At 70.0% G+C, this 55529-nt stretch carries 57 protein-coding genes, 1 tRNA gene and 1 pseudogene (2 of these 59 running past the window's edge); 33 read left to right on the top strand and 26 right to left on the bottom strand.

Annotated features, from left to right (window positions below; all coding sequences use genetic code 11):
- Window positions 1-338: the 5' portion of an acyl-CoA thioesterase gene (locus ACIQCY_RS00830; RefSeq protein ID WP_400481991.1), read on the bottom strand. 205 nt of this gene lie to the left of the window's left edge; the window shows 338 of its 543 coding nt (coding positions 1-338); it begins with the start codon at window positions 336-338; its stop codon lies beyond the left edge, outside the window.
- 100 nt (window positions 339-438) lie between these two features.
- Here ACIQCY_RS00830 and ACIQCY_RS00825 point away from each other — a divergent pair, with 100 nt between their 5' ends.
- Window positions 439-1440, top strand: a complete 1002-nt coding sequence (locus ACIQCY_RS00825; RefSeq protein WP_400481990.1) for an NADP-dependent oxidoreductase — start codon at window positions 439-441, stop codon at window positions 1438-1440.
- Between the two features lie 148 nt (window positions 1441-1588).
- On the opposite strand, the gene ACIQCY_RS00820 is transcribed toward ACIQCY_RS00825, so the two are convergent.
- Complete coding sequence (locus ACIQCY_RS00820) at window positions 1589-2221, bottom strand: GNAT family N-acetyltransferase (RefSeq protein WP_400481989.1); 633 nt, start codon at window positions 2219-2221, stop codon at window positions 1589-1591.
- A 254-nt stretch (window positions 2222-2475) separates the two neighbouring features.
- Here ACIQCY_RS00820 and ACIQCY_RS00815 point away from each other — a divergent pair, with 254 nt between their 5' ends.
- The 5 genes from ACIQCY_RS00815 to ACIQCY_RS00795 all read left to right on the top strand — a co-directional run bounded on the left by ACIQCY_RS00815 (window position 2476) and on the right by ACIQCY_RS00795 (window position 6652).
- Complete coding sequence (locus ACIQCY_RS00815) at window positions 2476-2781, top strand: hypothetical protein (RefSeq protein ID WP_400481988.1); 306 nt, start codon at window positions 2476-2478, stop codon at window positions 2779-2781.
- A 313-nt stretch (window positions 2782-3094) separates the two neighbouring features.
- On the top strand, window positions 3095-3922 hold the full coding sequence (locus ACIQCY_RS00810; RefSeq protein WP_400481987.1) for an aldo/keto reductase: 828 nt from the start codon (window positions 3095-3097) through the stop codon (window positions 3920-3922).
- Window positions 3923-4072: 150 nt separating this feature from the next.
- Window positions 4073-4687, top strand: a complete 615-nt coding sequence (locus tag ACIQCY_RS00805; RefSeq protein ID WP_400481986.1) for a Rho termination factor N-terminal domain-containing protein — start codon at window positions 4073-4075, stop codon at window positions 4685-4687.
- 133 nt (window positions 4688-4820) lie between these two features.
- Window positions 4821-5597 carry a sulfite exporter TauE/SafE family protein gene (locus ACIQCY_RS00800; protein WP_400481985.1) on the top strand — a complete coding sequence of 259 codons (777 nt, stop codon included), beginning with the start codon at window positions 4821-4823 and terminating at the stop codon, window positions 5595-5597.
- Window positions 5598-5629: 32 nt separating this feature from the next.
- A complete protein-coding gene (locus ACIQCY_RS00795; RefSeq protein WP_400481984.1) occupies window positions 5630-6652 on the top strand; it encodes a putative zinc-binding metallopeptidase in 1023 nt (340 codons plus the stop codon).
- A gap of 12 nt (window positions 6653-6664) precedes the next feature.
- Here ACIQCY_RS00795 and ACIQCY_RS00790 read toward each other — a convergent pair whose 3' ends face one another.
- On the bottom strand, window positions 6665-7327 hold the full coding sequence (locus ACIQCY_RS00790; RefSeq protein WP_400481983.1) for a pyridoxal 5'-phosphate synthase: 663 nt from the start codon (window positions 7325-7327) through the stop codon (window positions 6665-6667).
- 122 nt (window positions 7328-7449) lie between these two features.
- On the opposite strand from ACIQCY_RS00790, the gene ACIQCY_RS00785 reads away from it, so the two are divergent.
- The 5 genes and pseudogenes from ACIQCY_RS00785 to ACIQCY_RS00765 all read left to right on the top strand — a co-directional run bounded on the left by ACIQCY_RS00785 (window position 7450) and on the right by ACIQCY_RS00765 (window position 11395).
- Window positions 7450-8244, top strand: a complete 795-nt coding sequence (locus ACIQCY_RS00785) for a phosphatase PAP2 family protein (RefSeq protein ID WP_400481982.1) — start codon at window positions 7450-7452, stop codon at window positions 8242-8244.
- A complete protein-coding gene (locus ACIQCY_RS00780; protein WP_400481981.1) occupies window positions 8231-8899 on the top strand; it encodes a TetR/AcrR family transcriptional regulator in 669 nt (222 codons plus the stop codon). The genes ACIQCY_RS00785 and ACIQCY_RS00780 overlap by 14 nt, the downstream gene beginning before the upstream one ends.
- 151 nt (window positions 8900-9050) lie before the next feature.
- Window positions 9051-9239 (top strand): annotated as a pseudogene (locus tag ACIQCY_RS00775) (amino acid permease C-terminal domain-containing protein); the annotation flags it as partial.
- A gap of 139 nt (window positions 9240-9378) precedes the next feature.
- Window positions 9379-10860, top strand: coding sequence for an APC family permease (locus ACIQCY_RS00770; protein ID WP_400481980.1), 1482 nt, complete (start codon window positions 9379-9381; stop codon window positions 10858-10860).
- A 103-nt stretch (window positions 10861-10963) separates the two neighbouring features.
- Window positions 10964-11395 (top strand): DUF4190 domain-containing protein, encoded by a 432-nt coding sequence (locus ACIQCY_RS00765; protein ID WP_400481979.1) that lies wholly within the window; start codon window positions 10964-10966, stop codon window positions 11393-11395.
- Between the two features lie 24 nt (window positions 11396-11419).
- On the opposite strand, the gene ppk2 is transcribed toward ACIQCY_RS00765, so the two are convergent.
- A complete protein-coding gene (gene ppk2, locus ACIQCY_RS00760) occupies window positions 11420-12442 on the bottom strand; it encodes a polyphosphate kinase 2 (RefSeq protein WP_400481978.1) in 1023 nt (340 codons plus the stop codon).
- Between the two features lie 248 nt (window positions 12443-12690).
- Between ppk2 and ACIQCY_RS00755 the strand changes: the two genes are divergently transcribed.
- Window positions 12691-13536, top strand: coding sequence for a DUF1684 domain-containing protein (locus tag ACIQCY_RS00755; RefSeq protein WP_400481977.1), 846 nt, complete (start codon window positions 12691-12693; stop codon window positions 13534-13536).
- Window positions 13537-13540: 4 nt separating this feature from the next.
- Entirely contained in the window at window positions 13541-14203 is a 663-nt protein-coding gene (locus tag ACIQCY_RS00750; protein ID WP_400481976.1) for an alpha-ketoglutarate-dependent dioxygenase AlkB family protein, read from the top strand.
- Here the strand turns inward: ACIQCY_RS00750 and ACIQCY_RS00745 are convergent.
- A complete protein-coding gene (locus tag ACIQCY_RS00745; RefSeq protein ID WP_400481975.1) occupies window positions 14200-14712 on the bottom strand; it encodes a DUF664 domain-containing protein in 513 nt (170 codons plus the stop codon). The two genes, ACIQCY_RS00750 and ACIQCY_RS00745, sit on opposite strands and share 4 nt — an antisense overlap.
- Window positions 14709-15347 (bottom strand): GNAT family N-acetyltransferase, encoded by a 639-nt coding sequence (locus ACIQCY_RS00740; protein ID WP_400481974.1) that lies wholly within the window; start codon window positions 15345-15347, stop codon window positions 14709-14711. Before ACIQCY_RS00740 ends, ACIQCY_RS00745 begins: the two co-directional genes overlap by 4 nt.
- A 230-nt stretch (window positions 15348-15577) precedes the next feature.
- Here ACIQCY_RS00740 and ACIQCY_RS00735 point away from each other — a divergent pair, with 230 nt between their 5' ends.
- Window positions 15578-15883 (top strand): hypothetical protein, encoded by a 306-nt coding sequence (locus ACIQCY_RS00735; RefSeq protein ID WP_400481973.1) that lies wholly within the window; start codon window positions 15578-15580, stop codon window positions 15881-15883.
- Window positions 15884-15956: 73 nt separating this feature from the next.
- Here ACIQCY_RS00735 and ACIQCY_RS00730 read toward each other — a convergent pair whose 3' ends face one another.
- Complete coding sequence (locus tag ACIQCY_RS00730) at window positions 15957-16259, bottom strand: DUF4193 domain-containing protein (protein WP_400481972.1); 303 nt, start codon at window positions 16257-16259, stop codon at window positions 15957-15959.
- Here ACIQCY_RS00730 and ACIQCY_RS00725 point away from each other — a divergent pair.
- The 6 genes from ACIQCY_RS00725 (at window position 16258) to ACIQCY_RS00700 (ending at window position 20947) form a co-directional block, all read left to right on the top strand.
- On the top strand, window positions 16258-16992 hold the full coding sequence (locus ACIQCY_RS00725; RefSeq protein ID WP_400481971.1) for a DUF2243 domain-containing protein: 735 nt from the start codon (window positions 16258-16260) through the stop codon (window positions 16990-16992). The genes ACIQCY_RS00730 and ACIQCY_RS00725 overlap by 2 nt on opposite strands.
- On the top strand, window positions 16985-17824 hold the full coding sequence (locus tag ACIQCY_RS00720; RefSeq protein ID WP_400481970.1) for a cytochrome c oxidase assembly protein: 840 nt from the start codon (window positions 16985-16987) through the stop codon (window positions 17822-17824). Before ACIQCY_RS00725 ends, ACIQCY_RS00720 begins: the two co-directional genes overlap by 8 nt.
- Before the next feature lie 46 nt (window positions 17825-17870).
- Window positions 17871-18659, top strand: coding sequence for a hypothetical protein (locus ACIQCY_RS00715; RefSeq protein WP_400481969.1), 789 nt, complete (start codon window positions 17871-17873; stop codon window positions 18657-18659).
- A gap of 104 nt (window positions 18660-18763) precedes the next feature.
- Window positions 18764-19198, top strand: coding sequence for a hypothetical protein (locus tag ACIQCY_RS00710; RefSeq protein WP_400481968.1), 435 nt, complete (start codon window positions 18764-18766; stop codon window positions 19196-19198).
- A 78-nt stretch (window positions 19199-19276) separates the two neighbouring features.
- Entirely contained in the window at window positions 19277-20602 is a 1326-nt protein-coding gene (locus ACIQCY_RS00705) for an alpha-amylase family glycosyl hydrolase (protein ID WP_400481967.1), read from the top strand.
- A 78-nt stretch (window positions 20603-20680) separates the two neighbouring features.
- On the top strand, window positions 20681-20947 hold the full coding sequence (locus tag ACIQCY_RS00700) for a hypothetical protein (RefSeq protein ID WP_400481966.1): 267 nt from the start codon (window positions 20681-20683) through the stop codon (window positions 20945-20947).
- A 61-nt stretch (window positions 20948-21008) separates the two neighbouring features.
- On the opposite strand, the gene ACIQCY_RS00695 is transcribed toward ACIQCY_RS00700, so the two are convergent.
- Window positions 21009-21081: transfer RNA gene (locus ACIQCY_RS00695), tRNA-Ala, on the bottom strand.
- A 112-nt stretch (window positions 21082-21193) separates the two neighbouring features.
- On the opposite strand from ACIQCY_RS00695, the gene ACIQCY_RS00690 reads away from it, so the two are divergent.
- The 4 genes from ACIQCY_RS00690 (at window position 21194) to ACIQCY_RS00675 (ending at window position 26287) form a co-directional block, all read left to right on the top strand.
- Entirely contained in the window at window positions 21194-22771 is a 1578-nt protein-coding gene (locus tag ACIQCY_RS00690; RefSeq protein ID WP_400481965.1) for a DHA2 family efflux MFS transporter permease subunit, read from the top strand.
- Between the two features lie 36 nt (window positions 22772-22807).
- On the top strand, window positions 22808-24295 hold the full coding sequence (locus ACIQCY_RS00685) for a S10 family peptidase (protein ID WP_400481964.1): 1488 nt from the start codon (window positions 22808-22810) through the stop codon (window positions 24293-24295).
- Window positions 24296-24359: 64 nt separating this feature from the next.
- Window positions 24360-24482 (top strand): hypothetical protein, encoded by a 123-nt coding sequence (locus tag ACIQCY_RS00680; RefSeq protein ID WP_400481963.1) that lies wholly within the window; start codon window positions 24360-24362, stop codon window positions 24480-24482.
- Window positions 24483-24517: 35 nt separating this feature from the next.
- Window positions 24518-26287, top strand: coding sequence for a glycoside hydrolase family 15 protein (locus ACIQCY_RS00675; RefSeq protein ID WP_400482423.1), 1770 nt, complete (start codon window positions 24518-24520; stop codon window positions 26285-26287).
- A gap of 3 nt (window positions 26288-26290) precedes the next feature.
- Here ACIQCY_RS00675 and ACIQCY_RS00670 read toward each other — a convergent pair whose 3' ends face one another.
- Window positions 26291-26791: a DUF456 domain-containing protein gene (locus tag ACIQCY_RS00670; protein ID WP_400481962.1), complete on the bottom strand. Its 501-nt coding sequence runs from the start codon at window positions 26789-26791 to the stop codon at window positions 26291-26293.
- A gap of 127 nt (window positions 26792-26918) precedes the next feature.
- Between ACIQCY_RS00670 and ACIQCY_RS00665 the strand changes: the two genes are divergently transcribed.
- Window positions 26919-27995 (top strand): YrzE family protein, encoded by a 1077-nt coding sequence (locus ACIQCY_RS00665; protein ID WP_400481961.1) that lies wholly within the window; start codon window positions 26919-26921, stop codon window positions 27993-27995.
- 80 nt (window positions 27996-28075) lie between these two features.
- On the opposite strand, the gene ACIQCY_RS00660 is transcribed toward ACIQCY_RS00665, so the two are convergent.
- The 4 genes from ACIQCY_RS00660 to ACIQCY_RS00645 all read right to left on the bottom strand — a co-directional run bounded on the left by ACIQCY_RS00660 (window position 28076) and on the right by ACIQCY_RS00645 (window position 32267).
- Window positions 28076-28993: an SDR family oxidoreductase gene (locus tag ACIQCY_RS00660; protein ID WP_400481960.1), complete on the bottom strand. Its 918-nt coding sequence runs from the start codon at window positions 28991-28993 to the stop codon at window positions 28076-28078.
- 191 nt (window positions 28994-29184) lie between these two features.
- Entirely contained in the window at window positions 29185-29913 is a 729-nt protein-coding gene (locus tag ACIQCY_RS00655) for a DUF4386 family protein (protein ID WP_400481959.1), read from the bottom strand.
- A gap of 264 nt (window positions 29914-30177) precedes the next feature.
- The gene (locus ACIQCY_RS00650) at window positions 30178-31371 is read right to left on the bottom strand and encodes a CynX/NimT family MFS transporter (protein ID WP_400481958.1); all 1194 of its coding nucleotides are present in this window, start codon (window positions 31369-31371) and stop codon (window positions 30178-30180) included.
- A gap of 92 nt (window positions 31372-31463) precedes the next feature.
- Window positions 31464-32267, bottom strand: coding sequence for an SGNH/GDSL hydrolase family protein (locus ACIQCY_RS00645; protein ID WP_400481957.1), 804 nt, complete (start codon window positions 32265-32267; stop codon window positions 31464-31466).
- Between the two features lie 125 nt (window positions 32268-32392).
- On the opposite strand from ACIQCY_RS00645, the gene ACIQCY_RS00640 reads away from it, so the two are divergent.
- The 3 genes from ACIQCY_RS00640 (at window position 32393) to ACIQCY_RS00630 (ending at window position 35061) form a co-directional block, all read left to right on the top strand.
- On the top strand, window positions 32393-33232 hold the full coding sequence (locus ACIQCY_RS00640; RefSeq protein WP_400481956.1) for an SDR family oxidoreductase: 840 nt from the start codon (window positions 32393-32395) through the stop codon (window positions 33230-33232).
- Window positions 33229-33864: a flavin reductase family protein gene (locus tag ACIQCY_RS00635; protein ID WP_400481955.1), complete on the top strand. Its 636-nt coding sequence runs from the start codon at window positions 33229-33231 to the stop codon at window positions 33862-33864. The genes ACIQCY_RS00640 and ACIQCY_RS00635 overlap by 4 nt, the downstream gene beginning before the upstream one ends.
- Window positions 33865-33978: 114 nt before the next feature.
- Window positions 33979-35061, top strand: a complete 1083-nt coding sequence (locus tag ACIQCY_RS00630; protein WP_400481954.1) for a fatty acid desaturase family protein — start codon at window positions 33979-33981, stop codon at window positions 35059-35061.
- Window positions 35062-35126: 65 nt separating this feature from the next.
- Here ACIQCY_RS00630 and ACIQCY_RS00625 read toward each other — a convergent pair whose 3' ends face one another.
- On the bottom strand, window positions 35127-35723 hold the full coding sequence (locus tag ACIQCY_RS00625) for a TetR family transcriptional regulator (protein ID WP_400481953.1): 597 nt from the start codon (window positions 35721-35723) through the stop codon (window positions 35127-35129).
- Between ACIQCY_RS00625 and ACIQCY_RS00620 the strand changes: the two genes are divergently transcribed.
- Window positions 35669-37015, top strand: coding sequence for an MFS transporter (locus ACIQCY_RS00620; protein ID WP_400481952.1), 1347 nt, complete (start codon window positions 35669-35671; stop codon window positions 37013-37015). The two genes, ACIQCY_RS00625 and ACIQCY_RS00620, sit on opposite strands and share 55 nt — an antisense overlap.
- Before the next feature lie 103 nt (window positions 37016-37118).
- The gene (locus ACIQCY_RS00615) at window positions 37119-37349 is read left to right on the top strand and encodes a zinc-ribbon domain-containing protein (protein WP_400481951.1); all 231 of its coding nucleotides are present in this window, start codon (window positions 37119-37121) and stop codon (window positions 37347-37349) included.
- Between the two features lie 52 nt (window positions 37350-37401).
- Here ACIQCY_RS00615 and ACIQCY_RS00610 read toward each other — a convergent pair whose 3' ends face one another.
- From ACIQCY_RS00610 to ACIQCY_RS00590, 5 genes are all read right to left on the bottom strand, one after another.
- The gene (locus tag ACIQCY_RS00610; RefSeq protein ID WP_400481950.1) at window positions 37402-38154 is read right to left on the bottom strand and encodes an anti-sigma factor domain-containing protein; all 753 of its coding nucleotides are present in this window, start codon (window positions 38152-38154) and stop codon (window positions 37402-37404) included.
- Window positions 38141-38704, bottom strand: a complete 564-nt coding sequence (locus ACIQCY_RS00605; protein ID WP_400481949.1) for an RNA polymerase sigma factor — start codon at window positions 38702-38704, stop codon at window positions 38141-38143. Before ACIQCY_RS00605 ends, ACIQCY_RS00610 begins: the two co-directional genes overlap by 14 nt.
- Window positions 38705-38781: 77 nt before the next feature.
- A complete protein-coding gene (locus ACIQCY_RS00600; RefSeq protein WP_400481948.1) occupies window positions 38782-39462 on the bottom strand; it encodes a sortase domain-bontaining protein in 681 nt (226 codons plus the stop codon).
- 76 nt (window positions 39463-39538) lie between these two features.
- Window positions 39539-40363, bottom strand: a complete 825-nt coding sequence (locus ACIQCY_RS00595; RefSeq protein ID WP_400481947.1) for a DUF4397 domain-containing protein — start codon at window positions 40361-40363, stop codon at window positions 39539-39541.
- A 101-nt stretch (window positions 40364-40464) separates the two neighbouring features.
- Entirely contained in the window at window positions 40465-41313 is an 849-nt protein-coding gene (locus tag ACIQCY_RS00590) for an HpcH/HpaI aldolase/citrate lyase family protein (RefSeq protein WP_400481946.1), read from the bottom strand.
- Window positions 41314-41578: 265 nt separating this feature from the next.
- On the opposite strand from ACIQCY_RS00590, the gene ACIQCY_RS00585 reads away from it, so the two are divergent.
- The 3 genes from ACIQCY_RS00585 to ACIQCY_RS00575 all read left to right on the top strand — a co-directional run bounded on the left by ACIQCY_RS00585 (window position 41579) and on the right by ACIQCY_RS00575 (window position 47691).
- The gene (locus ACIQCY_RS00585; RefSeq protein WP_400481945.1) at window positions 41579-42943 is read left to right on the top strand and encodes an MFS transporter; all 1365 of its coding nucleotides are present in this window, start codon (window positions 41579-41581) and stop codon (window positions 42941-42943) included.
- Between the two features lie 228 nt (window positions 42944-43171).
- The gene (locus ACIQCY_RS00580) at window positions 43172-44818 is read left to right on the top strand and encodes a thiamine pyrophosphate-binding protein (RefSeq protein ID WP_400481944.1); all 1647 of its coding nucleotides are present in this window, start codon (window positions 43172-43174) and stop codon (window positions 44816-44818) included.
- Between the two features lie 275 nt (window positions 44819-45093).
- A complete protein-coding gene (locus tag ACIQCY_RS00575; RefSeq protein WP_400481943.1) occupies window positions 45094-47691 on the top strand; it encodes a cation-translocating P-type ATPase in 2598 nt (865 codons plus the stop codon).
- Here the strand turns inward: ACIQCY_RS00575 and ACIQCY_RS00570 are convergent.
- The 7 genes from ACIQCY_RS00570 to ACIQCY_RS00540 all read right to left on the bottom strand — a co-directional run.
- Complete coding sequence (locus ACIQCY_RS00570; RefSeq protein WP_400481942.1) at window positions 47654-49111, bottom strand: glycosyl hydrolase family 65 protein; 1458 nt, start codon at window positions 49109-49111, stop codon at window positions 47654-47656. The genes ACIQCY_RS00575 and ACIQCY_RS00570 overlap by 38 nt on opposite strands.
- 8 nt (window positions 49112-49119) lie before the next feature.
- Window positions 49120-50934: an HAD-IA family hydrolase gene (locus tag ACIQCY_RS00565; protein WP_400481941.1), complete on the bottom strand. Its 1815-nt coding sequence runs from the start codon at window positions 50932-50934 to the stop codon at window positions 49120-49122.
- Window positions 50924-51973 (bottom strand): zinc-dependent alcohol dehydrogenase family protein, encoded by a 1050-nt coding sequence (locus tag ACIQCY_RS00560; protein WP_400481940.1) that lies wholly within the window; start codon window positions 51971-51973, stop codon window positions 50924-50926. Before ACIQCY_RS00560 ends, ACIQCY_RS00565 begins: the two co-directional genes overlap by 11 nt.
- Before the next feature lie 274 nt (window positions 51974-52247).
- Window positions 52248-52913, bottom strand: a complete 666-nt coding sequence (locus tag ACIQCY_RS00555) for an alpha/beta fold hydrolase (protein ID WP_400481939.1) — start codon at window positions 52911-52913, stop codon at window positions 52248-52250.
- Between the two features lie 101 nt (window positions 52914-53014).
- Window positions 53015-54346 (bottom strand): phenylacetate--CoA ligase PaaK, encoded by a 1332-nt coding sequence (gene paaK / locus ACIQCY_RS00550; RefSeq protein WP_400481938.1) that lies wholly within the window; start codon window positions 54344-54346, stop codon window positions 53015-53017.
- 45 nt (window positions 54347-54391) lie between these two features.
- Complete coding sequence (locus tag ACIQCY_RS00545; RefSeq protein ID WP_400481937.1) at window positions 54392-55111, bottom strand: IclR family transcriptional regulator; 720 nt, start codon at window positions 55109-55111, stop codon at window positions 54392-54394.
- A gap of 1 nt (window position 55112) precedes the next feature.
- On the bottom strand, window positions 55113-55529 hold the end of the coding sequence (locus tag ACIQCY_RS00540; RefSeq protein WP_400481936.1) for an FAD-binding monooxygenase. The gene runs 1500 nt beyond the window's last position; 417 of the gene's 1917 nt are visible here — the last part of the coding sequence; the start codon falls outside the window, past its right edge; it ends in the stop codon at window positions 55113-55115.

Raw genomic sequence — 55529 nt, 5'->3', positions numbered from 1 at the left:
TGCTCGAAGTAGATGGCGCGCTCGTCGAGACCGAGGATGCGCGTCTCGACCGAATACCGCTGGCCGAGCTGCAACGACTTGCGGAAGCTGATGGTCGCCCCCGCCGCGACGGGGCTCCACCCGCGCCGACGCATCTGCTGCCAGACGCCACTGCGCACCATGAGGTCGAAACGGCCGAGGTCGAAGATCGAGAAGTACATCCCGTTGTTCAGATGCATCGCGATGTCGATGTCGGTCGGCAGGACGCGCAGGGCCACGCTGCTGGAGCCCCAGATGCTCAGGGCCGGGCGCCGGCGGGACAGGAACAGCTGCAGCAATGTGCGGAGGATGAGATGCATGGGCCTATATTACTCACCGGTAACATGAGTAAACGGAATATTTTCTCCGGATAACGGCTTGGAGCTTGCAGGAAACCGCACACAGAGCAAGGAGAACACCATGACCACCAGCACACAGGTCCATCTCGTCCGGCGCCCCACCGGCACTCCACGTACCGAGGACTTCGCCACGGTGGCGGTGGACCTGCCCGGGCTCGGGCGGGACGAGGTGCGTGTCCGCAACGCCTATGTGTCCGTCGACCCCTACATGCGCGGCCGGATGAACGACTCGAAGTCCTACATCCCTCCGTTCGGCCTGAGGGAGGCCATGACCGGCGGTGCCGTGGGCAGGGTGGTGGAGTCCTCCTCGGCTGCACTCCCCGTGGGTACCGCCGTCCTCCACAGCTACGGATGGCGGAATCTCGCACAGGGCCCGGCCACGCACTTCTCACCGCTGCCGGAGACGGACCTGCCCCTGTCCGTCTTCCTCGGAGCGGCAGGCATGACCGGCCTGACCGCCTATGCCGGGCTCAAGCGCGTGGCCGGGCTCAGGGAGGGGGACGTCGCCTTCATCTCCGGAGCAGCCGGCGCCGTCGGCTCAATCGCAGGCCAGATAGCCCGCAAGCTCGGCGCCTCCCGCGTCATCGGCTCGGCCGGCTCCGCGGCGAAAGTGGCGCTGCTGAAGGAGAGGTACGGGTTCGACGAGGCCTTCAACTACAAGGACGCGCCGGTGCGCGAACAGCTGCGCGGCGTTACCCCGGACGGCATCGACGTCTACTTCGACAACGTGGGCGGAGACCATCTCGAGGCAGCGCTCGACCGCCTCAACACCGGGGGGCGCGCAGCCCTGTGCGGCGCGATCTCGCAGTACAACAGCACGGAGCGCACGCCCGGTCCGGACAACATGGGCAACCTCGTGACGCGCTCCCTCAAGCTCGAGGGCTTCATCGTCGGGCAGCACCAGGACCTGCAGCCAGAGTTCGCACGGCAGATGACGGCCTGGCTGTCCGATGGCAGCGTGGTCTTCGACGAGACCGTGGTGGACGGCGTCGAAAACGCCGTCGGCGCCTTTTTGGACATGATGAACGGCGCCAACACAGGCAAGATGCTCGTCCGACCCTGACCACCGAGGTCGGTTCGGTAGCGGAGCGCAAACTGCTCCGGCCACCCCTTCCTACACCCCTGCTACGCCCCTGCTACACCCCGTCGCGGCGCCCGGTCGGCTCGGACCACGGCGCTCGCCGACCGGCGAGCGCCACCGCCGGGCCGGCTCAGTCGTCGCCGGCCACGCGCAGCGTCGCTTCGAACCGCTTTCGCTGGTCGGCCGGCAGGAGCGCCCGGTACTGCGGGAACTCCGCCAGGAATTCACGCACCCGCGGGCAGTAGGGAACCACGGCGATGCGACGCCGGTGGGCGTTGAGGAACACCTGGCGGATCAGCGCGGGCTCGACGTCGACCGCGTCGAATCGCGGGTCGACGACGGCCTGGATCAGCACCGCGTGCGCGCCCTTCATCTCGTACTTCACGTGGCCGACCATGGTGCCGTCGCTGAAGAGCTCGAAGCGGGAGAAGAGCGAGTTGTCGCGGAAGCCGCTACGGGTCCTCGCAGGGGCGGAGCGTGTCTCCGCCTGGACCTCCCGCCGCTCGATCTCCTCCACCAGCAATTCGTAGTGGGAGATGGCATCCATCGGCGGGAAGTCGCGGTCCAGCAGTCGGTAGGTCTGGTTGCACAGGACCCGCAGCTGCCGGGTCGAGATGACGCTGAGGTCCTCCGGGAACTCCGTCTCCTCTGCGCGGGGAGAGGGACTGGGCGAGATCCTGGGAGCTGCGCCCCACCCGGACTGCTCCGGCTCAGCCGGCTGTACGGACTGCGGACGGTATTCGACAAAAGAGGAAGTTTCCATGATCAGCTCCACGATGGTGGTTCGATGGCCCGCTGCTAGGCCCTGTGCGAAACTATAGGCCCATTCTTTCTCGATGTGAAATTAAGTACCCTTACCAATTTCGGGGCGCAGGTCATCCTGGACGCGATGACTGCTCGAGGAGGGCTTGAGCGAATCTTGAGGTTCGGTTCGGCGAGGCTTGATGCCGGGCGGACTAGCCTGAGCGGAGCACCCTGCACCTCGCGTCGGGTGATCCGGTATCCGAGGAGTCCGCCTTGCAGTTCGAGACCGCCCAGCTGGCCATGACGGCGTCGTCCCTCACGGTCCCCGAGGTGCACGCCCACTACCTCAACTCCGGCGGATTCTTCGACGAACTGGAGGTCGACGCCTACCTCCACGGCCTCACGCCCCTGCCCCGCGAGGAGCGCGACTGCATCGCCCAGGCCGTCAACGAGCTCATCGACGACCTACTCGCCGTCGGCATGGCGGACCACCCTCCCCGCGCCTCCTACAGCCGTCCGCCGGCCCTGCGCGCTGCGGCTGCCACCCCTGTCCCCGCTTTCCGTCGGCTGGTCGGATAGCTCGCCGGACAGCGGCTTGAGCAGAAGTTGAACCAGTCCTGACCACGTCCTGATCGGGCGCATGGCTGCCGACGAACTTCCCCAGTCACACTCGGTATATGCCATCGGTCGGACCGGCGTCAGCCGGACACGCAGCGTGGATACATGGTCGCGACAATCCGCGCACGTGGGGCACTGGCCCGCGGTCAGGCAGCCGGCCGCAGGACAGGACTCGCCCGAGTCGCTTCGCATCGCGTGGGTCGCACCGTGTTGACGGAGCACTCGCCGCCGCGACAGGCTGGGCTGACATGCCCCCTCGAGCAGGAGTCCCACCATGGCAACCGCCCCCACCGTCCAGTTGCGCAGTGGCGCCCACCTTCCCCTCCTCGGCCTCGGCACCTGGCCGCTGAACGACGACGAGGCGGCCGACGCCGTCAGCCTTGCGATCGAGACCGGCTACCGGTTGATCGACACGGCCGAGAACTACCGCAACGAAAAGGGCGTGGGCGAGGGCATCCGGCGCTCCGGCGTGCCACGCGAGGAACTGTTCATCACCACCAAGTTCAACCGTGAGCACCACAGCGTGGACGGCGTGCGGCGTGCCTTCGAGGCGAGCGCCCGCCTGCTGGGCCTCGAGTACGTGGACCTGCTCCTCGTCCACTGGCCGAACCCGGACCAGGGGCGCCATGTCGAGGCGGTGCAGGGCATCGCCGCGTTGATGGAGCAGGGACTCGTGCGGGCGGTGGGCACCTCGAACTACAAGCCGGCGCACCTGCAGCAGGTGATGGACGCCGGTATCGTGCCCGATGTCAACCAGATCCAGCTGGATCCCCGGCGCCCGCGGATCGAGGAACGCGCCTTCCACAACGAGCACGGGATCGTCACGGAGTCCTGGAGTCCCCTCGGTCCGGGCAGCGGGCTGCTGCAGGACCCGGGCGTCGTCTCGATCGCGGAAGCCCACGGCATCACTCCGGCACAGGTGGTGCTGCGCTGGCACGTCCAGCAGGGCATGGTCGCCATCCCGAAGTCCGCCGACCCGGAGCGGCTGGCACAGAACCTCGACATCTTCGATCTCGAGCTCTCCGGAGCGGAACTCGCACGCCTCTACCTGCTCGACACGGGCGAGGCCGAGATCGTGGATTCGGACGGGTTCGGGCACTGAGCGGCCCCACCTGCCACCTCGCGCCCGTCGCCCCTCCGGAACTGCTTGACAGCACCCCCCGCCGCCGGAAAGGTAGTAAGCACGCTTAGTTCTTCGTGTCCGACGAATGATCGACCGGGCACGGGAGCATCGACCGGAAGGAAGATCAGCATGGCGGACGAACCCGGCAACCAGACCCCGAACACTCCCGATGTCAGCGAGACGGAACTCCGCGGGATGAAAGTGGACGAGCTCCGCAAGGAAGCCAAGGAGGAGGGGCTCTCGGGCACCTCCGGGATGCGGAAAGGTGAACTCGTGGACGCCGTCGCCCAGGCGAAGCAGGGCAGCGCCCCGGGAACGGACGAGTCCGGCAGCGGGTCCCAGGATTCCGACGAGGTCGGCGCCGGGCCCGACGGCGGTAGGATCCGCACGGGCCCGGAGACATCGAAGTCCCTCAAGTACTCCCAGGAGATCACCTCTCCCGACGAGGACCCCGAGCGCGAGGGCCGCAGCCTGGCGACCACGCACCATGAGGTCATCAAGCAGTGGGCGGAATCCCGCGGCGCGCGACCGGCCACCGTGGACGGAACGGAGCACGGGGACCACCTCGGTGTTCTCCGCTTCGACTTCAACGAGGACACGGACAAGCTGCGCCCCGTGAGCTGGGACGAGTGGTTCAGGACGTTCGACGAGCGCCGGCTGAACTTCATCTACCAGGAACAGCGCAAGGACGGCAACCAGTCGAACTTCTTCATCCTCGAGAGCCCCAACCGCGAGGACGCCTGACGCGGCGCCCTGCCCGGAAGGAGGGGCGGCCGGGCATATCCTTGGCCTGGTGCCCTTTCCGCCGGCAGCCGCGGCCCGATGACGGCGATGCCCCGAGGCGGCGGGCGCCCTCCGCCCACTGAGAGGACCCCGCTTGCTCGAGATCGCCGTGATCCTGGCCGCCGGCTTCTGGGCAGGCATGATCAACGTGGTGGTGGGTTCCGGCACCCTGGTGACCTTCCCGACCCTCCTGCTCTTCGGTTACCCGCCGATCGTCGCGAACATCTCGAACAACATCGGTCTCGTGGGTGGCGGCCTGTCCGGGTCGTGGGGGTACCGCCGCGAGATCGCCGCGAACAAGCGGCTCCTCCTCCGCCTCCTGCCCCTCTCCGTGCTCGGCGGCCTCGGCGGCGCACTCCTGCTCCTCGTCCTGCCCGCGGAGGCCTTCCAGGCGATCGTGCCGGTCCTCATCATCATCGGCCTGGCCATGGTGGCCCTGGCGCCGCGCGTGCAGCGGGCTGCTGCGGCCAAGGCGGGCGAGGGTGCGCCGGATGCCGCGCCGTCCCGTCGTCGTTCACTGCTCCTGCTGGCCGGCATCGGCGTCCTCGGCGTGTACGGGGGCTACTTCGGCGCCGCGCAGGGGATCCTGATCGTCGGCCTCATGACGATGGTCACGATGGAGAGCCTGCAGCGGATCAACGCCATCAAGAACGTCCTGACCACCGCCGTCAACAGCGTCGCCGCCGTCGCCTTCATGGTCTTCGCCTGGGAGTCCATCAACTGGTCCCTGGTGCTGATCATCGCCGTCGGAGCCACCCTCGGTGGCCTCCTCGGAGCCCGGGTAGGACGCCGGCTCTCCCCCTTCGCGCTGCGCGCCACCATCCTCGTCATCGGTACCGCCGCACTCATCCGCATCGTCTTCTTCGGCTGACGAACCACCACCTACTTACTCCCGGGAACCCCATGCAACGCTTCGCCTGCACCGTCTGCTCCGCACCCCTCTTCTTCGAGAATTCCCGCTGCCTCGCCTGCGGCACCGAACTCGGGTTCCACCGCGGCGAGCACGGCATCGTCCCGCTCGACGACGACGGCGCCTACCGCGACCTCGAAGGGCAGCTCCTGCGCCGCTGTACCAACCTCAAGCTCTCGGGCTGCACGTGGCTGGTGCGGGAGGAGGGCGACGAGTGCTTCAGCTGCACCCTGACGCGGACCCGACCCGATGACCACGACACCACCGGGCTGGCGCAGTTCCTCGACGCCGAACGCTCCAAGCGGCACCTGATCTACGAACTCGACGTGCTCGGCCTGCCGATCGAGGACAGGATCCGGAATCCGGAGCGGGGACTCGCCTTCGACCTCCTCTCGAGCGTCGAGGAGAAGGTGGTGATCGGGCACCAGAACGGGCTGATCACCATCGACCTGGCGGAGACCGTCGACTCCCACCGCGAGAAGATGCGGGCCACGCTCGACGAGCCGTACCGCACCATGCTCGGGCACTTCCGGCACGAGACCGGCCACTACTTCGAGGGCACGCTCGTCTTCTCCGATCCCGACCTCACGGAGCGGGCCCGCAGCATCTTCGGTGACGACCGCAGCAGCTACAAGGACGCCATCAAGCGGCACTACGACGAGGGCGCTCCCGACGGCTGGGAGAAGGAGCACATCTCCATGTACGCCACCATGCACCCCTACGAGGACTTCGCCGAGACGTTCGCCCACTACCTGCACATCTGCGACACCGTGGACACGGCCCTGCAGTACGGGCTCGCCTCCGGTCCTGGCCCGAACACCTCGGAGGACTTCGGCGACGTGGTCCGGGACACCTGGATCCCGCTCTCCGTCGCCCTCAACCAGGTCAACCGCAGCATGGGCGCCAATGACCTGTACCCGTTCGTGCTGCCCCCCGCCGTCGTCGCCAAGCTCGACTTCGTGCACAAGCTCCGCGTGCGGGTCGGGGAGCCGGTGGTGGGACCGGCAGCCGCGTAGCAGAGGTTCCCGCTACGGCCAGAGAAGCTCCCGGCGCCAGCCCCCGCCGAAGCGCGTGTACAGGAGCCGGGTGTGCCGCCGTTCGTGGTCGGCCTGCCAGAACTCGACGGCGTCCGGCGCCACGGTGAAGACCGTCCAGGTGGTCGACGCGAGACCGTCCGTGGCCTCGATGCGCCGTACCTGCTGCTCGACCGCCGCGTCGAGGTCCTCCCGCGCGCCCAGCACGGCGCTCTGGCTGCCCGCGAGCACCAGTGCACGGGCCACCGGGTGGCGGCGCTGGAAATCGGCGTCGTTCTCCTCCGTGGTACCGATCGAGACCGTACCCCGGATCCTCACCTGGCGGCCGGCCGCCGGCCAGAAGAACGAGAGCGCGGCGGCCGGGTTCGCCGCCAGCTGCCGGCCCTTGGGGCTGTCCGCGCTGGAGGCCACCTGCCAGCCGGAGGAGGTCAGGTCCTTGAGGACCACCACGCGTGCGTCCGGCCGGCCGTCCTCCCCGACCGTCGAGAGCGTGACTGCGTGCGGTGCCGCGATGCCGTCCTCCACGGCACGCTTCAGCCAGGCCACGAACAGGTCGATCGGCGAGTCGGGCGCCGCGGCCGGATCGAAGGGTGGCATCTCCTCGGGGAAGACCGGAACACCCCGGATGATGTCGCGGATCAGGCCTGGCTCGCTCATGCCCCCAGCCTAGCTCCGCGTCCCGGCAGGAACGGCTATGTCCACGCGCCCAACCGTCAACCCTCCCCTTCGCGGACTGTGCCCGGCGTGCTCGCCGCGACGCGGCGGCATAGAGTCGGTGGATGCCAGCCCACCAGGACCAGTACGTCGGACCACGAGACCTCACCCGGTGGTCGTCACCGCTGGGCCGCCTCCTCGTGCGGTGCGTCCGCCCCCTCGCCCGCTGGGTGGGGCCGCACACGGCCCTGCTGCTCATCATCGCGATCGGCGGCGGTATCGCTGCGGCCCTGACGGCGGCCTCGGCCGAGGTGTACGAGTCGGTCGTCGAGGCGGACGGCGTCGCGGCCCTGGACCGGCCCGCCCTGGATCTCGCCGTCTCGCTGCGCCAGGACTGGCTCAACGCCTTCATCACCGGGTACACGAACATCGGGGGCCCGATCGGCATGCCCATCCTGGCCGTCGGGGTCATGGTGCTGCTCGCAGCCCGCCGCAGGTCCTGGACGCCGGTGATCCTGATACCCGCGGCGGCCTTCGGGTCACTGCTGATGACGGTCGCGGGAAAGGACGCCATCGGGCGCCTGCGTCCGCCGATCGAACTCGCCGTCCCGCCCTACGAGTCCTCGCCGTCGTTCCCCAGCGGCCATTCGCTCAACGCCCTGGTGATCGCGGGCATCGTGGCGTACCTGCTCGTGCTGCGGCAGCAACGCAAGCGCACGCGCGCGCTCACCATCACGCTCGCCGTCCTGTTCGCCGCGACCATGGGGCTCAGCCGCGTGTACCTCGGCCACCACTGGCTCACCGACGTGCTGGTCGCCTGGACCCTCGGCATCGCGTGGCTCGCCCTCGTCATCACCGCCCACCGGCTCTTCCTGACGTTCCGCCTGCACCGGATGGCAGCACGTGGTGCCCCCGCCTGAACAGCCGTCCGCGCCCGGCGCCGTCGTGCGGCCCCTCCGACGGGATGCCCAGCGCAACCGCGAGGTGGTCCTGCGGGCGGCGCGGCGCATGTTCGCCGTCCACGGAGCGGACTGCAGTTTCGAGGACATCGCCCGGGATGCGGGCGTGGGCGTGGGGACCGTGTACCGCCGGTTCCCCGACCGGCGGGCCCTCATCGAGGCCATCCTGGAACAGCGCGTCTTGGACGTCGACGCCGCGGCGACGGAGGCGTTGGGGCTCGACGACCCGTGGGCGGCCGCGCGGTTGTTCGTCGGTTCCGCCGCGCACATGCAGCGCGAGGATCGGGGCCTGCGCGAACTGCTGCACGATCCGGGTTTCGTGTCCGCGGGGCTTGCGCTGCTGCGCCGCCGTCTGGCTCCTGCTGCCGAGGAGCTGGCGCTCCGGCTCCGGACCGGAGGCTCCGCGAGGGCGGACCTCACCGGCCGGGACCTCCTGGTCCTCGTCCGCATGCTCGGTTCGCTCGCACCGGATCCCGCCCCCGCAGGCACCCTCGACCGCACCCCGGCCGACAGTCCGGCCGACAGTCCGGCCGACAGCCCGGATGGCAGCGGGGACGTCGAGCGGTACCTCGACCTCGTCCTGGAGGCGCTCCGGCACCAACCGGCCGAACGCTGAGCAGAGCGACCGGCGATCGGCCGGATCATCGGGCGCCACCTCCTGCTCGAGCACATCGTCATCGTGGCCGCCGTCGCCATCGGCCGGCATCGAGGACCACCAGGACATCAGCCCGACGGCGGGATTCGCTTCCGCCTTCCAGTCAGTTGGCCTGCCGATCGTCCCCGCCTTCGGTGTTCCCGCATCGCTGTTCCTGATGCTGCAGCTGCACCGGGAGACGTGGCTGCGCTTCGGCGTCCGGCTGCTGATCGGGTTGACCGTCTACTTCTTCTACGGCCGGAAGAATTCCCTCATGAACCCGGACAGTCCCCGCCACGCCCTCCTGGGGCGCGGCGTGTAGCCCCTTCCCCCACCGCAGGGAACGGAAGCCCGCCGCACCGTAACGAAGTGCGGCGGGCTTCGCCGTTCCCTATCCTCGATAGGGGCCGAATGCACTCCAGCGGCCCCCAATCCCTACCCAGTGAAGGATCAGCACCCGCATGGACCTCTTTCGGACCAAGTCCATCGAGCAGTCGATCAAGGACTCCGACGAGAAGGGACACGGCCTCAAGCGGTCCCTCAATACCTGGGACCTCATGATCATGGGAGTCGCCGTGGCCGTCGGCGCCGGCATCTTCTCGGTGGGCGCCCAGGCGGCCGCCTTCAACGCCGGACCCGCCGTGACCATCTCCTTCGTCCTGGCGGCGATCACCTGCGCCCTCGCCATCATGTGCTACGCCGAGTTCGCCACCGCATTGCCGGTCGCCGGCAGCGCCTACGTCTTCACCTACGCCACGATGGGTGAACTCCTCGCCTGGATCATCGGCTGGAACCTGATCCTCGAACTGCTCATGGCGGCCGCGGTCATCGCGAAGTTCTGGGGCGTCTACCTCACCGACCTCTTCGCCGTGCTGAACCTCGACATCCCTGCGGAGGTCAGCCTGCTCGGACTAGACCTCACCTGGGGTCCGCTGCTGATCGTCGCGATCTTCACCGCCGTGCTCATCTACGGCACCAAGCTCTCGGCCCGCGTCAACAGCGTCTTCACGGTGATCAAGATCGGCATCGTCCTGTTCGTGATCGTCGTCGGCTTCTTCTACGTCAGCCCGGAGAACTACGCACCGTTCGTGCCCGACTCGGAACCCGCGGCGGAGAGCGGTGCGGGCTGGGCCGACCAGCCCTTCCTCTCCTTCCTCAGCGGCGCCTCACCGGCGGCCTTCGGCTTCACCGGGATCATCTCCGGTGCGGCACTCGTCTTCTTCGCGTTCATCGGGTTCGACGTCGTCGCCACCTCCGCCGAGGAAGTGAAGAACCCGAGCCGCACGCTTCCGCGCGGCATCTTCGCCGGCCTCGCCGTGGTCAGCGTCCTCTACATCCTGGTGACCCTCGTGGTCACCGGCATGGTCTCGTACAAGGAACTCGGTGCGTCCGGTGCGCCGTCACTCGCCACCGCCTTCCAGCTCGTCGGCGCGGACTGGGCGGCCGGCATCATCTCGCTCGGGAGCCTGATCGGCCTGACCACGGTGATCATGGTCCTGCTCATGGGCCTCGCCCGCGTGATCTTCGCGCTCAGCCGGGACGGACTCCTGCCCCGGGGCCTGAGCCGCACCTCGGACAAGCACGCCACACCGGCGCGTACGCAGATCCTGTGCGGCGTCGTCGTGGCCCTGCTGGCCGGTTTCACGCAGGTCGAGGTACTCGCGGAGATGATCAACATCGGCACGCTGTCCGCGTTCATCACCGTGAGCCTCGGGATCATCGTGCTGCGCCGGAAGCGCCCGGATCTCAAGCCCGCCTTCCGCGTGCCGTTCGGCAAGGTCATCCCCATCGCCTCGGCCGCCCTGTGCCTGTACCTCATGTTCAACCTGGCCACCATCACGTGGGTGTTCTTCGCCGGCTGGCTCGTGATCGGTTTCGCCATCTACTTCGCGTACGGCAACCGCCACTCCCGGCTCCGCACGGGGCAGCGCACCCACGCGTAGGACGGCCGTTCCGTCCCGCGTGCATCACCGGGTGGAACACGAGATGATGGTGCCCCGGGGCAGAAGTCCCGGGGCACCCGCACAGCCGAGCAGGAGAACCACGATGTCCCAGGACCCCTACCCCAGCGAGCGTCCCTCCTCCGGCAGGCACCCGGATCCCTACGACGGCGGCAGCTACGGCAGCACGTACGGCAGCAGCGCGCCGTACCAGCCCCAGCCGTATCAGCAGGGCGGCTACCAGCAGCCCTACCAGCCCGGCGGCTACCAGGACCCGTACCGGTCCCTCGAGGGCGAGAAGGCGGCGCAGCTCTCGCTGATCCTCGGCATCGTCGGACTGTTCGTCGCCGGAATCATCCTGGGGCCGCTGGCCATCTGGCAGGCGAAGAAGGCGGAGCGCCTGGGCGTTCCGGCGACGGCGGGGAAGGTCCTCGGCTGGATCAACGTGGTGCTCTACGGCCTCGCCATCCTGTTCGTCATCCTCATGGTGATCCTCATGTTCGCGGGCTTCGCAGCGACCTCCAGCTACAGCACCTGACCCGCGGAAGGCCCCGGCTACCCGCTACAGGGTGGGGAACAGGCGGGAGGACTGTTCGTCCGCCTCGAACACCCTGGAGCGCGGCCCGGTCCCGACGATCAGCGGGTCCGGGACACCGACCACCTCGTGGTCCTTCTCGTCGTAGTCGAGGACCGAGAGGACGTACCGCAGCGCCTCGATCCGGGCCCGCTTCTTGTCATTGCTCTTGATGACGGTCCACGGGGCGTCGGCCGTGTTCGTGTAGAAGAACATGGCTTCCTTGGCCTCGGTGTACTCGTCCCACTTGTCGAGGGACTGCAGGTCCATGGGGCTCAGCTTCCACCGGCGCACCGGATCCGAGTGGCGCTGCGCAAAACGTCGCCGCTGCTCCTCGCGGGACACCGAGAACCAGAACTTGATGAGGCGCATGTCGCTGCGGACGAGCATGCGCTCGAGTTCCGGAGCCTGCCGCATGAACTCGAGGTACTCCGTGGGCGTGCAGAACCCCATGACCCGTTCCACTCCCGCACGGTTGTACCAGGAGCGGTCGAACAGCACGATCTCACCGCCCGACGGGAGCACCGAGACATACCGCTGGAAGTACCACTGCGTCTGCTCCTTCTCGCTCGGCTTGTCCAGGGCGACGACCCTCGCACCACGGGGATTCAGGTTCTCGGTGAACCGCTTGATCGTGCCACCCTTGCCGGCGGCGTCGCGCCCCTCGAAGACCACGGCCACCTTGACGCGGTTCGCCCTGACCCATCCCTGCATCTTGAGCAGTTCGATCTGCAGGGCCCTCTTCGCCTTCTGGTACTCGCGCTCCGTCATCCGGGTGCCGTACGGGTAGTCCTCCCGCCACGTCGGCTGGTCGGGGTGCGGCAGGAGCACGTGGTCCCCGTCCTCCGCATGGGGGGTGGGGACGGGGATGGCCGGGGCGTCGGGAGCATCGAGCCCGCCCGCCGTCGTCGCACCCGCCCGATCGGCGGGGGCGCCCGTGGGTTCGTCCGTCAGTTCGTCCGTGGGCTCGTCCTCATCCACTCCGGTCGCAGTTCCTGGTCCATCGGTCATTCCGCGTCCTCCTCAGGCCGAGTGTCCATGGTTGCAGACGGGATGGATCAGGGCACCCGGGCAGGCCCGCCGGCGCAGGCGGTGGACGGATGGGCGACGGCTTGATAGCCGGCAGCCCGCCGGTCAGGCCTCCTGACGGGAACCAGATGAACCGGAACCAGGAAGCGCCGTGCAGCGGCGACCCGGGAATGCGGGGAGCCCGTGCCGGGTTCTAGCCCGAGAACGTCCCGTCGAGCCAGGAGGACACCATGGGCACCACCACGCAGACCGCCGAGGAACGGTGGCTCCGCTTCCGGGCTGCGCGCAACGCGGGCCTGGCCGAGAAGCATGGCTGGCTCACCCTGACATCCTTCCAATGGCTCGCCGACGAGCCCGCGGGACTCGACGCCGTGCCCGGTCTCTGGCACTCGGCCGGTGGTACCGCGCACCTGACGGCACGGCCCTCCGACGCCCTGACCGACCTGACGAGCGGCCGGCCGGTGGACGGCACCATCACCGCGGCCCTCGACGACGAGGAGTCGCTGATGTGGGTCGCATACGGCGGGGAGGACGGGCGGCAGGTCGTGGTGGAACTGGCCCGCAGGGCGGGCCGCTATGCCATCCGGACCAGGGATGCGGCGTCGCCCGTCCTGGCCGCGTTCACCGGCGTACCCGCTTTCGGCTACCGCGCGGACCTCGTGGTGGAGGGGCGGTTCGAGCCCTATGACGAGACCCGGGAGGAACGGATCGCGACGGCCCATCCGGAGGTTCCCGGCACGCACCCGACGGTGGGCGAGGTCGTCTTCTCGCTTCCCGGCGACGGCCGGGAGTTCCGGCTCCGCGCCGCGCAGGAGGAGTCGGGGTCGCTGGGCATCACCTTCCACGACGCCACCAACGGCTCGTCCACCGCGCCGTGGCGCAAGGTGACCGCGCGCCGCCCCCGCCCGGACGGGACCGTGATCCTGGATTTCAACAGGACGATCAACTATCCGAGCGCTTTCACGCCCTACGGGACGTGCCCCATGCCGGTCAGCGGGAACATCGTCGAGGCGCCCGTCGAGGCCGGGGAGAAGAGACCGGTGCACCCAGCCGCCGACGCGGGCAGCGCACAATGATGGTGTGACCGAACCGATCGATGCCCTGATCCCCCGTCCGCGGAGGGAACTGGCGCCTGGCGCCGTGCACCTGCCCGGCTGGCTCGATCCCGGCCACCAGCGGGAACTCGTGGCCCTGTGCCGCACCTGGGCGAGCGGTCCGGTGCCGATGCGGGCGGTGGCGATGCCCAATGGCGGGGTCATGTCCGTGAAGAGCGTGAGCCTCGGCTGGCACTGGCTCCCGTACCGCTACAGCCGCACGGCCGACGACGCCGGCGGTGGCGCCGTCGCGCCGTTCCCCGATGTCCTCCGCGCGCTGGGACGCGACGCGGTGGCTGCTGCGTACGGGCCCGGGGCGGGCTCGTCCTACGAGCCCGATGCCGCCCTGGTCAACTACTACGACGACGCCGCGAAGATGGGCATGCACCAGGACCGGGAGGAGCGGATCAACGCGCCCGTGGTGTCCCTCAGCCTCGGCACGGCGTGCATCTTCCGGTTCGGCAACACGGAGAACAGGAACCGCCCCTGGCAGGACGTGGAGCTGGCATCCGGTGACCTCTTCGTCTTCGGCGGCCCCTCACGGTTCGCCTACCACGGGGTCCCCAGGACGCTGCCGGGCACGGCGCCCGCCGGCATCGGGTTCGACGGCCGGCTCAACATCACGCTGCGCCAGACAGGGCTCGGCTAGCCTCCGGCGAGGATCATGCCGCGTGCGTAGGCGGCTTGTCCCGCGTGCTGCACGGCGTCGTCGAGCACGCTCACGAGACGGACGAGGAGCGTCACCGGCGGATCCCACCGTTCATCGACGACCCGGTGCAGGGCCTCCTCGTCGAGGCCCGCCACGAGGCCCAGGGACCGCTGGTGCACGGCGTCGAAGTAGTCCAGCAACTGCTGCGCCGAATCCACCCGCACGGCGTCGACCTGGTCCGACGAATGTCCGTACCCGGTGTCCCCGTGCTCGAGGCCGAGTCCCCAGCGCTCGGCATGGCCGCCCGCCAGCCATACCTCCTCATGGCCGAAGGCCTCGGCGAAGTGGCTGTCCCCGACGCGCGTGAGGTGCCACACGAGCCAGGCGATGGAGTTCGCCGAACCGCCCGGACGGACGGACAACTGGTCCGCGTCGAGGCCGTCCACGGCGCCGCGGACCAGATCGGGCAGCCGGCCGAATGCTTCGGCGAGCACCTCGACGGACGTCATCTGCTGCCCTGCTCGGCGGCTGCGGCACGGGACGCCACGAGCAGCCTGAACCTCCGGCGCTGCCGGGCGGGGATGAGCGAGAGGAACTGCGGATGGGCGGTCAGGAAATCCTGCGCCTCGGGGCAGTAGGGCATGACGGCGAGGCGCCTGCGATGCGCATTGAGGAGGACCGCCTGCATCAGCACGGGTTCGAGTCCCGTGCGCCGGAACCTCGGGTCGATGACGGTGTGCAGCAGGAGCACGTCCCCGCCGCGCATCTCGTACTGCACGTAGCCCGCCATGATGCCGTTGCGATAGAGCTCGAAGCGGGAGAACAGCGCGTTGTCGCGGAACTTCTCACGGGCGTCCTCCACGCTCCCGCGCTGCTCGGCCTGCCGCTCACGCCGCCCGAGCTCGTGGACGAGTGCGTCATAGCGCTGCCGTGTCGCGAGGGACGGGTGTTCCGTGTCGAGGAGCTCGTACGTCCGGTTGCAGAGCATCCGCAGCTGCCGCGTCGGCGCCTCGGAGAGGTTCACGGGGAAATCCAGGTCGGCCTGCCGGACCGGCGCGAGGTGTGCCCGCCGGGATTCCCAGGAGTGCACCGACTCGTCCTGGGGTGCGGTGGGATGTTCGAGGATGTGCGGAAAGTTGTCCATGGCTAGCTCCACGTCCGGTGGGTCCATGGCCTTCTGCTCGACCAATTCCTGCAGTCTAGGTGTCCTCCCCCGTCTTGCAAAGCTCAGCAGGCTGTCGACCGGCGGGCCCGGTGCCGGCGAATACGGACTCCGGCGAAGCCCCTATCGGGGTCTATCATTCTTCCAGTGGCTCCGCCCGGGGCGGGCCCGGAAACATAAGTCTGGGGAGACGGAATATGGAACGTGGGCGGATGCATTATCCGTTGCGTTACAGGCGCGCACGGTCACTGCTCTACGTGGTCGGCCTGTTCTGGTTGTGGCTGTGGCTCGGCAGCGCGGCGATGATGGAGGGCCTGTACCATTCACCGCTGCATGCCGCCCTCGCGGTGTGGGCACTCGCCGTCGTCGTCCTGGTGTCCATCCCCGCGGCGTTGCTCGCGGCGGCCCGGATGATCCTCATGCACCCACGCCGCACCGCCGTCGTCGTGCCCCTGAACCTCGCTCCACGCCGACCGCAGGAGACCGCCCACTGGTGGTACGGCGAGAAGGCTTCCTGATCCGCGCTTCCCGGGGGAACACGAACGGCGCCACCCCGAGGGGAGGCGCCGTTCGGTTCTTCAGGGGAAGGAGTCAGCCCTCGCAGTCGCTGCAGTACTGCCGGCCGTCCTTCTCCAGCGCGATCTGGCTGCGGTGGCGGACCAGGAAGCAGGAAGCGCACGTGAATTCGTCCTCCTGGGGCGGGATCACCTGGATGAGGAGTTCCTCACCGGACAGGTCGGCGCCCGGCAGGTCGATGCCCTCGGCCGTGTCGCCGTCCTCGATGTCGACCGACGACGACTGGGCGTTGCTGCCGCGGTTCGCCTGGAGCGCCTCCAGGGATTCCGCTTCCTTGTCCTCGTCGTTGTTGCGCGGTGCGTCGTAGTCCGTTGCCATGCCGATGCCGTTCCTCGTGGGGGTCCTGGTGCCGCTGGGGCTCGTGCAGCAATCGAGTCTAGTGGCAAAAATCCGCGCGGACGCCGGTTCCGCGGCGCCTTCCCGTGATGCTTCTCATACCCGTGGGAGCGAACTGTCGCGGCTGCCGAAAGTGGTGGACGTCGCGGTCCGGCCGCTGGCACGCTGGAAGGCATCAGCACCCTCCGACGACGGGGAAAAGACCATCGCTTCGTCCGCCAGACCCCCCGAGCCCGCCCTGCCTGACGGGGCAGCCCGTCTCCAGCGCCGCAACGTCCTGGTGGGTGTCCTGTTCGGCTGCGGGATCATCGCCTTCGTCGACGAGGCCGTGTTCCACCAGCTCCTGCACTGGCACCACTTCTACGACCGCTCCACGCCGGCAGTGGGGCTCGTGTCCGACGGCGTCTTCCACGCCTTCAGCTGGTTCGCGACGGTTGCCTCCCTGTTCCTGTTCGCCGACCTCAGGAGGCGCAATGCCCTCCGTGGGGGTCACTGGCTGGGCGGCATCCTGGTAGGCGTGGGCGCCTTCCAGCTGTTCGACGGCCTGGTGCAGCACAAGCTCCTCGGCCTGCACGAGATCCGGTACGGCGTGGAGCTGCTTCCCTACGACCTGCTGTGGAACGGCGCGGCCGTCGCCTTCCTCGCCGCCGGGTTCCTGGTCCTGCTGCGGGCCAGGCGGAGGGACGGCGGGCTCGCGCATCGGGCCGATGACTGACCACCATACGGGGGGTGCGGGGCTCGCGCCCGAGGACCTCGCAGGCTTTACCCTGGGCGCCGTCGTCGTCCTCGTGTGGCTCGGACTCGCCGTGCTCTACCTCCTCGCCGTGCGTGCCGCGGCCCTGCGGGGACGAAGTGCCTGGCCCGTCCGGCGGTCCGTCTCCTGGTTCGCCGGGGTGGGCCTGGGGCTCGTCGCGGTGGGCCCGCTCGCCCGCGCCGCCGGCGGCAGCCTCTCCGCACACATGGCGGTCCATCTCGTCCTCGGCATGCTCGTCCCGCTGCTGCTCGTCCTCGGAGCTCCGGCAACCCTGTTCCTGCGCGCCGTTCCCGGCGCGATCGGTCGGCGCTACAGCAGGGTGATGGGTGCCGCTCCGGTACGCGTGGTCGCCCATCCGGTGACCGCAGCCCTGCTCGCCACAGGCCCCATGGCCCTGCTGTACTGGGACGGCACCGCCCTCGGACTACTCCACCACCCCGTGTCCGGTCCGCTGCTGCACGTGCACTTCGTCGCATCGGGCGCGCTTTTCGCCTACGCCGTCGTCGGGGTCGACCCGAATCGGCACAGGGCGGCCGTGGGACTCAGGGCCACTGTGATCGTCGCGACGATCGCCGTCCATGGCGTGGTGGCGAAGCACCTCTACGCCGTGGCGGGCCAGGGCCTGCCCGCCGACACGGAGCAGGCGGCGCAGCTGATGTACTACGGCGGTGACGCCGTGCACGCACTGCTGCTCGTGGTGTTCTGCGCACAGGTCTACCGGGAGGGCGGGCGCCGCCTCCGGCACTCCGGCCCGCCAGGGACCGCCGCTGCTCTGCCCGGGCCCGTTGTGTAGCCTTGCCGGAGCGGGCCCAGGGCCCGGTTCCCGCCGAAGGATCACCATGCCACGCCTCGCACCTCTTGTGGGACTCCCCCTCGCGGTCCTGCTCGCCCTGACGGCCTGCTCGTCCCCGTCCGAGGACTCCCCGGAAGCATCCTCCGAAGCCGCGTCCTCTTCGGAGGCGTCGCCCGGGCCCTCCGCCGCACCGCCGTCCGACGTTCAGCAGCCGACGGCGCCCGGCGCCGCCACCTCCGGCGGAGCAGGCACCTACTCCTCCGAGGAGCTCGCAGGCATCCTCGGCGAGGTGGCCCAGGCCGACGGCCAGGCCCTGCAGGTGATCCCCGCGGCGCAGCTGGACCAGGGGATGGACCGGGCGCGGGAGTTCCTCGAGTCGGTCGTGATCACACCCGGCGAATGTTCCGTGTTCGTCTCGAACAGCCTCGAAGCCCCTGACGGAGCCGGATTCGCCGCAGGCGTGTCCAGCTCCAACGGGGATGCCGTCCAGACCGTCGTCTCGGTCTCGTCCTCCTCCGACACCGCCTTCACGCAGCACCGCCTCGATGCCGCCGCAGCAGCGATGGACGCGTGCGCCTCCTTCAGCGTCGAGGCGCAGGGCGTGGTCCTCGAGCAGACGGTCCAGGCGGTGGACGCGGCGACGGACGCGGAGGGGACGTTCGGCAACCTGACGCTGCAATCCTCCGCGGACGGCGCCCGGCAGGAGACCATGACCATCATCGGGACCCGCGGCGACCTCGCGGTGACCGCCGTCAGGACGGCCCGGGACACGCTGCCCGCGGGGACGCAGGACGAACTCCAGGACCTCGTCGACGAGACGCTCGCCCTCCGGTGACCTCGTGGTCGGGGAGTGGACAGCGGTATGTCACTCCGCATATAACTAGTTTACAGAACTAGTTGGCAGCAGGATTCGTCTTCTCGATCGAAAGGGCGCGGACCATGACGCAGACCATCAGTGACATCATCGGCGTGGGAGATACGGCCGTCGGCGCCCCCCTCCACTGCGGGGAGCCCATGACGCTGCGCGAGACCTCCTACCGGGGTGCCGCCTACGGCATCGTCCCGCAGCCCGTCGCCGGCTTCGACATCGAACTCGTGTGGGCCTGCTCGTGCGGCTTCCAGCTCTCCCACGAGGAGCCCGCCGAGCTCGCGCTCCCCCTGTCCCCCGCCCTGCGCCGCGTCGCGGCGGCCGCAGCGGACGTCGAGTCCGCCCGGTGGCACCTCGACCAGCTGACCGGCGAACTCGAAGCCGCAGTGCTGCGGGCAGCTGACAGCGGCGCAGCGATCGTCGATATCGCCGAAGCGGCGCACCTCGAGCCCGCGGACGTGCAGCAACTCGCCTCCGGCGGCCCCCTCCTCGGCAACGTAGGCTAGGAAGGACGCCGGACCCCTCCGGGACCGGCCCGCCGCCGCCACCCGGGCCGGCGGCACCGACGGAAGGGCAATCGCCCCATGAACGAACCCCCCTGGATCCAGCACGCCGTCTGGTGGCAGGTCTATCCCCTGGGTTTCGTGGGCGCGGAGAAGAACGCCACCACGGATCCTGCTGCCCCGCACCGCCTGCTGGACCTGCTGCCATGGCTCGACTACGCGGTGGAACTCGGTGCATCGGGACTTGCCCTCGGTCCCGTCTTCGCCTCCGAGACGCACGGCTACGACACGACGGACTACTTCCGGATCGATCCCCGGCTCGGGACACTCGAGGACTTCGACACCCTCGTCGCCGAAGCGCACCAGCGCGGCCTTCGGATCCTGCTCGACGGCGTCTTCAACCACACGGGGCGCTCCTTCCCCGCCTTCCAGGATGTCCTTCTGCACGGCCCCGCTTCCGCGAACGCCTCCTGGTTCACCCTCGACTGGGCCGCCGGCGCCGAGCCCGGCACCGAACCCGGATACCGCGACTTCGAGGGCCACCACCACCTCGTGGCACTGAACCATGAGGAACCCGCCGTCGCGGACCTCGTCGTCGAGGTCATGGCGTACTGGCTCGGCCGGGGTGCGGCCGGCTGGCGGCTCGACGCCGCCTACGCCGTCCCGTCGTCCTTCTGGTCGGCCGTCACGGCGCGGGTGCGGTCCTCGCACCCGGACGCCTACTTCGTCGGAGAGTACATCCATGGCGACTACGCGTCGGACGTCCGGGCCGGCGGCCTCGATTCCGCCACGCAGTACGAGCTGTGGAAGGCCGTCTGGAGTTCCCTCAACGATGCCAACTTCTTCGAACTCGCCGCCGCGCTCGAGCGGCACAACGCGCTCCTGGCATCCTTCGCCCCGCTCACCTTCATCGGGAACCACGACGTCACGCGCATCGCCAGCAGACTGACCGATCCGGAGCTGCTGCCGCACGCCGTCGCGATCCTGCTCACCACCGGCGGGACACCGTCCATCTACTACGGCGACGAGCAGGGCTACCGGGGCGTCAAGGAGGACCGGGCGGGAGGCGACGACGACGTCAGGCCGCTCTTCCCGCGCTCGCCGGGAGACCTCTCCCCCGTCGGCAGGCCCGTGTTCGAGGTCCACCAGCAGCTCATCGGACTCCGGCGGCGCCATCCCTGGCTGCACCGCGCGACGTCGGAGATCCTGCACCTCTCGAACGAGGTGCTGACGTACCGAATGTCGGCGGGCGGGCCCGAATCACTGGTGGTCGCACTGAATCTCTCGCAGCGGGCCCAGCCGGTCGGGACCGGCGGTGCGGCCTCCGTGCTCGCGGGCCGGGCGACCCTGGAGGGCGGCCCGGGCAGGGCCCTCCTGCCGGCGCGGGGCTGGGCCGTCCTGGGCTGAGACGCGATCGCATCCGGCCCGCGACGCGGCAATGTGGCGGATGGATAATGGAGGCAGTCGTCTGCACAGGAGGATCGCATGAGCTCGGAAGACCAGCGCGGAAATCTCGACACCGTCGATTTCACGCCGTGGCCGCGGCCGGTCCCGCTCCACGTGCTCAACGGCGCCAAGAAGCTGCTGCTCGTGGCCGCGATCCTCGTGGGCGTGCACCAGCTCTTCCCCTCCACGAGCATCGGATCCTCCCTGAGCAGCACCTTCACCCTGCTCGTGGTGATGTCCTGGCTCGGGCCGCTCGCCCGGATCCTGGCGGCGCGGCCCTGGACGCGCAAGGCCGCCGAGGAGTGACGCCCCCGCACGAAAGAAGCGAGGCTCCTGCGTACAGGAGCCTCGCTTCTTCGGGAAACCGTGGAGCTTGGGGGAATCGAACCCCCGACCTTTTCATTGCGAACGAAACGCTCTACCAACTGAGCTAAAGCCCCGGACACCACGTCGAACACCAACACTGTACCCAAGAGGACGGCCTGATCCCAAAGTGGCCCTCCCGCAGGGACCGGAACCGGAGTGTCGGCGTGCGGGCGTAGTCTTCTCCCCATGTCCAGCAATGCCCCGCAGGCGGCCCCTGCCCCGGTCCAGGACGACGACGTACGGCCCTGGCCCGCCCTGTGGTCGCTCGTCATCGGCTTCTTCATGATCCTCGTGGATTCGACGATCGTCTCCGTCGCCACCCCCGCCATCATGGAAGGGCTGGGCGCCGGCATCGACAGCGTCATCTGGGTGACCAGCGCCTACCTGCTGGCCTACGCCGTACCGCTGCTCGTGACGGGCCGGCTCGGTGACCGCTTCGGGCCGAAGCGCATCTACCTGGTGGGCCTCGTGGTCTTCACCCTCTCCAGCGCCTGGTGCGGACTCTCGGGCACGGTGGAGGTACTGATCATCGCGCGCGTCCTGCAGGGCCTCGGCGCCGCCCTCATGACTCCCCAGACCATGTCCGTCATCACCCGCATCTTCCCGCCCGAACGCCGCGGGGCGGCCATGGGCCTGTGGGGTTCGGTCGCCGGCATCGCGACGCTCGTCGGCCCCGTACTCGGCGGCGTCCTGGTCGATTCCGCCGGGTGGGAGTGGATCTTCTTCATCAACGTCCCCGTCGGCGTCGTGGGGTTCGTCCTCGCGGCCCGGCTCGTCCCCACCCTCCCGACGACGTCGCACCGGTTCGACATGCTCGGCGTCTTCCTCAGCGCCGCGGGCCTGTTCTGCCTGGTCTTCGGCATCCAGGAAGGCGAGAGCTACGAGTGGGGCACCATCGCGGGCCCGCTCTCGGTGTGGTCGCTCATCATCACGGGCATCGTGCTCCTCGTGGCCTTCGTCGCCTGGCAGCGCATCAATCGCGGGGAACCGCTCGTGCCGCTCAGGCTCTTCCGCGACCGCAACTTCTCCCTGGCCAATACCTCCATCACGGCCATGGGCTTCTCCATCACCACCATGACGCTGCCGCTGATGCTCTACGCACAGACCGTCCGCGGCCTCTCCCCGACGCAGGCAGCCCTCCTCCTGACGCCGATGGCCGTCATCTCGGGCGTCCTCGCCCCGTTCGTCGGCAAGTACGTCCAGCGCGGCAATCCCAAGTACATGGCCATCGCCGGATTCGCCGGCATGTCCGCGGCCCTCTTCTGGCTCGGATCCATCCTCACGCCCGACGTACCGATCTGGCAGCTCCTGCTCCCCATCTCCCTGCTCGGCCTCTCCAGCGCCGGGATCTGGGCTCCCGTCTCCCTGACGGCCACGCGCAACCTCGCACCCTCCCTCGCGGGGGCCGGCTCGGGCGTCTACAACACGACGCGCCAGATGGGCGCCGTCCTCGGCAGCGCGGCCGTCGCCGCCGTGATGCAGTCACGCCTCATGAGCAACATCGGGGACGGTGGGATGAGCGCCACTCCCGGCGCCGCCCTGCCGGACGAGGCGAAGGCCGGCTACGCCCTCTCCATGGGCCAGTCGCTCTACCTGCCGGCAACCGTGATCATCCTCGGTTTCGCCGCGGCCCTGTTCTTCGCGAAGCCCCAGCAGAACCGCGCCTGGGCGCGCGACGCCGGCGCCGCCGGAAGTCCTCCTGCCGGTCCTTCCCGGCAGAAGCGCGAGGACCGGCAGCGGGCAGCGACACCCGCCGACACGTGAGCGGTTGCCTCGGGGAACTACCGGTAGTCTTCTGCCATGGCTGATGAGACGAAGGACACACCGGACGACGCTGCGAAGGTCGCAGGCAACTCCGAGGCGAAGGAGGTCTCGGACGATTTCGCGGTCAGGGAGCACACCTCGCCCTCGGGCCTGAAGTACACCACGACCGCCGGGCGCCTCGTGCTCCGCCGCGAGGAGACCAAGGACGGCAAGGCGGACGGGTTCAAGGCCAAGGCCGAGATCTTCATCGTCGCCTACACCAAGCAGGACGCCGAGCCGGGCCGCCCGGTCACGTTCGCCTTCAACGGCGGTCCCGGTTCCGCCTCGGTCTGGCTCCACCTGGGCCTGCTCGGCCCCCGCCTCGTCGATTCCGGTGACGTCGGCGCCATGACGCCGGCTCCCTTCGGCCTCGTCGACAACCCCGACAGCCTCCTCGAGTCGAGCGACCTCGTGCTGATCGATCCCGTCAACACCGGCTACTCCCGGGTCGTCGAGGGCGAGAAGTCCGACGAGTTCCACGCGTTCGTCCAGGACAGGGACCTCGTGGCCGAGGTGATCCGCCTCTGGACGACCCGCAACAACCGTTGGCTCTCCCCCAAGTACCTCGTCGGGGAGTCCTACGGCACGCTGCGTGCGGTCGCCGTCGCCGGCCGCCTCTTCGACGCCTACGGCATGGCGGTCAACGGGCTCGGGCTCATCTCCACGGTGCTCAACATGTCCACGCTGCGCTTCTTCCCCGGAAGCGACCTCCCCTACGCGCTCCACCTGCCCACCTACGCCGCCATCGCGCACTACCATGGCCGCCACGGCGACCGCGAGCTCTCCGACGTGGTCCGCGAGGCCGAGGAGTACGCGGCGCGGGACTTCGGCTATGCCCTCACCCAGGGCAGCCGGCTGACCGCCGAGGAGCACGAGGAGGTCGTGGCGAGGCTGCACGCCATCACCACGCTCGACGAGGGCTTCATCCGCCGCACGGACTTCCGCTGGGCGTACCACGAGTTCGCCGCGGAGATCCTCCGGTCCGAAGGGCGCGCCGTCGGCCGCATCGACGGCCGCTTCACGGCGAGGCCGGACAACCTGCAGGCCTCGGACTCCTTCGACGATCCGAGCATCCGCGCCATCACCGGGCCCTACTCCGCCGCCATGAACCACTACGTGCGCGCCGAACTCGGCTACGAGAACGACCTCCCCTACGAGATCCTCACCGCCCGCGTGCAGCCCTGGAGCTACCGGACCTTCGAAGGTGCGCCCGTCGACGTCTCGGGGGTCCTGGAGCGGCTCCTCGTCCACAACCCCACCCTCCGCGTCCACGTGGACTACGGGTACCACGACGGCGCCACGCCCCACTTCGCGGCCGAGTACGTCTGGGCGCACATGAACCTCGATGATGCCGCCCGTGCCCGCTTCACGCACCACTACCACGAGGCCGGTCACATGATGTACCTCAACCCGATAGCACGGGACGCCCAGCTCCGCGCGCTGCGCGCCTTCGTGAGCGGGGCGGAGACCGGTCGGGAACAGTAAGTAGGATGATGATAATGACCGGCGGCGGCCGTCGCCGCCGGTTCCCGACCGTAAGGACGTCATCATGCTGAAAAGGATCCTCTGGGCGCTCGTGCCCGTCATCGCCTCCCGCGTGCTCAGCCAGCGCCGGTCAGGGCAGCAGCCGCGAGCGGACAAGACGCGCTACAACAACAAGTACGGCAGGTAGAAGCCCGCGGCGCCGGGAACAGGAGGGGATCGGCCATTCCACGTCGTGACACGGACGGCTTCGCCGATATCCGCTCCTACGCCGCCATCGGCGATGGGCGGACGGTGGCGCTGGTATCGCTGGACGGTTCCATCGACTGGTACCCCACACCGGACCTCGACTCGACGCCGGCCTTCGCGCGGCTGCTGGATGCGGACGAAGGCTTCATGTCCTTGGCTCCCACCGGCGCGTTCTCCGTGGAGCGGCGCTACGCGGACGGCACCAACGTCCTCGAGACGACGTACACCACGGCCACCGGCACCGTCCGTGTCACGGACTCCCTCAACACCGGCGTCGCTGGGAGGCTGCCGTGGGGGGAGCTCGCCCGCCGCATCGACGGCCTCACCGGATCCGTGGACATGGCGTGGTCGATCACGCCCGGCACGTGTTTCGGTTCCGCATCGCCGTGGCTCGACAACGGGCCGGACGACCCGGTCCTGCGGATCGACGCCGTCGGGCTCGGCATCCGCGGGCTCAACCATGGACTGAGAACGCCGCAGGGACCGTCGGTCGAAGGCGCGTTCACGACATCGGCCGGGTCCCGCCACCTCGTGGCCGTCATCTCGACGCACGGTGAGCCGCTCCCCCTGCAGGACCCGCAGACCATCGACGACGGCGTGGACCGCACCATCCGCAACTGGCAGTCGTGGTCCGACAACTTCGCCTACGACGGCGACTACCGGCACGCCGTCCTCCGCAGCGCGCTCACGCTGAAGCTGCTGCTGCACAGCCCGTCCGGTTCGATCGCCGCAGCCGCCACGACCTCCCTTCCCGAGAGCGCCGCGGGCGGCAAGAACTGGGACTACCGCTACGCGTGGGTACGGGACACCGCATATACGCTGCACTCCCTCACGCGTGCAGGGCTCCGCGAGGAGGTCCACGCCGCGGTGTCGTGGATGCTCAAGAACCTGCGGACCCAGGGGTCCGACCTCGAGGTGTTCACCCGGTTGAACGGTGAGATCCCCGAGGGCACGTCCCGCCCCGACCTCACGGGCTGGCGGAACAACGGGCCCGTGGTGAACGGGAACCCCGCGGCGGGCCAGCTCCAGCTGGGCGTCTTCGGCGACGTGTTCGACATCGTCTGGCAGTACGTCCAGGCGGGCCACGTGCTCGACCCCGCGACCATGCGGCAGCTCGCGGACCTGGCCGACCTCACGTGCGACATCTGGCGGCGACGCGACGCCGGCATGTGGGAGCTGCCCGAGGAACGCCACTACGTCACCTCGAAGCTGGGCTGCTGGAACGCACTCCGCTGCGCCGTCCTGCTCGCGGAACGCTCGCAGCTGCAGGGTCCCGTGGAGCGATGGGCCGCCGAGCGCGACCGCATCCGCGACTGGGTCCACGAACACGGCTGGTCCGAGGAGCGCCAGAGCTATATCTGGTACCCGGGCTCCACCGAGCTGGACGCCTCGATCCTGCTGCACGCGATGAGCGGGTTCGACACCGGACCGCGTATGTCCTCGACCATCGATGCGCTGCGCGAGGAACTCGGCGCGGGCCCCCTCCTCTACCGCTACAGCGGGATGCAGGAGGAGGAGGCAAGCTTCGTGGCCTGCGCCTACTGGATGGTGTCCGCGCTCGTCGCCGTCGGCCGGCGCGACGAGGCGGTGGACCTCATGGAGGCGCTCCTGCCGCTCGCCAACGACGTCGGCATCATGTCCGAGATGATCGAACCGTCCGACAGTTCCTTCATGGGCAACATCCCGCAGGGCCTGAGCCACCTCGCGCTGATCGTCGCGGCCCTGTCCATCTCGGGCAAGGCCTGAGGCTCACGACGTCGCGAAGTAGACCCACACGCCGATCACCCAGGTGGTCCCCGCGAGGCAGGCCAGGGCCAGCTCGGCGAGGATGCCGAGGCCCGTCGCCTTCAGTGCGTGGAGGCTCGAGGTGAGGGCGGCTCGGGCGTTGCGCTGCCGGGCGAATTCGCTCGTGAACAGTCCGAGCGCGAACCCGACGAACAGTCCGACGACGGGGATGACGAACATGCCGACGATCCCGGTGAGGACGCCGATGGTCACCGACCTGCCCGGGATCCGGCGCTGCCTGAGCGTACGGCCCGTGAGCACCACGCCCGCCGCGAGGCCGGCACCCGCCAGCACGGTGCCGATCGCGAAGACCACCCAGCCCTCGGTGGCGGCCACGGTCAGCGCCCACGCGAGCAGCGACACGATGATGAGGATGCTCCCCGGCAGTACCGGAACCACCACTCCCGCGATTCCGACCGCGATGAGCGCACCGCACACGACCGTCATGAAGACCTGTAGATCCATGAGCCCAGTCTTGCATCCCGCGGAACGCTGCTGCGCCGGAACAGGACCTGCCGCCGCCCGCGTGGAATACTGGTGGAAATACTAAGCCACCTTAGCGAGCCTGCGGGCCCTGAGATCAGGAGGACTGATGAGCACACCAGGAACAGGGAACACGGACGACGGCCGCCGGCACGCCGACAACCCGGACACTCCCACCGAACTGATGGACACGGGACGATCCGGCGCCGGCGCAACCAGCGCGGGCCGCACCGGTGACGGCGGGGCCGGGAGCAGCACTGCCGGTGCGAGCCGGTTCGGCCAGGACAGTACCGCGGACGACGACGGCGCCGGCGACTACGTGCCCGGCGCCTACTCGTCCGACGACGACACGAGCGGCGAGTACGTGCCCGGCATGTACTCCGACGGCTCCCACTCCGTCGCGGACACGGCACCGACGCGCGAGCACACCCAGGCACCGATCTCCGCATCGCGTGAATCCTCGGACTACCGCGAGAGGGAGCCGAAGACGCAGGCCCACACGCAGGTGGTGCCCGTGACGGCGTCGAGATCCGATGCGGAGCCCCGCAGCGAGGACCGGGACCGGCGCAAGCTGCCCCGCGGGGTAGCCGCGGGGTCGGTGGTTCCGAGCCTCGAGGACCGCAAGCTGCTCCACCAGCGCGAGAAGGAGCACTTCGGCGGCATGAAGTTCGGCTCCGCCTTCTTCGGCTGGCTGACCGCCACCGGGATGTTCGTGCTGCTCTCGGCGCTCGCGGGAGCCGTGGCCGCACTCTTCGGCGCCGGAGCGAACCTGTCCGCGTCGGACCTGACGAGTGGCTCCGCCGAGGCGCAGAGCACAGGCATCACGGCCGCCGTGATCCTCGGCGTCATCCTGCTGCTCTCCTACTTCGCCGGCGGGTATGTCGCCGGGCGCATGGCGCGTTTCAGCGGCATCAAGCAGGGCGTCGCGGTCTGGCTCTGGGCCGTCATCGTCGCCGTGGTCCTCGCGATCATCGGTTTCATCGCCGGCAACCAGGCGAACGTCTCGGAGCGGTTCCAGGGCCTCGGCGTCCCCTCCTCGCAGGACCTCACGGGCCCCGGCCTGATCGGCCTGCTCGTCGTGGCCGCCGTCGCACTCATCGGGGCGATCCTCGGCGGCCTCGCCGGGATGCGCTACCACCGGAAAATCGACCGCGCCGACTTCGACGCCCTCGAGGACGCCGAGTAGCACCCAGCAGGCGATACACAAGCAGACAGCCCCGGACTCCAGGAGTCCGGGGCTGTCTGCTTGTCTGAGGGCTGCCGGCCTTACGGCGTGGGCATCCCGCCGTTAACGTTGAGGGTCTCGCCGAGCACGTAGCTCGCCTCGGAGGATGCGAGGAAGACGTACGCCGGGGCGAGCTCGGTCGGCTGACCGGCACGGCCCAACGGGGTGTCCTTGCCGAACTCGGGCAGCGCCTCGGCGGGCTGCCCACCCGAAGGCTGCAGCGGCGTCCAGATGGGACCCGGCGCCACCGCGTTGACGCGGATCCCCTTGGGTGCGAGCTGCTGGGCCAGGCCCTTGGTGAAGTTGTTGATGGCCGCCTTGGTGCTCGCGTAGTCGACGAGCGTCGGCGACGGCTCATACGCCTGGATGGACGTGGAGTTGATGATCGCCGAGCCGGGCTGGAGGTGCTTGAGCGCTTCCTTGGTCACACGGAAGAACGAATAGATGTTCGTCTTGTACGTGTGGTCCAGCTGCTCGTCGCTCAGCTCCTCGAGCGATTCCACGGCCACCTGCTTGGCGGCATTGTTGACGAGGATGTCCAGTCCGCCGAGTCCGTCCACGGCCTGCTGTACCAGGGCGGTGCAGTACTCGGGGTCCTTCAGGTCACCCGGGATACAGACGGCCGTGCGGCCTTCCGCCTCGATCAGTTCCTTGACGACCTGCGCGTCCTCCTCCTCCTCGGGAAGATAGGCGAGGGCGACGTCGGCGCCTTCACGCGCGTATGCGATGGCGACGGCGGCGCCGATGCCGGAATCGGCACCGGTGATGAGGGCCTTGCGGCCCATGAGACGACCGGTCCCGCGGTAGGAGGTCTCGCCGCGGTCGGCCTTGAGCTCCATGCTCGCCTCGAGCCCGGGCTCTGATTGCTGCTCGGCCGGCGGGGTGATGCTCTCGAACCTGGTCACCGGGTTCTGGAAGGTGTACTGGTCGGTCGATCCTGCTGTGCTCTCGGAGGTCATAAGTGTTCTCCCTGTGCAGAGTGCGTGTCCGGGCGCCTCGACGGGCGCCCGGCTGGAATGTCGACTGAGCCGATGAAGCTAAGCCTGCTTATTACCCTAGGGGCGAGGGTTGACCCAGACAAGTTCGCCCGGGCGCTGCAAGCCGGTGGCGCGATGCGCTGTCGATGGGTACGCCGTCGCCCGGGTACTCCTCACCGGCCCTGCCGGCGCGCGAGACGAATCAGTGCGATTCCGGTGGCGACGAACCAGACCCACAGAAGAACCCCGTATCCCCAGTAGAACTCGGGAGCCGCGTGCCGCAACGCTTCACTGACCACGCCCAGGGCCCCGGTCGCGATACCGAGCAGCGCAAGCCAGCGCGGCAGGACGCCCCGTGTCATGACCAGCGAGATAAGCAGTATGCCCAGCGCTGACAGCACCCCGACGATGGCCGGGGTGTTGTTCTCCGCGATGATCGCTTCCGCCGCCGTGGTGTAGGCGCGGCGTTCCTCGTCGGACGCGGCACCCTGATACCGGTCACTGAGATATACCAGCGAGAGGGACCCGCGGCTCGTGACGGGAACGGCGAGGATCAACGCCCAGGGAACAGCGCCCACCACTGCGGCCAGCAGCGCAAGGCTCCTGTCCAGGTGCGACAGCGCGACGAAGAGCGCCATAAAGACGATCACCGGAAGGATGTTGGGCAGGATCCACAGAATCTGCTCCGCGACATAGATCGGTTTGTTCGCGGCGATGAACTCGAGGGTGGCCTTGCCCCCATGGATCGGAGGCGGAGCCATGAAATCGAGGACGAGCGCAGTGACCAGCAGCGGAACGAAAAGAACCGACCCCAGCCCGGCGATCAGGTAGAGGGAGCTCCACGACTCCCCGCGGCCTGCTGTCAGCCGCTCATCCGTGCTGCGGTGGGTCGGTGTGCTCATACCCTCCACCCTCGTCCGGTCAGGATGATCCGGGCAGGGTCGTTGGACCCTGTTCCTACCCGGCTGATCGGAACCGAGGACGGTCCGTTGCTTCCAGGGCGTCAGAAGACGACGGAGAAGAAACCTGCACCGATGCTGAGGATCAGGGCTGCAACCAGGAGCCAGACGATCGGGGTTCGGAGCTTGCGCATATGATCCATAGTGGGCCCCAGTCTAGCCGCCGGGCACGGGAGGAGGACCTGCACACCCGTCCCGGACCCGGCCTCAGTGGTTCTTCGGCACCCGATGCACCGAGCCGGTGGTGCTGGCGAAGAAGATCAGCACGGACGCCAGGAGGACCAGCAGGGCCGGGGTCCAGGACCCCGAGACGTCGTGGATGTAGCCCAGCAGGGGCGGCGCCACCGCGGCGAAGCAATAGCCCAGCCCCTGCACGATGGCTGACATGCGTCCGGCGGACGCCTGGTCGCGGGCGAGCCGGATGATCGCGATGAAGATCACCGTGATGCCTCCGCCCTGGGCGATGCCGCCACTGATGGACCAGAGCCACCAGAGCTCGGGGGCCAGGAGCAGGCCCGCGGGGACCGCGGTCCACAACACACCCAGCGTGGCGGCCACCGCCGTCGTACTCATGAACCTGGCGGCGAACGGCACCCCGAGGCCGCCCACGATCGCGAGGATCTGGAAGATGGAGGACCCGGCACCGGCCTCGGCGACGGTCATGCCGAGTTCGTCGTGCAGGTAGCTGGGCAGCCACGCGGTCACCCCGTAGTAGGAGAACGCCTGCATGGCGAAGCCCGCCGTCAGGCCCGCCGTGATCCATCCGGAGCCCCGGACGGGGGGCAACGTGGTGTCACCGCGATCCTCGGCGGACACCAGGAACGCATTCCTCGGGCCGACGGCCAGGGTCCAGAAGGCGACCGCGACCACCGCCACGACGGCGATCGCCGCGAGCGCGACCCGCCACCCGGCCAGCCCGGCGAGCGGCGCGGTCACCACCGAGGTGAGGAAGGACCCGATGTTCAGCGCCGCGGTGTAGATACCCATGGCCGTACCCTGCCGCGCCGGCGCGAAGTCACGCCGGATGATGAGCGGCACGGCGATGTTGCCCACCGTGATCGCGAGCCCGATCAGCACGGTCCCCGCCACCACCAGCAGCGGGCCGCCCGCGGAGCGCACCACCACGCCGGCCAGCACGCCGAGGATCGTCAGCGTGACCGCGAACTCGGCGCCCAGCCTCCTGGTGGCGAGGGACGCGAGCGGTGCCGCGAGCGAGAAGCACAGCACCGGGATGCTCGTGAGCAGCCCGAGCAGGGCAGGCGGGAAGCCCAGGTCCGCCTGCATCTGGTCCACCACCGGGGCGATGGCCACGATGGGGCCTCGCAGGTTGAGGGCCACCAGGCCGATGCAGGCGAGCAGGACGTAGCTCTTCGGCACCCCGGCGAGGACCCGGGCACTCATCGAGCGGCGGACGGGAGAGGCAGCTGTTTCATCACTCCCATTGCTATCACGCCCGTTGCAGGCGCCGACGCCGTCGGGTATGCCCGCTCGCCTCAGGCCGGGGTCACCAGCCGGGCGCGCGCCAGGCGCTTCAGCCCGTCCGCCGGTCGGACGGGCTCGGGCCACCGCGGCTGCAGGTCGTCCCCGAGCGTCACCTTCCGCAGTCGCCTCCCGAACATCGGCACCACCCATTCCCCCAGCCAGGCGGTCTCACGGCGCAGTCCCGCCACCAGCCCCGCGTACCCCTCCCGCTCCGGCAGCCTGGGTGTGAGCGAGTGCTCGACGCCGAGGACGCGCAGCACGTGGGCCGCGAGATTGCGGTGCCCGGCCGGTGACATGTGGATCCGGTCCGCGCCCCACAGTCCCGGGTCCGAGTACTCGTCGAAGCACCAGTAGTCGACCAGGACGGCGTCGTACGTCCGCGCTATGCGCCGCACGTGCTCGTTGTACAGCCAGTTGCGGCGCTTCATCGGCTCGAAGACGGGACTCAGCGGGATGTCGAATCCGGTGAACAGGAGCGGCCGGGCGCCCGACCGGGCGATCCGCTCCACCATCGCCTCGTACTCGCGCATCAGGGCAGCCATGTCGGTCCGTAGCTCGAGGATGTCGTTGCCGCCCGCGTAGAGACTGACGAGCGTGGGTTCGAGCGCCAGTGCCCGGTCCACCTGCTCGTCGCGCACGTGGTGCAGGCGCTTGCTGCGGATGGCCAGGTTCGCGTACTCCCACGCCGGGTCCTGCCGCCCGAGCTGCTTGGCCACGCGGTCCGCCCAGCCGCGCACGCCGTTGGGGAAGCGCGCGTTCCAGTCACCCACGCCCTCGGTGAAGGAATCCCCGATCGCCACGAACCGTCCAGCCATTCGAGCGAGCCTAGCGGCGCCTGGCAACCCGGGGGCGACGGCGGGGCGAACGGGCGGTGAACCCCGCACGGGCCGGCGCGGAGGCGGCCGGAAATAATCCGGGCGCTGCAGCGGCTGAGGGGAGCATGGAGCAACGCATCGCAGTCACAGGTTCAACCGGGACGATCGGAGGCGGTGTCGCCCGGATCCTCGCCGCCGAAGGGACGCCCCTCGTCCTGCCGGTCAGGTCCCCGGACCGCGCGCAGCATCTGCCCGAGTCGGTCGTGCGCCACACCACCTATGCGGACTTCGAGGCGTCCGTCGAGGCGCTTGCCGGCGTCGACGTCCTGTTCATGGTGTCCGCCGCCGAGGAACCCGACCGCGTCGCGACCCACCGCACCTTCATCGATGCGGCGAAGGAGGCCGGGGTCCGGCACGTCGTCTATACCTCGTTCCTCGGTGCCGCCCCGGACGCCGCCTTCCTCCTCGGCCGGGACCACTGGTACACGGAGGAGCATCTCCGCCGCTCGGGACTGTCGTGGACGTTCCTCCGGGACAACCTCTACCTCGACTTCGTGCCGTCCCTCGCCGAGGACGGCGTGATCCGCGGGCCGGCCGGGGACGGACTCCTGTCCGCCGTCGCGCAGGCGGATGTCGCGCGTACCGCCGCGGCGGTGCTCCGGGACCCCGAGGCCCACGCCGGTGAGTCCTACCACCTGACCGGACCGGAGGCGTTCACCCTGGCCGGCGCAGCAGCCACCATCTCCGAGCTGACCCCGGCAACGGTGAGGTTCGAGGACCAGACGCATGACGAGGCGATGGCGTCCCGCGCCCACCACGGTGCGCCGCACTGGCAGGTCGAGGCGTGGGTGAGCACCTATACGGCCATCGCCCGGGGAGAGATGGCCGAGGTGTCGCCCGACGTCGAACGGCTCACCGGGCGCCGTCCGCTGAGCCTTCGCGACCTCCTGACGGGGCTGTCGTGAGCCCGCGCCGGGACGTGGTCCCCGACCCCTCGAACAGCCGCTCGTTCTACAGGTTCCTGACCTCCGTCGTCGTGCCGCGTCCCATCGCGTGGATCTCGTCCACGTCGGCCGAGGGCGTGGACAACCTCGCTCCGCACTCGTTCTTCACGATCGCCTCCGTCGATCCGCCCATCGTCCAGTTCACCTCGGTGGGCCGCAAGGATTCCGTCCGCAACATCGAGGCCACGGGCGAGTTCGTGGTCAGCTTCACCCCGGAGGACCTCTTCGAAGCCGTCAATACCACCGGCACCGATTTCCCGCCCGACATCAGCGAGTTCGACGCCGTCGGCATCACCCGCGAGCCCAGCGCAACCGTGACCCCGCCCCGCGTCCTGGAATCGCCCGTGGCCCTCGAATGCCGGCTGCACCTGATCCAGGACATGGGCGACTGCACCCTCGTCTTCGGCGAGGTGCTGCACGCTGTGGTCTCCGAGGAGGTGCTCGACGGCTCCCTCCCCTCGATCGAGGCACTCAGGCCGCTCTCGCGGCTGGGGAAGAACGAGTGGGGCACGGCGGGGACCATCCGTTCCATCACGCGCATCCCGGTGGGGTCATGGCCCGGCCACTACGACGGCGCCGCCACGACTCCGTGACCTTGCTGTTACTTCTGTACAGCCACTGCTCAGGGTACTGACATAGAGTAGGGAAATCTGCGGGCTAGCACCCCACCCCGGGCTGGGAAGCCACCGGCTACCCCAGGGACCCCCATGAGCGTTACCGCCGCCCCGCGCACCGTCCGCATCTCCAAGCCGAACGACGTCGTCGCCTCCTACTCGGTCCTGCTCAAGCAGGTCCGCAAGGAAGGCCTCCTGAACCGCCGCCGGCGCTTCTACGTCTCGGTGTTCGCACTCCTGGCCCTGGCCATGGGCGCGGCATGGACGGGCTTCGCGCTCCTGGGCGACACCTGGTTCCAGCTCCTCATCGCCGCCGTCCTCGGCGTCGTCCTGACGCAGGTCGCGTTCCTGGCTCACGAGGCCTCGCACCGCCAGATCTTCAAGACCCGCGGCGCCAACGACTGGTTTGGGCGCATCCTCGCCGCCGGCGTCGTCGGCATCAGCTACGCCTGGTGGATGGACAAGCACACGCGCCACCACAACGATCCCAACACGCGCGGCAAGGACCCGGACATCGAGGTGGACACCATCTCGTTCCTCGAGGAGGACGCCGCAAAAGCCAAGGGCATCCAGGCCTGGATCACCCGCCGCCAGGGCTACCTCTTCTTCCCGCTGCTGACCATGGAGGGCATCAACCTGCATGCCCGCTCCATCAGCACCCTCTTCGCCCGCCGCACCATCAAGGGCCGCTGGGTGGAGCTCGCGCTCCTCGGCGCCCGGTTCGGCGCCTACCTCGGCGTCCTCTTCTGGTTCCTCCCCGTCGGCATGGCCTTCGCCTTTTTGGGCGTCCAGCTCGCCGTCTTCGGCGTCTACATGGGCGCGAGCTTCGCACCCAACCACAAGGGCATGCCGGTGGTGCCGAAGGACAGCAAGCTGGACTTCTTCCAGAAGCAGGTGCTCACCTCGCGCAACATCCGCGGCGGGTCCTTCGTCAACAACGCCTTCGGCGGACTGAACTTCCAGATCGAGCACCACCTCTTCCCCGACATGCCGCGCCCGCACCTGCGCCGCGCCGCCGTGATCGTCAAGGAACACTGCGAGCGCCTGCGCGTGCCCTACACGGAGGTGGGCGTCGCCGCGTCCTACGGCGCGGTGGTCTCCTACCTCAACCGCGTGGGACTCGCCGCCCGGGACCCCTTCGACTGCCCCATGGTTAACCGCTTCCGCCGACCCTAGGCGGCCTGCCGCCCCAGCGCGGCGGCGGTCGGCCCGCTGCCTACCGGCACGACGAGCAGCACGGACTACGGCGTTGCGTCGGGATCCGCGAGGAGCACCCTGAAGACCTGCCCGAGGGGCCCGGCGAGGTCCTCGAACGTCGCCGCGGCGGCGGGCTGGACCCCGGTCGAGGTCCGCAGCATCACGAGCCCGAGCATGGTGGCCATCGCGACCTGGGCCCGCAGCAGCAGGGGGGCACTCGAAGGATCGTCCGCGCTCCAGCCCGCCGATGCTGCGAGCCTCTCGGTGAAGGACTCGAGGGTCCGCCGTCGGATGGAGTCCGCGTTCTCGTCGCCCGACGAGCGCAGGAGCAGGAGAAGCTGCAGCGGGTCGTCCGCGTTGGGGGATTCGACGACATGCCCGATGAGCCGGTCGATCACCGCATCCACGCCGACGGGCCGTGCCCTGTCCCCTGTCCCGAGCTCGTCGACGGTCCGGTTCATGCAGGCCTCGAACAGACCCTCCTTGGAGCCGAAGTACCGGCTGATCAGGGCTACGTTGACGCCGACGTCCGCCGCGATCCGCCGCACCGTCGTCGCCCGGTAACCACCCGTGGCGAAGCGCCGACGTGCCGCCCGGACGAGCGCGCGGCGCGTGGCATCGGCGTCCCTGCCTCCTCGCACGGCTTCCTGGTCCGCCGCCCGCCCGCTGCCCTCCAGCGGTCCGGCGGGGCATTCCGGTCCTCACCCCGATCCTCGGGCGCCTGGGCGACATGGTGGGCAAGCGCAGGGTCCTCATCGTGGTCCTGGCGCTCCTGCTGGTCGGAGCGGTCCTCGCAGCCCTGTCCACGAACCTCACGATGCTGGTCGTCGCCCGCATCCTCCAGGGGGCAGCGGGCGCCGTCATGCCGCTGTCCATCGGCATCGTCCGCGATGAGCTCCCGAAGGAGCGCGTGAGCGTGACGATCGGTCTGCTCTCGGCCATCTTCGGCATCGGAGCAGGCGTCGGCATCGTCGCCGCCGGCCCCATCGTGGAATCCCTGTCCTGGCACTGGCTCTTCTGGCTCCCCGCGGGCCTCGTGCTGATCGCGCTCCTCGGCGCCGTCTTCGGCATGCCGGAATCACCCATCCGCACACCCGGCCGCCTCGACACGCTCGGTGCGGGCATCCTGTCCGTCAGCCTGGTGGCACTGCTACTGGCCATCAGTGAGGGCCAGACGTGGGGCTGGGGCGACGCCAGGACGGTCGGCCTGCTGATCGGAGGCGCCGCGGCGCTCGTCGCCTTCGTGCTGGTGGAACTACGCGTGCAGGAGCCGCTGATCGACCTGCGGCTCTTCCGCCACCGCGGCGTGTGGACGGCGCACGTCGTCGCGCTCGGGTTCGGCTTCGCGATGTTCGGCACCTTCATCCTGGTCCCGACTCTCCTCCAGCTGCCCACGGCGCTCGGCTACGGCTTCGGCAAGTCGGTGAGCGAAGCCGGGATCTACCTGCTTCCCACCGTGGTCGCCATGGTCGCCTCCGGCGTCGCCGCGGGAATCATCATCCGCAGGATCGGCCCGAAGCTGCCGATGATCCTCGGTGCGGTCGCCGTCATCGTCGCCTTCGCCCTTCCCGCACTCGGCCACGCCGAGGAGTGGCAGATCGTCCTCTCGGGGATCCTCACCGGCATCGGGATCGGCATGGCCCTCGCGGCCACGTCCAACGCCATCGTCGAGAGCGTACCCGCAACCCAGACCGGCGAGGCCGTCAGCGCCAACACGGTCCTGCGGACCATCGGCAGCAGCATCGGCACAGCGGTCATCGCGGCGCTCATCGCCTCGAACACCACAGCTCAGGGCGCCCCGTCGGACGACGCCTTCACCCTCGGCTTCTGGGCCTCCGCGGGAGTCGGCGTCCTGGTGCTCATCGCGGCCCTGGCCGCCCCCTCCCTGCGGAAGCGTGGACGGGACGGCACCTCGGCAGGTATCGACGCCTGACCCGGACAGCGCGGCCGCCGCACACGCCGCCCGGGATCGCAAGGCCGGGGCGCGACCGGAGGGAACCGAGGGCGCTCTCCCCGTGGGCTGGTTACGGTGGAGTATGTTCTTCCTCTTCGGCCTCACCACGCGCGAGCACCTGCAGTTCACCCATTCCGCCACCTGCCGCTACTGCCATCAGCACGCTCCGCAACAGGTGATCCAGCGCAAGACGAAGCTGTCGGTGTTCTTCATCCCGCTGCTGACGCTCAAGAAGACCCGGCTGCAGGTCTGCACCAACTGCGGCGGCGCCTCGCGGATCAGCGGCTCGGAGCAGCGCGCCCTCGCCTACTAGCCGTCCCGTTCCTTCCGCGCGACACAAGCGCGCTGCAAGCCGCTGCAAGCCGCTACGAACCCTGGATGGTCCCCCTGACCATACTGACGCTCGAGTGGGAGGGGTCGCCGTCGAAGGGTTCGTCGGAGACGTCCACGATGGGGAACTGCGCCAGGTCGATGGCGGCGGGCACGGTGAAACGTCCGTGATCCCCGTCCATGAGGCCGACGCTGTACATCTGCTCGAGGTCGGGAGCGATCAGCCACACCTGCCGGTATCCCTCCGGCACTGCGCCGGCCAGATCGATGTCCAGGCTCCGCGTGCCGTCTCCGGTCCGGGAGATGGTCACCTCTCCGGACCCCGATCGGCCCGGCAGCGGCTCCAGCGCGGCCCGCGCCAGCACGGCCCCGCCTCCCGTCCCGCCCAGGGACTGGAACCCCCACAGGGCACCTCCCCCCACCACGACGCCGATCCCGGCGGCGACGGCCAGCCAGCGCACCGCGACGGGCCGCCCGGTGCGTCGGTGTCCACCTTCGAGCGGCACGAGCGGTGACACGCTCGCGTCCCGGCGGGAGTCCCGTGCCGATGCATCGTCGCCCAGCTCCGCAGGCAGACCGAGCTCGGCCTTGATCGCCATCCACACCGCCGGCCCCGGTCGCTCCAGCACGGCCGCCGAGCCATCGGCCTTCGCCATCGCGACGATGCTCCGCAGCTCGTTCACGTCGGCGGAGCAGTCGCGGCACGTTGCCAGATGTTCCCGCGACCATCGGTCAAGGGATTCGTTCAGGGCGGCGAGACCCACGGCATCCGGATCAAGATGCTGCATTCCATTCCCCCAATCGGTGACGCAGGTGCACAAGACTCCTCCGGATGTGGCTCTTGACGGTTCCCAGCGGGAGATCCAGGCGCGCCGAGATCTGCTCGTGCGTCAGGTCCTCGTAGAACGCGAGCTTGAGGATCGAGCTCTGCGGCTCCCCCAGCAGCTCGAGCTCGGAACCGAGGACCACCCGATCGGTGATCGTATCAACGCCGCGCTCCTGTGCCGCGCCGGACCCGGGTGCTATCCCGGATCGTACGACCACGTGCTGCTGCCTGCTCCTTGCCGACAGGGAATCGAGGACGACGTTCCTGCAGATTCCCAGGACCCACGCCGGCACCGCCCCCGCCTCCGGATCGAAGCTGCTGCGGAAGCGCCACGCCCTCACGAACACGTCCTGGGTCACGTCCGCGGCTGCCGCGTGATCTCCCAGGGCCCTGAGGGCGACCGTGTAGACGATCGGCGAGAAGCTCCGGTAGGCAGCCGCCATCGCGTTCTCGTCTCCTGCGGAGAACTCCAGGTCGAGCTGGCTCGTCCACTCAGGGCCCGGAGGTGCCAAGGTCCACTCCTCAAGCGCGGGGTACGGGCGCCCCGCAAGCGCAGCGTCCTGTGATCCTACGCTCCTACCCGACCGCATCAGAGTGGTAAGGCCGTGAGGACGACGTTGTCCTCATAGTCACCCTCGTCCGGAAGCCACTCACCCCCACACGTGATGACCTTCAGCTGGTGATCGCCGTCGCGGGCGAAGATCGCTGATCCATCCAGCGTCGCCTTGGGGACGTTCCGCACGTCCGAGACCCGATAGCTCAACGACCTGCCGTCCTCAAGGGAGACCGTGACGATGGTTCCAACGGGTACGTCCTTCAGCTGGGCGAAGGGCATGACCTCCGTGAGGCTGTCCACGTGGGCTGCCAGGACCGCATTGCCGGCCGCCGCGCCGGGGGCAGGCCCGTACCGGTACCAGCCGGCTTCCCAGAAGCTGTCGGGTATCTCCATGGCGTCGTTCTCATCGATACCGACGTCGACGACCTTGACCGAGATGTCGGTGCCCGCGATATCGAGGGCAACAGGGGCTGGACCCCGGGCCTTGAGTGCCGCATCCGCCCGCTGGACGGGAACAGGACCGATGGCCGCCGGCAGAGGTGCGCCGCTTTCCGTGGGCAGGGGCGCGACGGCCTGCGGCTTCGTGATGGACGGCGCCGCCTCCGTGATGGACGGCGCCGGCTCCGCGGGAGACGGAACATCGTCCTGCGCGCACCCCGAGAGGAGGACGGCGGCGAGCACGGCCGTGGCTAGCGCTGGTCGTCTGGGCTGCACGGTCGGTAATCCTTCCTGTGATGATGACGGTGGTGCAGGGTGGGGAGGCGTGGCGGCACCTCCCCACCCTGCACGTTCAGCTGGAGATCCGGGTGGCTCGCCGGCGCGAGGCCGCTACCGCACCGCCGAGGAGAACCAGCAGGAAAGCACCGATCCCGATGGCCGCCCCGTTGTCGTCCTGCGCTGCCAGGCCGGACTGGCCTCCCGGGACTGCGCCCGGGGAGGAGTGGAGACCGTCGATCACCTGGGTGGCCAGCGCGAGGTTGCCGGCTTCCAGGCTTCCCCACGCGTACACGATCGTCGAGGTCCCTTCGGCGAGGGCCACGTCGGCAGGGCCGATGACGGGATCGGTGGTGCCCGTGGCCGCAACCGCAGCCGACACCGTGCCGGCGTCCGTGGTCAGCGAGGCCTCACCGGGGTTGCTGAGGTTCGGTACGAGCACAGCGCCCCCGGCGAGGACGTCGACCGCCGGGGCAGTCGCGACGTGCCGGACGGTGAGCCGCGACTTGCCGGCCTCGACGGTCGAGACATCGTTCGTGTAGAAGTTCGCCGTGGGGGTTCCTCCGGCATCGAGGTTGGCCGTCGCGGTGTAGTTCCCGCCGGCAGCCAGCGTCACGTCCACAGGGCCGATGAGCGGTGCGCTCGCATCGGCTGCGTCCGCCGCCGTCACGGCCAGCTGGTAGGCCCCCGCGGGCAATTCGAGGGGACCCGCCAGTTCACCGGGAGCGAAGTCGTCCAGTGTGAGAGCGCCGTTGACGTACACGTCGACGGTGAGATCGGGAACTCCGTGGAGTACCGACAGGGATGCGGCGGCGGGCGTTTCCGCGGCCGTTGCCGGCGCGGCGATGGATACTGCTCCCAGAACCGCGACGGCTCCTACGGCGTACAAGCGTCCTTGCATGACAACTCCTTGATCTGGCCCCTGCTGGGGCATTTTCGCTGACACCCGGTATTACCGGCGGGCCACGCGATTTGGATGCAAGAAGTTGGGGATTTTTTGATTCAGGCGTTCCAGAGGCCGTAGGAGTCGGCGAGCGAGGAGATCTTCTGAGCGCGGGCCAGGCGTGGCAGGTACGAGCCATCCCCCACCACCGCACCCGCAGCGTGTTCACGCAGCAGTTCCGCAGCCCAGTTGATCTCGGACTCGCTCGGCGACAGGCCGCGGTTGATGGTGTCGGTGGCATCGGTCAGCAGGCACAGCTTGCCGGTCATGCCCATGGACGCCGTCACCTTGCAGGCTTCGAGCAGCTCGTCACCCAGGGCGCCGACGGTCGGACCGTCGATCGGACCGGGAAGCTGACCGACGCGCGAGGCGACCACGAGCTTGGAACGCGCGTAGGCGAGCGCCATCGGATCGTCCGACGCACCGGTGTCGCGCCGGAAGTCACCGACACCGAACGCGAGGCGGAAGGTGCCGGGCGCACTGGCGATCGCCGTCGCGTTCTCGATGCCGAGGGCGGACTCGATCAGCGCGAGCACAGGCGTACCGGCCTGCAGGCGCATCGCCGTGTGCGTGACCTGCTCGGGCTTCTCCGTCATGGCGAGCATGACGCCGCGCAGTCCGGGCGCCTTGGACAGCGCGGCGAGGTCATCCGCCCAGTACTCCGTCTCGATGCCGTTGACGCGCACCCAGGCCGTCATCCCCGTGGACAGTGCCTCGACCACGCGCTCCCGCGCTTCCGCCTTGCCCGCCGCGGGGACGGCGTCCTCCATGTCGAACACCACGGAATCGGCCTCGGACGTGAGGGCGGGGATGAAGGTGTCCTCGGAAGCAGCGGAAGCCAGCAGCCAGGATCGGGAGAGCTTGGCGGGGAGCGCGGCGGCGCGGCTGTTTCTGAGGGAGGTGGCCATGATCAAACAGTACTGAGGACTGCTGCGCATTATCCACCGCGAGTCGTGCGGCGCCCCGTGAACACTACGACCAAAAGGGGCCGGGTCCCGGCCGCCAGGAGTGGCCGTCCTCTGCGCGGAGGCCTCCTGGAACCCTTGACCGCCTCTGTGGTCGCGCCTAGCATTCGTATACGATTTTGTACTCGATGACGAGTACCGGGTCTGCCGTCGACGCCCCGGCCCGGGACGTCAGGGCAACTCACACCGAAAGACAAAGGGGTTTTTCATGGCATCAGCACCAGACCGTCGGGAGGCCCAGGCCGGCTCCCGCATGAGTGCGGCGGACCGCAAGGTCCTGGCGGGAACGATGGTCGGCACCACCATCGAGTGGTACGACTTCTTCATCTTCGCCCAGGCCGCCGGCCTCGTCTTCGCCAGTCTCTATTTCGGGCCGCTCGAGGGCGAGAGCCCGGGCCTCGCCCAACTCGTCGCCTGGGCCACGATCGGCATCAGCTTCTTCTTCCGCCCCCTCGGCGCGGTGATCGCCGGCCGCCTCGGCGACAGGATCGGGCGCAAGGCGATGCTGGTCTTCACCCTCGTGCTGATGGGCTCGGCCACCGCGCTGATCGGCCTGCTGCCCACCTACGCGCAGATCGGCGTGTGGGCACCGATCCTGCTCATGCTGCTGCGCATCCTGCAGGGCTTCTCCGCCGGCGGCGAATGGGGCGGCGCAGCCCTCATGGCCGTGGAGCACGCGCCCGTGGGCAAGCGCGGCTTCTGGGGCGCCTACCCCCAGATCGGCGTCCCCGTCGGCATGATCCTCGCGACCCTCGTGCTCTTCCTGCTCCGCAGCTCGATGTCGCCCGAAGCCTTCATGGCCTGGGGCTGGCGCATCCCGTTCCTGCTGTCGGTCGTCCTGATCGTCGTGGGGTACTTCATCCGGTCGGCAGTCGCCGAAAGCCCCGTCTTCAGGCGCATGATCGAACGCAAGCGGGACACCGCCACTCCCCTGCGGAGCCTGCTGAGGACCAACAAGCGCGAAGTGATCCTCGCCGCCGTCATCTTCATCGGCAACAACGCCGCGGGCTACCTCGTGATCGCCTTCCTGTCCTCCTACGCGCAGAAGAGCCTCGGCATGCCCGCCGCCCCCGTGCTCCTGGCAACCCTGCTCGCCTCCTTCGGCTGGCTCATCTTCACGCTGTACGGGGGCATCCTCTCGGACAGGATCGGCCGGGTGCGGACGTTCCAGCTCGGCTACGCGCTGATCTTCGTCTGGATGATCCCGATGTTCATGCTGATCGACACCCGGAGCATCTGGGCCTACGGCATCGCCATCTTCGTCCTGACCATCGGCCTCGGCTTGTCCTACGGGCCCATGTCGGCGATGTACGCGGAGATGTTCCCCGCCAACGTGCGCTACTCCGGCATCGGCATCGGCTACGCCCTCGGTGCGATCCTCGGTGGAGCCTTCGCTCCGCTCATCGCCCAGGCACTGCTCGGCAGCACGGGCTGGTCGGGGTCCATCGGGCTCTACATCATGGGCCTGTGCGTCATCTCCTTCATCGGGGTGAGCCTGGTGAAGGAGCCCAGCGGCGCACCCCTGGAGGCGGACGAGAAGTCTGCGGACGCAGTGCCCGCAGCCCGGCACTAGGACAGCGTGGCAGGTGACGGAGAGGCACGTCCGCTCCGTCACCTGCCTGCCGCCGGCACGTCCGCTATAGTGGCGATCGTCGGGCGCCGTGGAGCGCCGTGCCTGAAAAAGAGGCAATAAGGGCGCAGCAGCCCGAGGCACATACGGAAATCGCCCACCAACGTCGTCCGGGTGACCGTGTGCATCACCTGCTGCCGCCGGAGGACGTTCGTCCCGAAAAGATTCCTGATGTCCGCAGTCTCAGCCCGTGTGGTGTCCGCCCTCCGATCCGCAGTCACCGAAGTCTTCGGCGTCATGGGGAACGGCAACGCCCACTTCCTCGACGCCGTGATGTCGTCCCCCGGCTCCCTGCACTACACCGCGGTGCGCCACGAGGCAGGCGCCGTCGCAGCCGCGGACGCCTATTACCGTGCCAGTGGCCGCCTCGCCGTCGCGACCACCACATACGGAGCGGGCTTCACGAACGCCCTCACCCCGCTCGCGGAGGCGGTGCAGGCCGGCATCCCACTCGTGCTCGTCGTCGGCGACGCTCCCACCACGGGCCCCCGGCCCTGGGACGTGGATCAGTCGCTGGTGGCCAAGGGGCTGGGCGCGACGACGTTCACGGTGTCCGCGTCCCGACCCCGGGCCGCCACGGCCGCGGCGATCGATCACGCCCTGCGCTACCGGGAAGCCGTGGTCCTCGCGATCCCCTACGACCTCGCGGGCGCCGAGGCCGTGGACGAGGACGCCCTCACCCCGCCCCCTCCCCTCCCCCTGCGGGTGCCGGGTGCGGAGGACATCGCCCGGGCGGCCGCGCTGCTCTCAGCCGCCCGCCGCCCCCTCGTCCTGGCCGGCCGCGGGGCGTGGATGAGCGGAGCGGGCCGGGCGGCGGCGGATCTGGCCGCCCGCCTCGGCGCCCTCACCGCCACGTCCGGACTGGGTGCCGGACTCTTCGGCGACGACGCCACGGCTCTCGGCATCGCGGGCGGCTGGGCCTCCGAACGCACGGCGCACCTGATCGAGCAGGCCGACGTCGTGCTGGTGCTCGGCGCGCGGCTGAACCAGTTCACCCTGCGCTTCGGGCACTCCTTCGGCGCCGGGGCCCGGGTCCTCCAGGTGGACGTGACGGCCGGCCCCACGTCTCCCGCCGTCACCGACTTCGTCCGTGCCGATGCGCGGCTCGCGGCCGAAGCGCTCCTTGCCGCCGTCGAACCACGCGACGGGGCACGGTGGAGCACGACCGCCGCGGAGGCCGCCCTGCGCGCCCACGCCGCCCGCGACGACGGCGAGCCGGTGGCGCCCGACGGCCGCCTCGACCCGCGGAGCCTCTGCCGCTCCCTGGACAAGATGCTGCCGGCGGATCGCACGATCGTGCAGGACGGCGGCCACTTCATCGGCTGGGCGCCGGGCTACCTCCGCGTTCCCGCGCCGAACCGCCTCATCATGGTGGGCACCGCCTACCAGACCATCGGCCTCGGGTTCCCCAGCGCCGTCGGGGCGGCCCGTGCGCTCCCGGACTCCACGATCGTCCTGTGCACGGGCGACGGCGGAGCCCTCATGGCGCTCGCGGACCTGGAGTCGTTCATCCGGACCGCGCGGCGCGCGGTCATCGTGGTCTTCAACGACGCCGCCTACGGGGCCGAGATCCACCAGTACGCCGTGCGCGGGATCGACGCCCGGCCCATGATGATCGACGAGGTCGACTTCGCCGCCGTCGCGGCCGCCTTCGGCGCGAAATCCGCCACGATCGCTTCCCTCGGCGACCTCGCCGCCGTGGCGGGCTGGCTGGCCTCCGACGACGACGGCGTCCTCCTGCTCGACTGCAGGATCTCCCGGCAGGTCGTGGCGCCGTACATGCAGGAGATCGTGGCCGTCGCCACCGGCACGCGCTGACGCCGCCCGGCCTGGTTCCCATCCCGCGGGCGCCGGCGAATCGGGGCCGGGCCCGATGGGCGTCGGTGGCCCGGACTTCCCCGCCGACGCGGCGTCGGGAACCGCGACGAGTGCCGGAGGGCCCTGCCCAGGGGCGGATCGGGAGCCCATACTGGACCGGTGCCCCTAGGGTCGGAGAAGATCGTGTACCTCGCTCGTCGAACCGGGCCGGCCGGAACGCCGCGCCCTGAAGCCGCAGTGGTGACCCCCTGCCCGTCCGCGAGCGATTCCCGGCCATGACCACGACCGTCGGGGGCCTCAGCACGGCGGACGCGGCCCGGCGCCTGGCAGCGGACGGGCCCAACCTCCTGCCGCAGGCGCACACCGTTCCGCGGTGGCGGGCGTTCGCCGCGGAATTCACCCATTTCTTCGCCGTGATGCTGTGGGTGGCGGCAGCTCTGGCCTTCGTGGCCGGCATGCCGCAGCTCGGGGTGGCCGTGACGATCGTGGTCATCATCAACGGGGTGTTCGCCTACGTGCAGGAGGCCCGCGCCGAACGGGCGGCGTCGAAGCTCCGGGCCATGCTCCCCGCCCGGGTCCTGGTGCGGCGTGACGGCAGGGCGGTGGGTATTCCCGCCGCGGAGGTCGTCCAGGGGGACGTGGTGCTCCTCTCGGCCGGGGACAGGATCCCGGGCGACGTCGCATTCGCCGTGACCGAATCCTGCACCGTGGATGAATCGATGCTCTCGGGGGAGAGCGAGCCCGTGCCCAAGAAGCCCGGCGATGAGGGGTTCGGTGGCACGTTCCTGGTCAACGGGAACGCCGAGGCGGAGGTCACGGCCACGGGGGTGCGGACGAGGCTCGCGGCGATCGCCTCCCTGACCTCCGCCGCGCATCCACCGCAGAGCCCCCTCGACGTCGAGCTCCGCCGGGTGGTCCGCATCATCTCTGTGGTCGCCCTGACATTCGGCGGGGTGTTCTTCGCCGTCTCCCTGCTGGCCGGCACGTCCTGGCGGGACGCCTTCCTGTTCGCCATCGGCGTGTCCGTGGCGCTGATCCCCGAGGGGCTCCTTCCGACGGTCACGCTGTCCCTCGCCATGGGCGCCCAGCGCATGGCGGGCCGGAACGCACTGGTGCGGCACCTGCAGGCCGTCGAGACGCTCGGGTCCACCACGTTCATCTGCACCGACAAGACCGGCACCCTGACGCAGAACCGGATGAGCGCCGTCGAGGTCTGGACCCCGGAGGGCGCCGTGACGCTGAGCGGCTCCGGCTACGCCCCGAGCGCGAGTATCACGGGCGGCGCGGACGCCGTCGAACGGGCGCGCGGCCTGGCGCTGGCCGCGCGCGCCGCGTCCCGTGGACGGGCGGTGCTGCACGGCGACGAGTGGACCGCGGAGGGCGACCCCATGGAGGCGGCGCTGGACGTGCTGGCCCGCCGGCTGGACCGCGAGCAAGCCGCTCCGGAGGTCCCCGTCGATGCCCGCTGGCCGTTCGACCCGGCCCGGAAGCGCGAATCCGTGGCAGCCGCCGGGCGCCTGCTCCTGAAGGGCGCCCCTGAATCCGTGCTCCCGCTGTGCGTGGCGCCCGCAGATCTCTCGGCCTGCGCTGCCGCGCTCGACGACATGGCTCGGCGCGGCCTGCGCGTCCTCGCCGTGGCCGAGCGGGCGCTACCCGGGACGTCCGGGCGGGACCGGGCCTGGCCTGACGATCCGGGAGTCCTCGAGCAGCAGTTGATGCTGCTCGGGCTCGTGGGCCTGCACGACCCGCCACGGGCATCGGTGGCCGAAGCCCTGCGCGCCACGCGGACCGCCGGCATCAAGGTGGCCATGCTGACCGGGGACCATCCGACGACGGCGGCGGCGATCGCCGCGGAGATCGGGCTGCTCGGTCCCGACCGGACCGTCCTCGAGGGCAAGGACCTGCCGGAGGACGAGCACCTGCTCGGCGCGCTCCTGGACCGGGACGGGGTGGTGGTCAGCAGGGTGTCCCCGGAGCAGAAGCTGAGGGTTGCGCGGGCCCTGCAGCTGCGCGGACACGTCCTGGCGATGACCGGGGACGGGGTCAATGACGGCCCGGCACTGCAGGAGGCCGACATCGGGGTGGCGATGGGCGCCAGCGGCACGGACGTCGCACGCGAAGCGGCGGACCTCGTGCTGCTGGATGACGACTTCGCGACGATCGTCGCCGCCGTCGAGCAGGGCCGCGCCACCTATGCGAACATCCGCCGCTTCCTCACCTACCACCTGACCGACAACGTCGCGGAACTCACCCCCTTCGTGGTCTGGGCGCTGTCCGGCGGGAGCTTCCCGCTGGCGCTCGGGGTGCTGCAGATCCTGTTCCTGGACATCGGGACGGATCTTCTCCCCGCCCTGGCCCTGGGCAGCGAGCGGGCCGACAAGCGGGCCATGCAGCGTCCGCCGGAACGCCGGCACCTGATGGATACGCGGCTGATGGTGCGCGTCTTCGCCGTCCTCGGCCCGGTGGAGGCCGTCTTCGAGATGGCCGCGTTCACCCTCACCCTCTGGCTGGCCGGGTGGCGGCCCGGGGAGGGCTTCCCCGACGTCGGGATCCTCGCGGCGGCGTCCGGGGCGGCGTTCACCACCGTGGTCCTGGCGCAACTGGCCAACGCCTTCGCCTGCCGCAGCGAGTCCGTCCCGCCGTGGCACCTGGGCTGGCGGACCAACCCGCTCATGCTGCGGGCCGTGGGCGTGGAACTCCTGGCGCTGCTGGGGTTCCTGCTCATCGTGCCTGTCGCCGAGATGCTCGGGCATGCGCCGCCCACGACGGCCGGTCTGCTGGTGGCGATGCTGTCCATGCCCGCACTGCTGGCCGCGGACTCCTGGCACAAGCGGGTCAGGCGCCGGAGGAGAGTGGTTCCGGCCGCAGGCTGATCCGCACCGTGCTGCCGGGCTCCACCAGCGTCACGTCCCGTCCCACGCGGACGCGGACGGGATCGGCGGTGCTCTCGGCGGCGTCCACCGTCAGCATGTCGTGTTCGAGGGTGACGCCCAGCGGCAGCCCCCGGTACCGGATCCGGAAGGAGACCTGCCGCAGTTCCGTGGGCAGGCGCGGGGCGAAGACGAGCGCATCGGCGCTCATCCTCAGGCCCGCGAAGCTCCGCTGGATGACGTCGACACTGCCGGCCATGGCTCCGAGGTGGATGCCCGTGCGCGTGGTGCCGCCCTGGGTGTCGTCGAGATCGGCGTCGAGCGCGTCACGGAAGGTGGACCAGGCGCGTTCCGGGTTCGACGCCGCCAGCACCGAGGCGTGGGCCACCCGGCTGAGGGTGGACCCGTGGGCCACCCGGGCGAGGTAGTACTCCACGGTCCGCGCCAGCTGCTCCTCCGTGAGCGCGTACCCCATCCGTCGGAGCCTGCGCACCAGCTGGTCCTCGCCCAGGACGTAGAACAGCATGAGGACATCCGCCTGCTTGGAGAGCCTGTACCGGTTGGTGCTGTCCCCCTCGGCGCCCAGGATGAGGTCCAGACGCTCGATGTTCCCGTAGGTCCGCCGGTAGTGGCCCCAGTCCAGTTCCCGGAGTTCCCCGTAGCCGCTGAACTGGCTGATCACGCCGTCGTGGAAGGGTACGTGCAGCCGTCGTGCCAGGAGGTTCCACCGGTCCATCTCGGCGCCGGTGATGCGGAGCCGGCGGCGCAGGTCCCTGCGGTCCCTGCCTCGGACGGCGTTCATGATCCTCGCGGGGCGGGAGCAGACCCAGGAGGCCATGACGTTGGTGTACGCGTTGTCGTCGATGCCCTGCCCGGCGCGGTCCGGGTAGCCGTCGTGGTACTCGTCCGGCCCTACGACACCGCGCAGATGGAACCTGCCGTCCCCGGCGTCGTACTCCGCGGCGGCGGCGAAGGACCGGGCGATCTCGACGATCAGGTCCGCACCATGCCCGAGGATCCAGTCGCGGTCGGCGGTGGCCTCGTAGTACTGCCAGGCGTTGTAGGCCACGGCGAGGCCGCCGTGGCGTTGCAGGTGGGAATGATCCGGTGTCCACGTCCCGGAGAACCGGTTGTAGAGCCACGGCGGGGTGTCCTCGGTGCCGTCGCTGCCGCTGCGCCAGGGGAACATGGCGCCGGCCAGCCCGGCCTCACGCGCGCGGTCGCGGGCCGCGTCCAGGCGGCGCCACCGGTACTCCAGCAGCGAGCGGGTCACCCACGGGAGGCGGGACGTGATCAGCGGCAGCACGAACAGGTCGTCCCAGAAGATGTGCCCGCGGTAGCCCTCGCCGTGCAGCCCGCGCGCCGGCACGCCGGCGTCGAGATCCGCGGTGTGCTCGGAGAGGGTCTGCAGCAGATGGAACACATGGAGGTTCAGGACGAACTGGGTCTGCCGGTCGGCATGCAGGTCGAAGCCGAACAGGTCCAGGAGCGGCCGCCACGCCTCCTCGTGGGCGGCGAGCGCCGGTGTGAAGCCCCCGCCGCGCGGGCCAGGACGGCGAGTGCCGCGGACAGGGGTGAGGACAGCGCCCGGTCCCTCGAACTGACGACGGCGGCCGTCTTGCAGACGGTCAGGGGCACTCCGTCCGCGAGGGCGGCGACGTGGTGCTGCAGCCAGCGGGCGCGGGGCCCCGCGGCGTCGTCCGGAGCGGGGCTGCTGGCCACCTCCACGGGGGCGCCGCCCGGGCCGGTGAAGCCGACCGTAGCGGCGACGGCGATCCGGAGGCAGCTCTGCCGGGTCAGCACCTCCACGAGCTCGACGCCGGACCGGACCCGGCGGTCCACGACGTCGAGGTGCCGGCCCCCCAGGGCCGCATCTTCGGGGACATTGGCGTTGACCACGTCCGCGTCGATTCCCGTGCGGATCTCCACGGCCCCACTCCACCCGCGGGCTGTCAGGGTGGTCTCCAGCAGTGCCAGGCCGGGCTGCGCCATGGAGACGATCCGGCGCTGGTGGACGTCCAGCCGCCTGCCGTGCGCATCCTCGAGCACCGCCCGCCGGGACAGGAGGGCCCGCTTCAGGTCCAGCTCCCGGCGCTGCTGCAGCAGGGTCAGGCCCCCCTCGGACCACCACGGGCCGGCCTGCAGCCGGAGGTCGAGGGGCAGCCAGTTCGGGAGGTTGACCAGGTGCTCGCCCTCGGCCTCCTCCCCGCGCACCAGCTCGGGGCATCGGTTGTAGATGCCCGCCAGGTAGGTGCCGGGGTAGTGGGCGGCGTCCGCGTGGGACTCCGGGGCGGCGCCGCGGGTGGCCATGCGGCCGTTGCCCAGGGTGGTCAGCGCTTCGCGGTGGCCCTCGTGCCAGGGATCGAACCCTTCGTAGATGAGGTGCCAGCGATGCGTGAGGACCAGGCCCATGTCCAGCTCGCGGACGTCGTCGAGCACGATGTCGGCACCGGCACGTTCGAGAGCAGCCCGTTGCGCCGCCCGGTCGATGCCCACGATCAGCCCGAACCCGCCGTCGCGGGCGGCAGCCACCCCGCTCGTGGCGTCCTCGATGACCACGGTGCGGGACGGGTGCGCCTTCAGTCGCCGTGCCGCCTCGAGGAAGGTTGCCGGGTCCGGTGTGCCCGGCAACCCGAGGTCCCCGGCGACCGTCCCGTCGACGACCACGTCGAACGCCCCCTGCAGCCCCGCGGCGGCAAGCACCGACGCTGCATTACGGCTCGCCGTGACCAGGGCGCACGGGACGCGGCTCTCCTGCAGCCGGTGGATCAGCTCGACGGTGCCCGGGAAGGCCTGCACGCCGTGCCGGCGCAGCTCGTCGAGGAAGAGGGCGTTCTTGGCCGCGCCCAGGCCCCGCACGGTCCAGGCCTCCGGCGGATCCGACGGTGTGCCGTGCGGCAGTTCGATCCCGCGGGAGCGCAGGAACATCTCCACCCCCTGCACCCGGGGGCGGCCGTCCACAGAGGCGACGTAGTCGCCGTCGGTGAAGGGACGCAGGACCGCGCCGGGTGGGACCCGTGGATCCGCCAGGACGGCGTCGAACAGGTGTTTCCAGGCGGCCCGGTGCGCCGACGCGGTGTCCGCGACGACGCCGTCGAGATCGAGGATCACGGCGTCGAACGGGGAGACGGTGCCTGCAACCGTAGGAGAGACGGTGGGAGAGACGGTAGGGGAGACGGTGTCGGGCCGGCCGGGTCGGGTCGCTGGGCCGGCCTGGGGGCTGCCGACGCCGGCCTCAGGCTCCACCGGGCCGGCCGGCCAGCTGCAGGACCGCAGCACCGTTCACGCGGTCCGCCGCCAGATCCGCCAGGGCGCGGTCCGCGTCGGTGAAGGCGTACCGCTGGATCGTGGGGCGCAGCGGTATGCGGGCGGCGAGTGCCAGGAGTTCACGGCCGTCGGTCCGGGTGTTCGCCGTGACACTGCAGAGCCGGCGTTCCTGGAAGAGTTCGTCGGCGTAGTGCAGCTCCGGGATGTCGCTGAGGTAGATGCCCGCAATGGCCAGGGTGCCGCCGCGGTCCAGTGCCCGCAGCGCGGCGGGGACCAGGGCGCCGGCGGGCGCGAAGAGGATCGCGGCGTCCAGCGGCTGCGGTGGTTCCTCGGCCGCTTCCCCCACGAAGGCTGCGCCCAGGTCCGCGGCCAGGCGACGGGCGCTTTCCGAACGCGTCATCACGGATACCTCCACGCCCTCGAACATCGCGACCTGCGCGGCGAGGTGGGCGGACGCCCCGAACCCGTAGATGCCGAGCCGGCCGCCCGGCCGTACGCCGGAGCGGCGCAGCGCCCGGTACCCGATGATCCCGGCGCAGAGCAGCGGTGCGGCCTCCTCGTCGGCGAAGTCCTGCGGCACCGCGTAGGCGAAGGCCTCGGGCACGGTGACGAGCTCGGCGTACCCGCCGTCGTCGTCCCACCCGGTGAACCGCGGTGACAGGCACAGGTTCTCGTCCCCGCGGACACAGAAGCGGCAGGTGCCGCACGTCGAGCGGAGCCACGCGATACCCACCCTGTCGCCGAGGCGGAAGAGCCGGCAACCGGGTCCGGTCTCCACCACCTCGCCGATGATCTCGTGTCCCGGCACCGTTCGCGCGTGCTTCGCGGGCAGATCGCCCTCGACCAGGTGCAGGTCGGTCCGGCACACCCCGCACGCCCTGACGTTCACCAGGAGCTCGCCCGGAGCGGGGACGGGGTCGGGCCGCGTGCCGAACACCAGCGGCGGGACGCCCGCGCCGGTCTTCGACCCGGCGTCGCCGGCCTCCCGCGCGGCGTCGTCAATCCACCACGCGCGCACGGCTCGCCCGCCCTTTCGGAGTCGGATCCGAGGTGTCCGCCCGAGGCCGCGCGGGGTCGCGGACCTGTGCACCGTCCTCGAGCGACATGGGGGCTCCCCGGGGTAGAGCCCCATCGTACGCTTCACGAGCCCTGCGCTCCGGGGGCCGGTCTTCCCCGCCCCCGGCGCCGGACGGACCTCGAATCCGTCGGGAGCGGCGTCCTCGGCCGGGCATCCTCACCGTCGCCACCGGGAGCCGCTGACGCCGCACGTTGATGCCTCCCGTGCGCGGTTCTCATCCGGCGGGCGCTGCGGTGATCACGCGGGCGAAGCCATCGAGCGCCGACGCGACCGCCCGTGGGTTTCCGAGGGCCGCGTAGTGTCCGCCGGGGATCTCCAGGGGCTCGATCCCGAGGCGCTCGCGCACCTGCCGTCGCATGAAGGCTGCGGGGAAGAGATGGTCGTCCTGGCACAGGATCGCCATCGTGGGCACGTCCGGGTGCCGTCCCGGCCATGGCAGCGACAGCCAGGCGCCCTGCTGGTCACGCTCCCGGGCCTGCGCCTGGCGGGCGAGGTGGTCGGGCACGCCGTTGTAGTACAGAACCTCGGGGTCCTCGGCGATCTCCTCGGAATCGTGGCCGGTCTTTGTCCACCAGTCGGCGAACGACTCACCGGGCAGCGGGATCATCGCCGCGAGGTACACGAGGCCGCCGGCACCCAGCTCGTCACACACCAGCGGAGCGGTGAAACCTCCCAGGGAGTGCCCGACGACGACGATGTCGCCGGTCCGACCGACCGCGGAGCTGACGACGTGGCTGTAATCCTCGAGCGTCGCGCCGGCGTCCTCGGTCGGGAGGTCCACCGCCACCACCTGATGACCGGACTCCTCCAACGCCTCGGCCACGAGGTGCCAGTCCCAGGCGGTCGATCCCCCTCCATGGATCAGTACGAACGTCGCCATGATGTCCACTCCCGTCGGCCGGGACGCCGAGGATCGGCGTCATCACCCAAGAGACGTACCAGGGCCCCGAAAACCATCGGTCGGGTTCCCGCTCCGGACCGTCAGGCGCGGGGCCGGAGGTCGTAGATCCGCCGGAGCTTCCCGCTGGAGCGCACGAGCGAGCCCTGTTCGACGACGGTGACGGCGCAGGTCGAGCCGATGTGGGCCTTCACCTGGTGCCGGAGCTCGACGGCGGCCGCAGCGGCGTCCGCGGCCGTGACCCCCTCCCGCGGCTCCACCCTGATGGTCAGCTGGTCCATGCGCTGCCCCTCCGGGCGGGTGAGTTCGAGCTGGAAGTGCGGGCTCAGGGCCGGGATGCGCAGGGCGAGCTCCTCGACCTGCGTGGGGAACAGGTTCACCCCGCGCACGACCACCATGTCGTCACTCCTGCCCGTGATCCGCTCCATCCTCCGCATGCCCGGCCGGGCGGTGCCGGGCAGCAGGCGGGTGAGGTCGTGGGTGCGGTACCGGATGATGGGCAGCGCCTCCTTCGTCAGGGAGGTGAAGACGAGCTCACCCGCCTGGCCGTCGTCGAGCACCGCCTCCGTGAAGGGGTCGATGATCTCGGGGCGGAAGTGGTCCTCCCACACGTGCGAACCGTCCTTGGACTCCACGCACTCACCGGCGACGCCCGGGCCCATGACCTCGGACAGCCCGTAGATGTCGCACGCGTCGAAGCCCATGCGCCCCTCGAGTTCCTGCCGCATGCCCTCCGTCCAGGGCTCGGCCCCCAGGACGCCGGTCTTCAGGGACGTCGACCGCGGATCGATACCGGCGGCTGCCATGGCGTCGAGGATGGTCAGCAGGTAGGTCGGGGTCGCGAGGATGGCGTCGGGCTCGAAGTCGCGGATGAGCTGGACCTGCCGCTCGGTCTGGCCGCCCGAGATGGGGATCACGGTGCAGCCCAGCTTCTCGGCGCCCGCGTGGGCGCCCAGCCCGCCCGTGAACAGGCCGTAGCCGTAGGCGTTGTGGACCTTCCAGCCCGCCCTCACGCCGGAGGCCCGCAGCGAGCGCGCGACGAGCGAGGCCCAGCGGTCCAGGTCCCCGGTGGTGTACCCGACGACGGTCGGCTGACCGGTGGTGCCCGACGACGCGTGGATCCGCGCCACCCGGGACTGCGGCACGGCGAACATGCCGAACGGGTACGTGCTGCGCAGGTCCTCCTTGGTGGTGAACGGGAACCTGGCCAGGTCCGTCAGCTCACGCAGGTCCTCCGGGTGGACGCCCGCGTCGTCGAACTTCCGCCTGTACAGCGGCACGCGTGCATAGGCATGGGCGAGCGTGGCCTGAAGCCGTTCGAGCTGGACGGACTCGATGCGGTCACGCGACCACGTCTCCTCGACGTCGAGGGTGGCGGGATCGGCGGCCGAGGCGCGCAGGGGAAGGGTCGGCATGGGCACTCCTTGGCAGCGTGGGGTCGGGGATGGCGCGAGAGGGACTCATAGGACGGCTTCGACGGCGTGGGCGGCCCGGGCGACGCGGGCACCGATCTCCTCCACGCTCCGGTCGCTGCGGAGGTAGACGACGGCGAGCGCGGCAGGAACCTGCCCGCGGACGCGGATCGGAGCGGCGACGGAGCTCACGCCCGGAATCACCTCGTCCTTGCTGACCGCATAGCCCGTGCCGGCGGCGATCCGCGACTCCTCCCGGTACGGCTCGCCCGGTGCGAGGCGCTTCCAGGCGGCTTCCGCCAGCGCCGACTGGATGGCGATGCCCGGAGCGCCGGCGTCGAACCGGTGGCGGGAGCCCGGCCGCTGGACGAGGGTCCCCTCGCCGTGCGGCGGCTCCACGGCCACCAGGGTGACGCAGTGGCGCCGGTCCCGCACGGCGATGAACGCCGTCATCTGCAGGTCGGCCGCCGCCGCCGTGAGCTCCGGGAGTGCGGCCGCCTGCAGCCGGGGTGCCACTCCCCTGGCCAGGTTCGCGAGCCCCGGCCCGGCCTGGAACCTCCCGCCCGCGTTCCGCACGACCAGCGCATGCTCCTCGAGCGTCCGCAGGATCCGGTAGGCGATGGAGCGGTGGACATCCAGTGCGTCCGCGATCTCCGCCGTCGTGAGGCCGTCCGGCGCGCCGGCAAGGATCTCCAGGGCGCGGATGCCGCGGGACAGCGTCTGGGACGCCGGGGCAGCCGCCGTCGTTGCCTCGTCCGCGGTCCGCACGTCAGGCCAGTGCCCGTGCGGAGTCCCGCTCCGACCGCGACCGCAGCAGGGGGGCGAAGAAGCGGGCAAGGCCTGCGGTGTCGGCCAGGGGCAGCACGTGCGCCACGTACTGGTCCGGACGGACCACGACGACGGCGCCGGTGCGGTCGATCCCGCGGAGGTCGAAGATGTCCGCGGCCGGGTCCGCGGCGTACACCTTCTCGTAGTCGGTGAGCCCGAAGGGTCCCACCGCGGGCCTGAACTCCCGTGGTACCTGCCCGATATCCACCCGGGTGTGGGCCTGCTGGTAGATCACCTTCACGTCGAACCAGGCGTCCCGATCGGCCCCCCGGGGTGTGGCCGCGAGGGGCGAGTCGGCGGTGCCGCCGAGCCATGCGGCGAGGTCCGCCACTCCCGATGCCGTCCCGGCTTCCGCCCG

The organism is Arthrobacter sp. NPDC092385 (assembly GCF_044755105.1).
In the GTDB taxonomy this organism is placed as follows: Bacteria; Actinomycetota; Actinomycetes; order Actinomycetales; family Micrococcaceae; genus Arthrobacter_D.
The sequence above is the reverse complement of the archived record's forward strand: the minus strand, read 5'-3'. Positions and strand labels throughout refer to the sequence as shown.

Coding starts and splice junctions, on each gene's coding strand:
- ACIQCY_RS00765 (WP_400481979.1), top strand. CDS start 10,964: ATGTCCCAGGACCCCTACCCCAGCGAGCGTCCCTCCTCCGGCAGGCAC.
- ACIQCY_RS00820 (WP_400481989.1), bottom strand. CDS start 2,221: ATGGAAACTTCCTCTTTTGTCGAATACCGTCCGCAGTCCGTACAGCCG.
- ACIQCY_RS00790 (WP_400481983.1), bottom strand. CDS start 7,327: ATGAGCGAGCCAGGCCTGATCCGCGACATCATCCGGGGTGTTCCGGTC.
- ACIQCY_RS00740 (WP_400481974.1), bottom strand. CDS start 15,347: ATGGACAACTTTCCGCACATCCTCGAACATCCCACCGCACCCCAGGAC.
- ACIQCY_RS00770 (WP_400481980.1), top strand. CDS start 9,379: ATGGACCTCTTTCGGACCAAGTCCATCGAGCAGTCGATCAAGGACTCC.
- ACIQCY_RS00735 (WP_400481973.1), top strand. CDS start 15,578: ATGCATTATCCGTTGCGTTACAGGCGCGCACGGTCACTGCTCTACGTG.
- ACIQCY_RS00610 (WP_400481950.1), bottom strand. CDS start 38,154: ATGCAGCATCTTGATCCGGATGCCGTGGGTCTCGCCGCCCTGAACGAA.
- ppk2 (WP_400481978.1), bottom strand. CDS start 12,442: ATGACCGATGGACCAGGAACTGCGACCGGAGTGGATGAGGACGAGCCC.
- ACIQCY_RS00710 (WP_400481968.1), top strand. CDS start 18,764: ATGACGCAGACCATCAGTGACATCATCGGCGTGGGAGATACGGCCGTC.
- ACIQCY_RS00685 (WP_400481964.1), top strand. CDS start 22,808: ATGGCTGATGAGACGAAGGACACACCGGACGACGCTGCGAAGGTCGCA.
- ACIQCY_RS00805 (WP_400481986.1), top strand. CDS start 4,073: ATGGCGGACGAACCCGGCAACCAGACCCCGAACACTCCCGATGTCAGC.
- ACIQCY_RS00810 (WP_400481987.1), top strand. CDS start 3,095: ATGGCAACCGCCCCCACCGTCCAGTTGCGCAGTGGCGCCCACCTTCCC.
- ACIQCY_RS00795 (WP_400481984.1), top strand. CDS start 5,630: ATGCAACGCTTCGCCTGCACCGTCTGCTCCGCACCCCTCTTCTTCGAG.
- ACIQCY_RS00745 (WP_400481975.1), bottom strand. CDS start 14,712: ATGACGTCCGTCGAGGTGCTCGCCGAAGCATTCGGCCGGCTGCCCGAT.
- ACIQCY_RS00705 (WP_400481967.1), top strand. CDS start 19,277: ATGAACGAACCCCCCTGGATCCAGCACGCCGTCTGGTGGCAGGTCTAT.
- ACIQCY_RS00715 (WP_400481969.1), top strand. CDS start 17,871: ATGCCACGCCTCGCACCTCTTGTGGGACTCCCCCTCGCGGTCCTGCTC.
- ACIQCY_RS00725 (WP_400481971.1), top strand. CDS start 16,258: ATGCCGATGCCGTTCCTCGTGGGGGTCCTGGTGCCGCTGGGGCTCGTG.
- ACIQCY_RS00655 (WP_400481959.1), bottom strand. CDS start 29,913: ATGAGCACACCGACCCACCGCAGCACGGATGAGCGGCTGACAGCAGGC.
- ACIQCY_RS00555 (WP_400481939.1), bottom strand. CDS start 52,913: ATGGCGACGTTCGTACTGATCCATGGAGGGGGATCGACCGCCTGGGAC.
- ACIQCY_RS00640 (WP_400481956.1), top strand. CDS start 32,393: ATGGAGCAACGCATCGCAGTCACAGGTTCAACCGGGACGATCGGAGGC.
- ACIQCY_RS00680 (WP_400481963.1), top strand. CDS start 24,360: ATGCTGAAAAGGATCCTCTGGGCGCTCGTGCCCGTCATCGCCTCCCGC.
- paaK (WP_400481938.1), bottom strand. CDS start 54,346: ATGCCGACCCTTCCCCTGCGCGCCTCGGCCGCCGATCCCGCCACCCTC.
- ACIQCY_RS00645 (WP_400481957.1), bottom strand. CDS start 32,267: ATGGCTGGACGGTTCGTGGCGATCGGGGATTCCTTCACCGAGGGCGTG.
- ACIQCY_RS00755 (WP_400481977.1), top strand. CDS start 12,691: ATGGGCACCACCACGCAGACCGCCGAGGAACGGTGGCTCCGCTTCCGG.
- ACIQCY_RS00580 (WP_400481944.1), top strand. CDS start 43,172: ATGTCCGCAGTCTCAGCCCGTGTGGTGTCCGCCCTCCGATCCGCAGTC.
- ACIQCY_RS00825 (WP_400481990.1), top strand. CDS start 439: ATGACCACCAGCACACAGGTCCATCTCGTCCGGCGCCCCACCGGCACT.
- ACIQCY_RS00595 (WP_400481947.1), bottom strand. CDS start 40,363: ATGCAAGGACGCTTGTACGCCGTAGGAGCCGTCGCGGTTCTGGGAGCA.
- ACIQCY_RS00690 (WP_400481965.1), top strand. CDS start 21,194: ATGTCCAGCAATGCCCCGCAGGCGGCCCCTGCCCCGGTCCAGGACGAC.
- ACIQCY_RS00665 (WP_400481961.1), top strand. CDS start 26,919: ATGAGCACACCAGGAACAGGGAACACGGACGACGGCCGCCGGCACGCC.
- ACIQCY_RS00720 (WP_400481970.1), top strand. CDS start 16,985: ATGACTGACCACCATACGGGGGGTGCGGGGCTCGCGCCCGAGGACCTC.
- ACIQCY_RS00660 (WP_400481960.1), bottom strand. CDS start 28,993: ATGACCTCCGAGAGCACAGCAGGATCGACCGACCAGTACACCTTCCAG.
- ACIQCY_RS00700 (WP_400481966.1), top strand. CDS start 20,681: ATGAGCTCGGAAGACCAGCGCGGAAATCTCGACACCGTCGATTTCACG.
- ACIQCY_RS00575 (WP_400481943.1), top strand. CDS start 45,094: ATGACCACGACCGTCGGGGGCCTCAGCACGGCGGACGCGGCCCGGCGC.
- ACIQCY_RS00590 (WP_400481946.1), bottom strand. CDS start 41,313: ATGGCCACCTCCCTCAGAAACAGCCGCGCCGCCGCGCTCCCCGCCAAG.
- ACIQCY_RS00730 (WP_400481972.1), bottom strand. CDS start 16,259: ATGGCAACGGACTACGACGCACCGCGCAACAACGACGAGGACAAGGAA.
- ACIQCY_RS00785 (WP_400481982.1), top strand. CDS start 7,450: ATGCCAGCCCACCAGGACCAGTACGTCGGACCACGAGACCTCACCCGG.
- ACIQCY_RS00670 (WP_400481962.1), bottom strand. CDS start 26,791: ATGGATCTACAGGTCTTCATGACGGTCGTGTGCGGTGCGCTCATCGCG.
- ACIQCY_RS00615 (WP_400481951.1), top strand. CDS start 37,119: ATGTTCTTCCTCTTCGGCCTCACCACGCGCGAGCACCTGCAGTTCACC.
- ACIQCY_RS00650 (WP_400481958.1), bottom strand. CDS start 31,371: ATGAGTGCCCGGGTCCTCGCCGGGGTGCCGAAGAGCTACGTCCTGCTC.
- ACIQCY_RS00630 (WP_400481954.1), top strand. CDS start 33,979: ATGAGCGTTACCGCCGCCCCGCGCACCGTCCGCATCTCCAAGCCGAAC.
- ACIQCY_RS00585 (WP_400481945.1), top strand. CDS start 41,579: ATGGCATCAGCACCAGACCGTCGGGAGGCCCAGGCCGGCTCCCGCATG.